This is a genomic window from Flavobacterium sp. (genome assembly GCF_004211145.1).
Classification (GTDB): domain Bacteria; phylum Bacteroidota; class Bacteroidia; order Flavobacteriales; family Flavobacteriaceae; genus Flavobacterium.
Genome location: NZ_SEBS01000002.1, coordinates 1 through 57,671 on the forward strand (window position 1 = coordinate 1; position 57,671 = coordinate 57,671).

General features: G+C 47.4%; 59 protein-coding genes (1 of these 59 running past the window's edge). 32 read left to right on the top strand and 27 right to left on the bottom strand.

What is annotated here, in order from left to right; translation table 11 throughout:
• On the top strand, positions 1-653 hold a 653-nt coding region (locus tag EOO50_RS01000), incomplete at its 5' end, for a DNA-processing protein DprA (RefSeq protein ID WP_290837029.1).
• On the opposite strand, the gene trpS is transcribed toward EOO50_RS01000, so the two are convergent.
• Entirely contained in the window at positions 654-1,634 is a 981-nt protein-coding gene (gene trpS / locus EOO50_RS01005) for a tryptophan--tRNA ligase (protein ID WP_290837031.1), read from the bottom strand. It abuts the gene before it with no gap.
• A 101-nt stretch (positions 1,635-1,735) separates the two neighbouring features.
• Between trpS and EOO50_RS01010 the strand changes: the two genes are divergently transcribed.
• Positions 1,736-2,485, top strand: coding sequence for a lysophospholipid acyltransferase family protein (locus tag EOO50_RS01010; protein WP_290837033.1), 750 nt, complete (start codon positions 1,736-1,738; stop codon positions 2,483-2,485).
• A gap of 88 nt (positions 2,486-2,573) precedes the next feature.
• Here the strand turns inward: EOO50_RS01010 and EOO50_RS01015 are convergent, their stop codons facing one another.
• The 4 genes from EOO50_RS01015 to recA form a co-directional block, all read right to left on the bottom strand.
• Positions 2,574-4,460: a hypothetical protein gene (locus EOO50_RS01015; protein WP_290837035.1), complete on the bottom strand. Its 1,887-nt coding sequence runs from the start codon at positions 4,458-4,460 to the stop codon at positions 2,574-2,576.
• Entirely contained in the window at positions 4,457-5,005 is a 549-nt protein-coding gene (locus EOO50_RS01020) for a sigma-70 family RNA polymerase sigma factor (RefSeq protein WP_290837037.1), read from the bottom strand. The genes EOO50_RS01015 and EOO50_RS01020 overlap by 4 nt, the downstream gene beginning before the upstream one ends.
• A 19-nt stretch (positions 5,006-5,024) precedes the next feature.
• Positions 5,025-5,429, bottom strand: a complete 405-nt coding sequence (locus EOO50_RS01025; protein ID WP_290837039.1) for a hypothetical protein — start codon at positions 5,427-5,429, stop codon at positions 5,025-5,027.
• 90 nt (positions 5,430-5,519) lie between these two features.
• The gene (gene recA, locus EOO50_RS01030) at positions 5,520-6,524 is read right to left on the bottom strand and encodes a recombinase RecA (protein ID WP_290837041.1); all 1,005 of its coding nucleotides are present in this window, start codon (positions 6,522-6,524) and stop codon (positions 5,520-5,522) included.
• Positions 6,525-6,844: 320 nt separating this feature from the next.
• Here recA and EOO50_RS01035 point away from each other — a divergent pair, with 320 nt between their 5' ends.
• Genes EOO50_RS01035 through EOO50_RS01045 form a run of 3 tightly spaced genes read left to right on the top strand, consistent with a single transcriptional unit; the run spans position 6,845 to position 9,229 of the window.
• Complete coding sequence (locus tag EOO50_RS01035; RefSeq protein WP_290837043.1) at positions 6,845-7,579, top strand: lysophospholipid acyltransferase family protein; 735 nt, start codon at positions 6,845-6,847, stop codon at positions 7,577-7,579.
• Positions 7,580-7,589: 10 nt separating this feature from the next.
• On the top strand, positions 7,590-8,582 hold the full coding sequence (locus tag EOO50_RS01040; RefSeq protein WP_290837045.1) for an acyl-ACP desaturase: 993 nt from the start codon (positions 7,590-7,592) through the stop codon (positions 8,580-8,582).
• Positions 8,582-9,229, top strand: a complete 648-nt coding sequence (locus EOO50_RS01045) for an HD domain-containing protein (protein ID WP_290837046.1) — start codon at positions 8,582-8,584, stop codon at positions 9,227-9,229. Before EOO50_RS01040 ends, EOO50_RS01045 begins: the two co-directional genes overlap by 1 nt.
• Before the next feature lie 205 nt (positions 9,230-9,434).
• Here the strand turns inward: EOO50_RS01045 and EOO50_RS01050 are convergent, their stop codons facing one another.
• The gene (locus tag EOO50_RS01050; RefSeq protein ID WP_290837047.1) at positions 9,435-9,896 is read right to left on the bottom strand and encodes a helix-turn-helix domain-containing protein; all 462 of its coding nucleotides are present in this window, start codon (positions 9,894-9,896) and stop codon (positions 9,435-9,437) included.
• 80 nt (positions 9,897-9,976) lie between these two features.
• On the opposite strand from EOO50_RS01050, the gene EOO50_RS01055 reads away from it, so the two are divergent.
• Complete coding sequence (locus EOO50_RS01055; RefSeq protein ID WP_290837048.1) at positions 9,977-10,867, top strand: NAD(P)H-binding protein; 891 nt, start codon at positions 9,977-9,979, stop codon at positions 10,865-10,867.
• Here the strand turns inward: EOO50_RS01055 and EOO50_RS01060 are convergent.
• The 8 genes from EOO50_RS01060 to EOO50_RS01095 form a co-directional block, all read right to left on the bottom strand.
• Positions 10,857-11,357 carry a hypothetical protein gene (locus EOO50_RS01060; protein ID WP_290837050.1) on the bottom strand — a complete coding sequence of 167 codons (501 nt, stop codon included), beginning with the start codon at positions 11,355-11,357 and terminating at the stop codon, positions 10,857-10,859. The genes EOO50_RS01055 and EOO50_RS01060 overlap by 11 nt on opposite strands.
• A gap of 80 nt (positions 11,358-11,437) precedes the next feature.
• A complete protein-coding gene (locus tag EOO50_RS01065) occupies positions 11,438-12,019 on the bottom strand; it encodes a hypothetical protein (protein WP_290837052.1) in 582 nt (193 codons plus the stop codon).
• A 10-nt stretch (positions 12,020-12,029) separates the two neighbouring features.
• A complete protein-coding gene (locus EOO50_RS01070; protein ID WP_290837054.1) occupies positions 12,030-12,812 on the bottom strand; it encodes an enoyl-CoA hydratase-related protein in 783 nt (260 codons plus the stop codon).
• Between the two features lie 84 nt (positions 12,813-12,896).
• Entirely contained in the window at positions 12,897-14,315 is a 1,419-nt protein-coding gene (locus tag EOO50_RS01075) for an ATP-binding protein (RefSeq protein ID WP_290837297.1), read from the bottom strand.
• Between the two features lie 48 nt (positions 14,316-14,363).
• A complete protein-coding gene (locus tag EOO50_RS01080; RefSeq protein ID WP_290837056.1) occupies positions 14,364-14,909 on the bottom strand; it encodes a CopD family protein in 546 nt (181 codons plus the stop codon).
• On the bottom strand, positions 14,896-16,239 hold the full coding sequence (locus tag EOO50_RS01085; RefSeq protein WP_290837058.1) for an MATE family efflux transporter: 1,344 nt from the start codon (positions 16,237-16,239) through the stop codon (positions 14,896-14,898). Before EOO50_RS01085 ends, EOO50_RS01080 begins: the two co-directional genes overlap by 14 nt.
• Complete coding sequence (hemH, locus tag EOO50_RS01090; protein WP_290837059.1) at positions 16,240-17,271, bottom strand: ferrochelatase; 1,032 nt, start codon at positions 17,269-17,271, stop codon at positions 16,240-16,242. It abuts the gene before it with no gap.
• A gap of 154 nt (positions 17,272-17,425) precedes the next feature.
• The gene (locus EOO50_RS01095; protein WP_290837061.1) at positions 17,426-18,298 is read right to left on the bottom strand and encodes an AraC family transcriptional regulator; all 873 of its coding nucleotides are present in this window, start codon (positions 18,296-18,298) and stop codon (positions 17,426-17,428) included.
• A 225-nt stretch (positions 18,299-18,523) separates the two neighbouring features.
• Between EOO50_RS01095 and hemA the strand changes: the two genes are divergently transcribed.
• The 18 genes from hemA to EOO50_RS01185 all read left to right on the top strand — a co-directional run bounded on the left by hemA (position 18,524) and on the right by EOO50_RS01185 (position 33,522).
• Complete coding sequence (gene hemA, locus EOO50_RS01100; protein WP_290837062.1) at positions 18,524-19,780, top strand: glutamyl-tRNA reductase; 1,257 nt, start codon at positions 18,524-18,526, stop codon at positions 19,778-19,780.
• Positions 19,777-20,694, top strand: coding sequence for a hydroxymethylbilane synthase (gene hemC / locus EOO50_RS01105; RefSeq protein WP_290837064.1), 918 nt, complete (start codon positions 19,777-19,779; stop codon positions 20,692-20,694). Before hemA ends, hemC begins: the two co-directional genes overlap by 4 nt.
• Position 20,695: 1 nt before the next feature.
• On the top strand, positions 20,696-21,406 hold the full coding sequence (locus tag EOO50_RS01110; RefSeq protein ID WP_290837066.1) for a uroporphyrinogen-III synthase: 711 nt from the start codon (positions 20,696-20,698) through the stop codon (positions 21,404-21,406).
• Position 21,407: 1 nt separating this feature from the next.
• The gene (locus EOO50_RS01115; RefSeq protein WP_290837299.1) at positions 21,408-21,950 is read left to right on the top strand and encodes a transposase; all 543 of its coding nucleotides are present in this window, start codon (positions 21,408-21,410) and stop codon (positions 21,948-21,950) included.
• A 50-nt stretch (positions 21,951-22,000) separates the two neighbouring features.
• Positions 22,001-23,023: a uroporphyrinogen decarboxylase gene (gene hemE / locus EOO50_RS01120; RefSeq protein WP_290837068.1), complete on the top strand. Its 1,023-nt coding sequence runs from the start codon at positions 22,001-22,003 to the stop codon at positions 23,021-23,023.
• A 234-nt stretch (positions 23,024-23,257) separates the two neighbouring features.
• Entirely contained in the window at positions 23,258-23,593 is a 336-nt protein-coding gene (locus EOO50_RS01125) for a hypothetical protein (protein WP_290837070.1), read from the top strand.
• Positions 23,594-23,610: 17 nt separating this feature from the next.
• Complete coding sequence (locus EOO50_RS01130; RefSeq protein WP_290837072.1) at positions 23,611-24,162, top strand: GNAT family N-acetyltransferase; 552 nt, start codon at positions 23,611-23,613, stop codon at positions 24,160-24,162.
• The gene (gene hemF / locus EOO50_RS01135) at positions 24,152-25,054 is read left to right on the top strand and encodes an oxygen-dependent coproporphyrinogen oxidase (protein ID WP_290837074.1); all 903 of its coding nucleotides are present in this window, start codon (positions 24,152-24,154) and stop codon (positions 25,052-25,054) included. The genes EOO50_RS01130 and hemF overlap by 11 nt, the downstream gene beginning before the upstream one ends.
• Complete coding sequence (locus EOO50_RS01140) at positions 25,051-26,004, top strand: DUF4421 family protein (RefSeq protein ID WP_290837076.1); 954 nt, start codon at positions 25,051-25,053, stop codon at positions 26,002-26,004. The genes hemF and EOO50_RS01140 overlap by 4 nt, the downstream gene beginning before the upstream one ends.
• Before the next feature lie 2 nt (positions 26,005-26,006).
• Positions 26,007-26,984 carry a porphobilinogen synthase gene (gene hemB, locus EOO50_RS01145; RefSeq protein ID WP_290837077.1) on the top strand — a complete coding sequence of 326 codons (978 nt, stop codon included), beginning with the start codon at positions 26,007-26,009 and terminating at the stop codon, positions 26,982-26,984.
• Between the two features lie 194 nt (positions 26,985-27,178).
• Positions 27,179-27,553 carry a c-type cytochrome gene (locus EOO50_RS01150; protein ID WP_290837079.1) on the top strand — a complete coding sequence of 125 codons (375 nt, stop codon included), beginning with the start codon at positions 27,179-27,181 and terminating at the stop codon, positions 27,551-27,553.
• Positions 27,554-27,709: 156 nt separating this feature from the next.
• A complete protein-coding gene (locus EOO50_RS01155; RefSeq protein ID WP_290837081.1) occupies positions 27,710-28,078 on the top strand; it encodes a hypothetical protein in 369 nt (122 codons plus the stop codon).
• Positions 28,078-28,551, top strand: coding sequence for a methylated-DNA--[protein]-cysteine S-methyltransferase (locus tag EOO50_RS01160; RefSeq protein WP_290837083.1), 474 nt, complete (start codon positions 28,078-28,080; stop codon positions 28,549-28,551). The genes EOO50_RS01155 and EOO50_RS01160 overlap by 1 nt, the downstream gene beginning before the upstream one ends.
• A gap of 18 nt (positions 28,552-28,569) precedes the next feature.
• On the top strand, positions 28,570-28,938 hold the full coding sequence (locus EOO50_RS01165) for a DUF5004 domain-containing protein (RefSeq protein WP_290837085.1): 369 nt from the start codon (positions 28,570-28,572) through the stop codon (positions 28,936-28,938).
• 2 nt (positions 28,939-28,940) lie between these two features.
• Positions 28,941-30,098 carry a serine hydrolase gene (locus tag EOO50_RS01170; RefSeq protein ID WP_290837087.1) on the top strand — a complete coding sequence of 386 codons (1,158 nt, stop codon included), beginning with the start codon at positions 28,941-28,943 and terminating at the stop codon, positions 30,096-30,098.
• A 26-nt stretch (positions 30,099-30,124) separates the two neighbouring features.
• On the top strand, positions 30,125-30,838 hold the full coding sequence (locus tag EOO50_RS01175) for a 3'-5' exonuclease (protein ID WP_290837088.1): 714 nt from the start codon (positions 30,125-30,127) through the stop codon (positions 30,836-30,838).
• Between the two features lie 611 nt (positions 30,839-31,449).
• Positions 31,450-32,016 carry a dihydrofolate reductase family protein gene (locus tag EOO50_RS01180; RefSeq protein WP_290837089.1) on the top strand — a complete coding sequence of 189 codons (567 nt, stop codon included), beginning with the start codon at positions 31,450-31,452 and terminating at the stop codon, positions 32,014-32,016.
• 66 nt (positions 32,017-32,082) lie between these two features.
• On the top strand, positions 32,083-33,522 hold the full coding sequence (locus EOO50_RS01185) for a nucleoside recognition domain-containing protein (RefSeq protein ID WP_290837090.1): 1,440 nt from the start codon (positions 32,083-32,085) through the stop codon (positions 33,520-33,522).
• A gap of 266 nt (positions 33,523-33,788) precedes the next feature.
• Here the strand turns inward: EOO50_RS01185 and EOO50_RS01190 are convergent, their stop codons facing one another.
• The 4 genes from EOO50_RS01190 to EOO50_RS01205 form a co-directional block, all read right to left on the bottom strand.
• A complete protein-coding gene (locus EOO50_RS01190) occupies positions 33,789-36,137 on the bottom strand; it encodes a glycoside hydrolase family 3 C-terminal domain-containing protein (RefSeq protein WP_290837091.1) in 2,349 nt (782 codons plus the stop codon).
• Positions 36,138-36,158: 21 nt separating this feature from the next.
• Positions 36,159-37,268: an acyltransferase gene (locus tag EOO50_RS01195; protein ID WP_290837092.1), complete on the bottom strand. Its 1,110-nt coding sequence runs from the start codon at positions 37,266-37,268 to the stop codon at positions 36,159-36,161.
• Between the two features lie 30 nt (positions 37,269-37,298).
• Positions 37,299-38,456 (bottom strand): esterase, encoded by a 1,158-nt coding sequence (locus EOO50_RS01200; RefSeq protein ID WP_290837093.1) that lies wholly within the window; start codon positions 38,454-38,456, stop codon positions 37,299-37,301.
• Positions 38,457-38,595: 139 nt separating this feature from the next.
• Complete coding sequence (locus tag EOO50_RS01205) at positions 38,596-39,390, bottom strand: haloacid dehalogenase type II (protein WP_290837094.1); 795 nt, start codon at positions 39,388-39,390, stop codon at positions 38,596-38,598.
• A gap of 308 nt (positions 39,391-39,698) precedes the next feature.
• On the opposite strand from EOO50_RS01205, the gene EOO50_RS01210 reads away from it, so the two are divergent.
• Positions 39,699-40,445: an NUDIX domain-containing protein gene (locus EOO50_RS01210; RefSeq protein ID WP_290837095.1), complete on the top strand. Its 747-nt coding sequence runs from the start codon at positions 39,699-39,701 to the stop codon at positions 40,443-40,445.
• Positions 40,446-40,556: 111 nt separating this feature from the next.
• Here EOO50_RS01210 and EOO50_RS01215 read toward each other — a convergent pair whose 3' ends face one another.
• From EOO50_RS01215 to EOO50_RS01245, 7 genes are all read right to left on the bottom strand, one after another.
• Positions 40,557-41,210: a 3-oxoacid CoA-transferase subunit B gene (locus EOO50_RS01215; RefSeq protein WP_290837096.1), complete on the bottom strand. Its 654-nt coding sequence runs from the start codon at positions 41,208-41,210 to the stop codon at positions 40,557-40,559.
• A 97-nt stretch (positions 41,211-41,307) separates the two neighbouring features.
• A complete protein-coding gene (locus EOO50_RS01220; RefSeq protein ID WP_290837097.1) occupies positions 41,308-42,009 on the bottom strand; it encodes a CoA transferase subunit A in 702 nt (233 codons plus the stop codon).
• Between the two features lie 143 nt (positions 42,010-42,152).
• Entirely contained in the window at positions 42,153-44,486 is a 2,334-nt protein-coding gene (locus tag EOO50_RS01225; RefSeq protein ID WP_290837098.1) for a PBP1A family penicillin-binding protein, read from the bottom strand.
• 3 nt (positions 44,487-44,489) lie between these two features.
• A complete protein-coding gene (locus EOO50_RS01230) occupies positions 44,490-44,975 on the bottom strand; it encodes a gliding motility lipoprotein GldH (RefSeq protein ID WP_290837099.1) in 486 nt (161 codons plus the stop codon).
• Entirely contained in the window at positions 44,956-46,500 is a 1,545-nt protein-coding gene (gene ricT, locus EOO50_RS01235; RefSeq protein ID WP_290837100.1) for a regulatory iron-sulfur-containing complex subunit RicT, read from the bottom strand. Before ricT ends, EOO50_RS01230 begins: the two co-directional genes overlap by 20 nt.
• A 351-nt stretch (positions 46,501-46,851) precedes the next feature.
• Positions 46,852-47,886 carry a radical SAM protein gene (locus EOO50_RS01240; protein ID WP_290837101.1) on the bottom strand — a complete coding sequence of 345 codons (1,035 nt, stop codon included), beginning with the start codon at positions 47,884-47,886 and terminating at the stop codon, positions 46,852-46,854.
• 3 nt (positions 47,887-47,889) lie between these two features.
• Positions 47,890-49,254, bottom strand: coding sequence for a rhodanese-related sulfurtransferase (locus EOO50_RS01245; protein WP_290837102.1), 1,365 nt, complete (start codon positions 49,252-49,254; stop codon positions 47,890-47,892).
• Between the two features lie 350 nt (positions 49,255-49,604).
• Here EOO50_RS01245 and EOO50_RS01250 point away from each other — a divergent pair, with 350 nt between their 5' ends.
• The 4 genes from EOO50_RS01250 (at position 49,605) to EOO50_RS01265 (ending at position 52,513) form a co-directional block, all read left to right on the top strand.
• A complete protein-coding gene (locus EOO50_RS01250; protein ID WP_290837103.1) occupies positions 49,605-49,811 on the top strand; it encodes a hypothetical protein in 207 nt (68 codons plus the stop codon).
• A gap of 23 nt (positions 49,812-49,834) precedes the next feature.
• Complete coding sequence (locus tag EOO50_RS01255; protein WP_290837104.1) at positions 49,835-50,035, top strand: hypothetical protein; 201 nt, start codon at positions 49,835-49,837, stop codon at positions 50,033-50,035.
• 121 nt (positions 50,036-50,156) lie between these two features.
• Positions 50,157-52,253: a glycosyltransferase family 9 protein gene (locus EOO50_RS01260; RefSeq protein WP_290837105.1), complete on the top strand. Its 2,097-nt coding sequence runs from the start codon at positions 50,157-50,159 to the stop codon at positions 52,251-52,253.
• Between the two features lie 5 nt (positions 52,254-52,258).
• Entirely contained in the window at positions 52,259-52,513 is a 255-nt protein-coding gene (locus EOO50_RS01265; protein WP_290837106.1) for a hypothetical protein, read from the top strand.
• A 340-nt stretch (positions 52,514-52,853) separates the two neighbouring features.
• Here the strand turns inward: EOO50_RS01265 and EOO50_RS01270 are convergent, their stop codons facing one another.
• Together EOO50_RS01270 and EOO50_RS01275 are read right to left on the bottom strand one after the other, a co-directional pair.
• Positions 52,854-53,264 carry a BrxA/BrxB family bacilliredoxin gene (locus tag EOO50_RS01270; protein ID WP_290837108.1) on the bottom strand — a complete coding sequence of 137 codons (411 nt, stop codon included), beginning with the start codon at positions 53,262-53,264 and terminating at the stop codon, positions 52,854-52,856.
• Between the two features lie 98 nt (positions 53,265-53,362).
• Complete coding sequence (locus EOO50_RS01275; protein ID WP_290837110.1) at positions 53,363-54,127, bottom strand: transporter; 765 nt, start codon at positions 54,125-54,127, stop codon at positions 53,363-53,365.
• 85 nt (positions 54,128-54,212) lie between these two features.
• Between EOO50_RS01275 and EOO50_RS01280 the strand changes: the two genes are divergently transcribed.
• From EOO50_RS01280 to EOO50_RS01290, 3 genes are all read left to right on the top strand, one after another.
• A complete protein-coding gene (locus EOO50_RS01280; protein ID WP_290837112.1) occupies positions 54,213-56,087 on the top strand; it encodes an Nramp family divalent metal transporter in 1,875 nt (624 codons plus the stop codon).
• A gap of 96 nt (positions 56,088-56,183) precedes the next feature.
• Positions 56,184-56,837 carry a metal-dependent transcriptional regulator gene (locus EOO50_RS01285; RefSeq protein ID WP_290837114.1) on the top strand — a complete coding sequence of 218 codons (654 nt, stop codon included), beginning with the start codon at positions 56,184-56,186 and terminating at the stop codon, positions 56,835-56,837.
• A 20-nt stretch (positions 56,838-56,857) separates the two neighbouring features.
• Positions 56,858-57,671, top strand: partial view of a DUF6263 family protein gene (locus EOO50_RS01290; RefSeq protein WP_290837116.1) — the 5' portion only. 35 nt of this gene lie beyond the right edge of the window; the window shows 814 of its 849 coding nt (coding positions 1-814); it begins with the start codon at positions 56,858-56,860; its stop codon lies beyond the right edge, outside the window.

The window sequence follows — 57,671 nt, forward strand, 5'->3', positions numbered from 1 at the left end:
GTTATGCGCTCGGCGTCGACATCACGGCGCATCTGGCAGCGATCGACAACGGTTTGCAGACTATCGGCATTCTCGCTCATGGACTGAACCAGATTTATCCGAAATCGCACAGGAAATACGCCGAGGCCATGCGCGAAAACGGTGGTTTCATGACCGAATTCCAAACGCGTGCGATTCCCGAACAGGTGAATTTCGTACGTCGGAACCGGATCGTCGCGGGCATGAGCGAAGCCACGATCATCATCGAATCGGCCGACAAAGGCGGATCGCTTATCACGGCCAACATCGCCAACGACTACAACCGCGAAGTGTTTGCGGTACCTGGCCGCGCGACCGACAAATACAGCGAAGGCTGCAATCGGCTGATCAAGACCCAACGCGCACATTTGCTGGGCAGCGCCGCCGATCTCGTCTATATGTTGAATTGGGATTTGAAGACCGAAGCCAAATCGGTGCAGAAAAAGCTGTTCGTTTCCTTATCGGACGAACAACAAAAAATCTATGATTTCCTAATCGCGACGGGACGCGAATCGCTCGACACGGTAGCGCTCGAATGCAATTTCCCGATTTTCAGGATGTCGTCGCTGCTGTTGGAAATGGAACTCAAAGGCGTGATCCGGCCGTTGCCCGGAAAGATGTTCGAGGCGATCTGACTATTTTTCGTACCCCAGTTTGAATCGGACTTTGTCCAAAACGCCGTTCGCGACTATTTTCGCCTTCGCGGCACCGAGTTTCAGCAAACGATCGACTTCCTCGCGATTGTTGATGTAATGGTTGTAACGTTCGCGCGTTTCCTTGAATTTTTCGAGGATAAGTTCGAACAGCAATTGCTTGGCGTGCCCGTAACCGAAATCGCGGTTGGCGTTTTCATATTTCACGCGCATTTCAGCGGTTTGTTCCTTCGATGCCAATAATTGGTAGATTGCGAAAATCTTGCACGTGTCCGGATTTTTCGGGTCTTCCAATGGCGTGCTGTCGGTTTCGATCGACATGACTTGCTTGCGCAGCGCTTTGTCGTCGAGGAAAATATTGATGATGTTGTTGGCCGACTTGCTCATCTTGCCGCCGTTGGTTCCGGGAACGAGTTTGGTTTCCTCGTGCGTGAACGGTTCGGGCAAGACGAAAGTTTCGCCCATTTGATGGTTGAATCTAGCGGCTACATCACGCGTGATTTCGATGTGTTGCAACTGGTCTTTGCCCACGGGAACGAATTCGGCGTCATATAATAAAATATCGGCGGCCATTAGCATCGGATATGAAAATAATCCGGCGTTCACATCGGCCAGACGATCCGATTTGTCTTTGAACGAATGCGCCAACGTCAAACGCTGGTACGGGAAGAAACAGCTCAAATACCACGAAAGCTCAGCGGTTTCGGTAACATCCGACTGTCGGTAAAAAACGACCTTCTCAACATCGAGTCCGCAAGCGAGCCAAGCCGAAGCCGTGCTGTATGTGTTGTCGCGCAGGGTTTCACCGTCCTTGATTTGCGTGATCGAGTGCAGATCGGCGATGAAAAGGAAAGACTGGTTTTCCGGTTTGTTCGAAAGTTCGATCGCTGGCAGGATCGCTCCGAGCAAATTCCCAAGATGCGGCGTTCCGGTACTTTGAATTCCCGTAAGTATTTTGGCCATGGCGTTTGATTTTATTTTGATCCGACCAAGCGTTCTCGATCGGATGGCCGCAAAGTTAATCGTTTTGTGAAATGTAACCGCGATTCCTTACTTTTGAAAAGATGAAATTCCTCAAAATTATTTTCTGGCTGTTGTGGCGTATTTGGTTTTATATCCTGATGGCCATTCCGATATTGGCGTTGCTGCCGTTTCTGGTCATCTCGATCGCAAAGGAAAAATGGTATCCGTACTTTTTCATCATGGCGCGGTTGTGGGCGAAATTCATTCTGTTCGGAATGGGATTCTGGTATAAGCTGGAAAAGGAAGACGAACCCGAACCCGGGAAAAGCTACATGTTCGTGGCCAATCACACGTCGATGGCCGACATCATGCTCATGCTCGCCGTTGTTCGCAATCCGTTCGTATTCGTCGGGAAAAAGGAATTGGTAAAAATTCCGTTGTTCGGATTTTTCTATAAACGGACATGTATTTTGGTCGACCGAAGCAGCCCGAAAAGCCGCAAGGAAGTTTTCGAACGCGCCCAGAAAAGAATCAACCAGGGTTTGAGCATCTGTATTTTTCCGGAAGGCGGCGTGCCGAGCGATGAATCGGTGCTGCTCGATGAATTCAAGGACGGCGCTTTTAGATTGGCGATCGAACATCATCTGCCGGTTTTCCCGATTACGTTCCACGACAACAAAAAGCGTTTCTCGTTTACGTTTCTGAGCGGAAGCCCGGGATTGATGCGCGTCAAATTGCACCACGAAATCCCAACGATTGATAGGTCGGACGAGAACAAGAAAGACATAAAAGATTTGCGAAACGAGACGCGAACCATTATCTACCACGAATTGCTGTCGGGCAAGAAATAAAAAAAAGAGCACTTGGCCGAGTGCTCTTTTAAAGTTATCATCCTGGGACGAATAACAACCTAACTAAATTGTAACCAACTAACTATCTTTAAAAACGGTAGTTCAGGCCTGTGTAAACCCCAAAAAAGTAAGGTTTGAAATTCCCTGAATCACTGAATGTGTTGATCTGGTATTTGAACATCGGCTCGAGTTTGAACTGGAGCGCTTTCAAAATATTGTATTTCATTCCAAGCCCGACGTTCGTGCTGAAATGCATGTCATTTAAATTGTTGGCTTTGCCGATTTCCATTTCGGTCGACGATGAAACTACCGAAACCTCATTCTGGTTCAGGAACAACGTACTGAAACCTCCGATTACTTCAACTCCGAAACGTCTGTCGATCACTTTATACGCAAGTTCGACCGGAACTTCGATATAACCCGTTTTCTGGTTCAGGCTGCCGTCGAACTGAGGCGTGATGTTTCCATTCAACCCCAACTCGGGCGCGGCGTTGACAACCGACGGATCTCTTTTGGATTGAATATCCAATAACGATCCCTGAACATTCGTCTTGACGTGCTCGAGCCGGCGCGCATTGCCTGCTTGGTTGAACACGACGTCTTTGGTGTCGTATTCGAACGACATCGAATTCACGCCCGCGCGAACCGACAATCTTTTGCTGACCGCGTAACTCAAACCGACTCCGTAAGAAAGTTTGGTCTTGTAATCTTTTTCATTGTTTGCAAAACGGGAATCAATCGGGGAACCTTCACTTGTTGAACTTAAATAAATAGGGGCAACATTCGTTGTGACTTGCCACCTATCTATTTTAGGTTCGTTTTGGGTAACTGACTTGTTTTCTTTTTCATTTTTTAGCAATTCTTCCAGTGCATTGGGTTCTTCTACCGTAGCAATAGCAGTAGAGTCCTTTTTTGTATCATCGGTTTTGGCGGTGATAGCTTGGGTCGAAGTTGTTTTTGTTTCAGTTACTTCAGGGTTGTTGTGTTGTTGGGGTTTACCCGATTGGTTGTTCTCGTTTTGTGCAATTTGATTTTGTTTACTTACGTTGTTTTCGTTCTTAAGGTTTTGATTAGTAGTTGTTTCGTTGTTGTTATTCGTCGATTTTCCTTTTTTATTCGGATCAGATGTCGTGGCGTAACGCGAATCGTTTTCTTTACCCGAAACAGAACCATTTTCATTTCCGATCGACACGTTGTTTTTAGACGTAGCGTTTTTGCCGGATTTTTTATTATCTGACGTCGTAGCGTAACGAGAATCGTTTGCCGGTGAATTCGTTCCATCGTTCGCAACTCCTGAAACATTGGCTTTTGATGAAGCTTTTTGCCCGGATTTTTTTCCTTTGCCTGTTGTCGTGGCGTAACGCGATTCGTTTTCCTCTCTTGACGATTTCGCATCGTCGTTCGCAACGCTTTGAACCTTTTTAGAACCGTTTTTCGCGCCCGACTTGTTCGATTGTTTTCCAGCCACGCCTTGATTCGCGTTTTGTGGGAAATCCGTTGCTTTATTGGCGCGCTCGTTCAGGTTTTTTGATTTCCGATTAGCGATCGTCGATCCGTTGCCGGTGTTTGGATCACCTTCAGATGTCGCGATTTTGGAACCATCCGTATTTGATTTTTCGACTCCGGAATTTGTTACGGCTTCGTTGTTTTTCGGCGTTCCGTTCAATCCGTTCGAAGGCGTTCCTATTTGATTTCCAGTGGTAGTATCGCCTTTCGTATTGTTTTCAGGAGCTGAAACAACCGGTGTCGCGTTCATATTTTTCGGGTCGTTATTGCCCATGTTGAATGCTATCAGTAAACCAATGAGCAACACGGCGGCAACTCCCGCGAATTGGAACCAAAATGGAATGATCTTGCGATCTTTTTTCTCCTCAAGCCTTGCTTCTATGTATGACCACGTTTCATCAGAGGGTTCAACTTCAAAATCTTTGAACTTCTCTTGAAAAAGGCGGTCGATATGCTTCTTCTCGCTCATTTCGCAGAGGGTAATTTTTGTGTATTGTTATAATTGTCAATCTTGTCTTTCAAAATCATTCGGGCGCGTGCCAAATTTGACTTTGACGTTCCGGTCGTGATGCTTAGCATTTCTGAAATTTCTTTGTGCGGATAACCGTCAATCACATACAGGTTAAACACCAACCGATAACGATCGGGTAATTCCTGTATGATTCCCATCAGATAATCCAACGGAATCGCGTCGTCGTCTATCTCTACCTCGACATCGTGATCAGCGACGTCCCTATCTACCATGTCCAAAAACGTGACGTTTCTGTATTGTTGCAGCACGTTGTTGATCATGATGCGCTTCATCCAGCCTTCAAAAGAACCTTTAAAATTGTATTGCCCGATTTTATTGAAAATGATGATAAAGCCGTCCTGGAAGTTGTCTTCCGCTTCAGCGTAATTTCGGGAATACTTCAGGCAAACCGCGAAAAGCTTCGATTTGTACAATCGATATAACTGTTCTTGTGCTTTCCTGTCGTTATTCCTGCAATCATCTATGAGCTGTTCTAAACTCAAAATTCGGGCGTCTTTAACGTTATTCTACAATTACTTCATATTCCAGATACTCAGGCGCTCCTGTTTCATTATTTCCTTTCCAGAATTTGAAAAGGTAATCGCCGGGCACGTCAGGCGTGAATTGATACGGCACAACATAAATATTTTCAGAGTCGTCCATACAATTCCCTTGATCGAACTTTAGCGCCCGGACTGCAACGATTTGCGCAGATCCGTCAGAATTATTGTAGAAACCGTTAAAGATATGGCAATCAGTCGGTCTCCTGTAGCCTACTTGGAATGTAGTGGTTTGTCCCGCATACATCGACGTTGGCGCTTCTACACTCTCAACCGGCAATAAAAACTCGGTTGACTCCGGCTTGCTGTCCACGCTGCAAGAGAAAATGGAGAAAGCCAATACCAAAAAGAACAACAGTTTTCTCATTCTAATTTTTACTAAACTTTTCATAGGATGCAATATGTTTAAAATGGTTGCGTCATATTTAAAAAATAAAAGCCCTTGCGGGCCTTTTTATCATTTGTTTTGTTCCTTGATCTTAGTTTTGATCTTTTGTTCGAGTTCGTCGGCCAGTTCAGGATTGTCTTTTATCATGACTTTCACGGCGTCACGACCTTGACCTAGTTTGGTGTCGCCATAGCTGAACCACGATCCGGATTTCTTCACGATTTCAAACTCGACGGCCAAATCCAGGATTTCACCGGTTTTCGAAACGCCTTCTCCATACATGATGTCGAACTCCGCGAAACGGAAAGGCGGCGCCACTTTATTCTTAACGACCTTCACTTTCGTGCGGTTTCCGATTACGTTGTCGCCATCTTTGATTTGTGTCTGGCGACGGATGTCAAGGCGAACCGACGCGTAAAATTTCAACGCATTTCCACCCGTAGTCGTCTCAGGATTTCCGAACATCACGCCGATTTTTTCACGCAACTGGTTGATGAAGAAAACCGTACAGTTCGTCTTGCTGATCGTAGCCGTAAGTTTTCGCAATGCCTGCGACATCAAACGCGCGTGCAGACCCATTTTCGAGTCGCCCATTTCACCTTCGATCTCACTTTTTGGCGTGAGTGCGGCAACCGAGTCGATCACGACAATGTCGATCGCTCCTGATCGGATAAGATTTTCAGCGATCTCAAGCGCCTGTTCCCCGTTGTCGGGTTGCGAGATAATCAAATCGTCTATGTTGACGCCGAGTTTGTCGGCATAATTACGGTCGAATGCGTGTTCAGCATCGATAAATGCAGCGATTCCACCTGCTTTTTGGGCTTCGGCGATCGCGTGTAGTGTAAGTGTGGTTTTACCTGAAGATTCAGGCCCGTAAATCTCGATGATACGGCCTTTCGGATAACCATTAACGCCAAGCGCAAGGTCAAGCCCGAGCGATCCCGACGATATCGTTTCAACTTCTTCGACGGCTTTGTCGCCCATTTTCATGACCGTTCCCTTGCCGTATGTTTTATCAAGTTTGTCTAATGTTAATTGCAGTGCTTTTAGTTTGGCTTCTTTCTCTGAACTCATTTTTTCGGCTTCTTAACGTTAATAAATTTCGGTAAATGTACTCTTTTTTTGGATGTGGATTCCGTCCCGATTCTATCTTTTTCCACACCTGAAACAGTAAAAACAACCCGCTGGCTTTATGGCTTATAATGAGTTGATTGGCGTTGATTGCAGGTTGTTTTCAGTTGTTTCGTAACAGGTTAAAAGTATCATATCCTGAGCGTTCCAAAATATATGTTTCCTACACTTATTGTTAAATGGTGTTTTACGCCCAAATCGTGGGAATTTCGTAAACGGTTACACAATTAATTTGCGTACTTTTGGCGGGATTTACTAAAGGCATGGAGAAAATTATTTCGTATCCTATATCGATAGTTTACTATTTCTTTTTCGGGCTTTGCCTGTTGGTCTTTCATCCCGTACAGTGGATTTGCCTGAATGTTTTCGGATATCAGGCGCATAAAAAAAGTGTCGACTACCTGAATTTGTGCCTCAAGTCGTGCACACATATTTTAGGGACGCGATACACGGTCACGGGTCGTGAGAAATTGCCCAAAGGCGTTCCCGTGATCATCGTGGCGAACCATCAAAGTTTGTACGACGTGATTTCGATCATTTGGTTTCTCAGGCGATGCCATCCGAAATTCGTCTCCAAGCAAGAACTCGGCAAAGGAATCCCAAGCGTTTCCTACAACCTGCGTCATGGCGGTTCGGTTTTGATCGACAGGAAAGATCCGCGACAGGCGCTTCCGGTGATCAAGAAACTCGGCGATTATATACAGGCCCATAAACGAGGCGCGGTGATTTTCCCTGAAGGCACACGCAGCAAAACAGGAAAGCCGAAGGAATTCGCCCAAACGGGTTTAAAAATATTATGCAAAGCGGCTCCGTCGGCTTACGTCGTGCCGGTTACGATAAACAATTCATGGAAGATGGTCAAATTTGGCTTCTTCCCGCTCGGGTTGGGCAACCACCTGAAATTCACGGTCCACGAACCAATCGCTGTTTCAGGAAATTCCTTCGAGGAAATCATGGAATACACTGAGAAAACCGTCGTCGGGTCGATTAATTATTAAATGCCACAAAATGTCAACAAAGAACGTTCGACTTGAAGTAATGCAGTTCCTCGAAAAGGACATCGATGTATTGGTAGACCAATATTTGATTCCTGTCGAGAAAATCTGGCAACCTTCGACTTTCCTTCCAAATTCCGAAGGCGACAACTTTTTCGAAGAAGTAAAAGAATTGCGTGAGATCGCAAAAGAACTTCCATATGATTTCTGGATCGTGCTCATCGGCGATATGATTACCGAGGAAGCGCTTCCAACCTACGAATCGTGGTTAATGGACGTCGATGGCGTCGGACAGGTCGAACGCAACGGTTGGTCAAAATGGGTGCGTCAATGGACGTCTGAAGAAAACCGCCACGGTGACCTGCTCAATAAATATCTGTACTTGTCAGGCCGCGTGAACATGCACGAGATCGAAATGAGCACGCAGCATCTGATCGCCGACGGTTTCGACATCGGCACCGACCGCGATCCATACAAAAACTTCGTCTACACCAGTTTCCAGGAATTGGCGACTTACGTTTCCCACAACCGCGTTTCCCAATTGGCGAAACAATACGGCGCGAAAGACCTTTCTAAAATGTGCAAGATGATTGCGGGCGATGAAATGCGTCACCATCATGCATACAGTGATTTCGTGGACCGAATCTTCAAAGTCGACCCAAGTGAAATGATGCTCGCCTTCCAACACATGATGAAATTGAAAATAGTGATGCCGGCGCACTTCCTTCGTGAATCGGGCGACAAGATTAGTTCGGCATTCGAACATTTCTCAGATTCGGCACAACGAATCGGCGTTTATACCGCGGCCGATTACGTCGATATCCTGCAGAAACTGATCGAGCGCTGGAACATCGGAACCATCACTAATTTGACCGATGAAGCTGAGAAAGCACGCGATTTCCTGATGAAACTTCCCGCGCGTATGGCCAGGATTTCAGAACGACTCGTGATCCCGCAGGAATCACACATCTTCAAATGGGTCGAACCGGCTCGCATCAAGATCTGATGGAAAACCTGATTCCGGATACGATCGCATTCGTGAAAGAACAGTTGAAAGATGCCGAGGGCGGACACGACTGGTTTCACATCGAACGCGTCTGGAAAAATACGTTATTGATAGCCGAAACTGAAAACTGCGATTTGATCGTTGCCCAACTCGGCGCGTTATTGCACGACATCGCCGACAGTAAATTCCACGACGGAGACGAAACCGTCGGCCCGAAAGTCGCCCGCGAATTCCTCGAAGGCAAAAATGTGGATGAGCAGACGATTGTTCACGTGATCGCCATCATCGACAATATTTCGTTCAAGGGCGGAAATTTCGAAAAAGCATTTACGTCCAAGGAACTCCGAATCGTTCAGGACGCCGACCGTTTGGATGCTTTGGGCGCAATCGGGATCGCACGCGCGTTCAATTATGGAGGTTTCAAGAATCGGGCGCTTTATGATCCTGAAATCAAGCCGAACCGCAATATGTCGAAGGAAGAATACAAGAAAACGACCGCGCCAACGATCAATCATTTCTACGAAAAACTGTTGCTGTTAAAGGATCTGATGAATACCGAAACCGCAAAGCGCATCGCCGGATCGCGACACGATTTCATGGAAGATTTCCTCACGCAGTTTTATTCGGAATGGGACGGACGCGCCTGATTTGATTTTCGAATTAACAAAATAGGCAGGAAATGTGTACTTGACAAAGTAACGATTTTCGTTTTTTGCAACAGACCTAACAGGTTTTCAAAACCTGTTAGGTCTGTTGCAAAAAACGAAAAATTCAATTAAAATTTACTGCCAGGTTTCCTCCAACTTTTCATCCTCTACGAAAAAATTACCGCGCAAGAATTTTTTCAAAATTTTAATCCGAATGCGACGGACGCTTATAATTGCGACCGATTTCTCTTCGTTCTACCCACTTTTTATTCACCGACGGAAAATCGGCTAATTCCTTGCTCAGCGGAATTCCCAGCATTTTACTTTCCTCGATTACCCAATCGGCCATCGAGTGCAAGACCGTTTGGAGCCGCAATCCGGATTCGCTTAGTTTATAACGCACGACTGGCGGCACAACGGGTTCGGCAGTACGAACGATCAAGTTTTCGGCTTCGAGTTGCTTCAAACTTTGGATGAGCATTTTCTCGGTAATCGTCGGGATTGAACGCCTCAGTTCGCCATACCGTTTCTCTCCTTGCATCAACTGGAACAAAATAATCGGTTTCCAATAACCGCCAATCTTGTCCATCACGTACGTCACGGGACATTCTATCATCGCTGCCGCCTTGTTTTCCTGGATTACCGATGTTTCCTTAATTGCTGCCATAACTACACACTATAGGGTAAGTACTTGTATAAAAGTAAGTACAAAGATAACTTTGTTCACGAATTAAAAAACACTTCACCATGAAAATTACAGTAACAGGTTCTTTGGGAAATATCAGCAAGCCGCTCGTTGCACAATTGGTCGGGAAAGGGAATGACGTGATCGTCGTGAGCCGTTCGCGCGATAAGATTTCCGAAATCGAAAAACTCGGTGCGAAAGCCGCCATCGGAAATACTACCGACGAAGATTTCCTAATCAAAACGTTCACCGGAAGCGATGTCGTCTATCTAATGATTCCGCCCGATTATCAAGCGCAAGACATGACGGCCTACATCGCCGATTCAGGCAAACGGTATGCCGACGCGATCCAAGAATCAGCCGTCAAAAGAATCGTCGTCCTAAGCAGCATGGGCGCACATTTACCATTGGGAAGCGGGCCGTTGAGCGCGTTGGCTCTCGCTGAAGAACACTATGCAAAACTCGAAAACGTCGATATCACATATCTGCGTCCGGGCGGATTCTACACCAATTATCTAGCGACGATCGGTCTGATAAAACACGCGGGAATAATCGGAGACAACACCGCGCCCGATTCTCGATTCCTGATCACTCATCCGGCCGATATCGCCGATCAAGCTGCCGACGCGATCCTGAATCCGAACGTACAAAGGCAAAACCGCTTCATCATCAGCGCCGAGATCACGAACAATGAAATCGCATCGATCTTGGGAACCGCGATTGGAAAACCCGATCTGCAATGGGTACGATTTGAAAATGATCAATACAGTGACGGCTTGCTCCAAAACGGATTCTCAGAAAGCGCCGCCCAATCGTTTATCGAAATGGGAGAAGCGTTCCGCGAAGGCCGAGCCTGGGAACAAGTCGACCAGCAACCTGAAAATGTCGTGAAAGGGAAGCGTTCTTTCGAGGATTTCGCGAAAGACGTGTTTGCGCCGGCGTTCAATCAATAAGATGGGAAACGTCGTTTGACGCGTAGAGATACGATAAATTATCGCCTTGCCCGCCCATCGCGTTGTGGCTGGCGACTGAAATCTTGAGCTCGGCGACTGCGAAGTTTCCGGGCTCAACTTGCGTAATGTTGAAGTTGTTTTGCCTGAACCACGTCACGATTTCGTGCATCGGCTGGTCTTGATAAAATCTGAAATCGTGGATCGAGACCGCGATTCCTTCATGCATTTCAAACTCGGTAAGCGCATTTTTTTTGTCGTAACTCAGGAAAATGGAGTCGCCCGCGCTTGCCAAACCTGAATAAATGTCGCGGTTTTGGCTAAAGTCGAAATCGTCGTCCTCATCGTCGAACAAATCGCTGAGATCGAACGTCGTGTTGTCTTCCTCGAACGAAACCTTGAGCAGTTCGCGCACCTGGTCGCGGTTCATTCCCCAAGTGATCGTCGCGTCGTTGATCGAAAGTCCGAGATTGGGTTGATAAATTATGTCCATGGTTTCCTACTTTGAGTGAACATAAATTTACGCCATTATCGGGTTACGAACAGTTAAGATTCAAAACTTAACATTTGAAGTCAACTGACCGACATCGTGAGCATCGCGTATTCCTTCCAAATTCCGTCGTCTTTCACGTATATTGAGAATCCGCCGCCGCCACTCAATGGTTTGCCCGACGTTCCTTTATAGAAAATACCGACGGTGTTGTTTTTAAGGAAAACGGGTTTTGAGACGTGATCCAAAACAGGGCCGTAATTTTTCTTGAAATACTCGTACCCTTTGTCTTTGTCGAGAAAAATGGAGTCCATTTCCTGTTCGCTCACCAAACGTGAGTTCTTGATCAGTCCTTTCGACCAGTTCTTGTTCTTGTTCGCTTGCGCCAATTCCGAAATCACGAAGTCGATCTCGGCCGCACTCAACGTAATGGTTTCAGGCGCCGACGCATTGCCGCGCCATTTCCCATAATCGGGGCGACGAGACGTTTTGCGTTTGGTCAACATCTTTTTGAATTCCTTCAAATCGTTGACGACATGTTCCGAATAGACGATCTTATCAGCGCGATATTTGAAAATCTGAGCGAAGAATTGCTGCTGCGTTTTCGTTTGCGCCGACATGGAAATCCCGACGCAAAACAAAACCGAAAACAACATTTTCCTCATCGCGATTTTTTTAACGTCCCGGGAAAACCGGCTTTCTCTTTTCAAGAAACGCCGTCGTTCCTTCTTTGAAATCTTCAGTTCCGAAGCAATAGCCGAAAGCTCGGATCTCAGCCTGGAAACCGTTCGCGTCCATGTCGAAACCGGCGTTCACGACCTCGATCGCTTTTGAAACCGCAACCGGAGAATTCTTAGAAATTTTCGTCGCGAGTTCATTCGCCAACGGCAACAGTTCTTGCTGAGGTACGACGTGGTTGACCAAACCCCAGGTCTTCGCGTCCTCGGCGGTCAACATAGAGGCCGACAAAATCATTTCGAGGGCTTTCCCTTTTCCGACAAGTTGCGGCAAACGCTGCGTTCCGCCATAACCTGGAATCACGCCCAAAGTGACCTCAGGCAATCCCATTTTCGCGTTGTCGGATGCGATCCTGAAATGGCACGCCATCGCGAGTTCCAAACCGCCGCCGAGCGCGAATCCGTTCACGGCCGCGATTACGGGTTTTCTCAAATTTTCGATGAAATTAAAAAGGATGTCGTGTCCTGTTGCCGCCAAAGCCGCACCTTGTTCGTCGTCGAAATCAGCGAATTCCGAGATATCGGCTCCAGCTACGAACGCTTTTTCGCCGCTTCCGGTCAAGATGATCACGCCGACTTCTCCGTCAGCTTCAAGGTCGGTGAAAACTTGGTTGAGCTCTTTTATCGTGGCCTTGTTGAGCGCATTTAGTTTCGCGGGGCGATTGATGGTTACCGTCGCGATTCTTTCATTTTTTTCAATCAATATGTTTTCGAATTCCATATCTGTGTTAGTTGAGATTTGTTGTTTCAAGCCCGAACCTAATTGTCAATTGTCAATTATCAATTGTCAATTATCCATTGTCAATCACTTACCAATTATAGGAAGGCAAACCGTAAAAACAGTGCCTTTTTCAGGTTCAGTCTCAAAGGTAATGCTTCCTTTATAATTCTCTATGATGTTTTTTATGATGCCGAGTCCGAGACCCATTCCGCTGGTTTTCGTCGTAAACTTCGGTTCGAAAATGTGCGGCGAATTGAACGGTTCGATCCCGTAGCCGTTGTCGCGCACCGATATCAAAACGTTGTGTTTGTTATCGCGTTCCACTTTGACGGCGACCATTTTGGGTTCGCGGTTTTCAGGAATTGCCTGGATCGCGTTCTTGACCAGATTCGTAATGATTCGGATCAATTGCGTGCGATCGATTTCCGAAATGATTTCTTCCTCGGAACTTTCGAATGAAATGAAATCCTCGTTGAAAATGTCAAGCGCCAACTCCACGACCTGAACCACATTGAGCGTTTCGTTCTGCTGGGCGGGCATCGACGCGAAGTTTGAGAACGCTGAAGCGACCGCGCTCATCGTATCGATCTGTTGGATCAATGTCTGTGAAAAATCGTTGAGTTTCTGTTTCAGATCGGGATCGTTCGCATCGAATTTGCGCTGGAAACTCTGCACCGTCAGTCGCATCGGCGTGAGCGGATTCTTGATCTCGTGCGCGACCTGTTTCGCCATTTCGCGCCACGCTTCCTCGCGTTCGGATTGTGCGAGTTTCACGGCGCTTTGCTCGAGTTCATCGACCATTCCGTTGTAGGCCTTGATGAGCGAGTCGATTTCCTTGCTGTTGGCCTTGAGGTAAATTTTCTGGTTTTTTTGCATGAAACTCGTCTCGTGGATACGTTCGGAAATCGTCTTGAGCGTTTGCGTGATGTACGTCGACAAAAAGTACGCAAGCCCGAACGCGATGACCAAAGTAAATCCGTAAACCTGTCCGAGTCGGATCAGGAAACTCTTGAGTTCTTTTTCATAAAATCCGTCGTCTTCCACGTACGGAATATTCAATATCCCAAGCGGCTTGAACTTGTCGTCCTTGATCTGGCTGTACGACGAGCGGTTTTTCATGCCGTCGACGCTTTTGATGTCGACGTATCGTTTTTCGATCGACGATTGCACGAGTTTCAATACAAATGGCGGAATCGGAGGCGCGACGCTATCGATCGAGAACGACGATTTCGACGAGATCAACAACTTCCCATCGAGCCCGTAAATATTGATTTCCAAATTATGGATGTCCGACAGTTCGTGGATCCGATCCTTGAAAATCAACGGCAAATTGCGCGTCGTAAGCGGATACGTCGTGGTCGACAACACATAATTGATATGCTCGGTAATTGCGTTTTCCTTGTTTTCGAGCCGCTCCTGATGGTATTCTTTCGCCTCGTTCTTGAATTGGATGATCGAAATCGACGCGAGCAAAATCGACGCGACCACGATCAGTAAAATCATTGACAGGAAAATCCGCGTGCGCAGCGATATGTTGAAAATCCCGGCCATTTACGAATTGTTTTTTTGTCGGATGCGTTTGTAGAATTTGAATCCGAGCATGATCAGGATCGAAAATGAGATGATTCCGACGACGCCGTAAATCCAATTGACCGCATTCTTCAAGATCACCAAAAATACAACTGCGAATAAAATGATCGTCGCGCCTTCGTTCCACAATCGCATGAAATTCGAGCTGTATTTCACTTCATCTTTTTGCAGTTGAGTGAAGATTTGCTGGCATTTCAACTGATATAAAATCAACAAAAACACAAAGCCCAATTTCACGTGCATCCAAGGTTGGCTGAGCCATTCGGGCATCAAATACAAAAGCGAGAAAGCGAATAAAACCGCCAAAACCGCCGATGGCCACGTGATGATATACCACAATCGATACGTCATGATCTTGTATTGTTTCTGCAGAATTTCCTTCTCGGGCGATGGTTTCGAAGCCGCTTCGATCTGGTAGACGAACAGTCGGACGATATAAAAAAGCCCCGCGAACCAAGTGATCACGAAGATTAAGTGAAGCGATTTGAGATAGTTATAACTTTCCATCGGGCAATTTTTTGAGGGACGCGAACAGGAAACTTCCCGTGACGAGAACGCTGAGCACGTCGGCGATCGGGAACGCGACCCATATTCCAAAAATACCAAAATATTCGGGCAAAATCAGGATAAGCGGAATCAGGAAAAATCCTTGTTTGGTCAACGTCAGCAGCAATGATTTTATAGCTTTCCCCGACGATTGGAAATAAGCCGATCCGATGAGTTGCACGGCGATCACTGGCGATGCGGCGAAAACCCAGCGCAACGCATTCGGGGTTTGTTTCAAAACGTCGGCGTCGTTGATGAACAGCGACACGATCTGCTCGGCGAAAATCAGGATCAAAACGTAGATAACGACCGATAGCGTCGCTGCCGAAACCACCGAAATCTTCACGATCTTTTGCACGCGATCGTATTTTTTCGCTCCGAAATTATAGCCCGCGATCGGTTGAAAACCTTCGGTAATCCCGTTCACGGGAAACAAAGCGAACATGAGCATTTTACTCACAATGCCGTATACCGCGACCGACGTATCGCCTCCGAACGAGAACAATTGGTGGTTCAATAAAATCGTCAATACTGAGATCACGCTCTGTCGTGCCAGCGGCGTAAAACTCAACCCGCCGATTTCGCCCGCGAGCTTAAAGTCGGGAACGAAATGAGACAAGTGAAGCCGAATCTTGCTTTTCTTGACGAAATACCAAACCAGATACAGAAATCCGGCCGCGAACGAAAGCGAAGTCGCAAGCGCGGCACCGAAAACCCCCATGTCCAGAAACTTGATGAAAATGACGTCGAAAACCAAGTTCATCACCGACGGCGCGATCATTCCTACCATCGCGTAACGAGCGCGATCCTCGGCGCGCATCACCGAATTTCCCATAGCCGAAAGCGCTTGCAACGGACCGGCGAATAACAACGGATAGAAGAATTCCTTGGCCGGTTTTACGATTTCGCCTTTCGCGCCGAACAGGTTCAGCATCCAATCAGAGAAAAAGTAGCCTGCGAACATCAGGATCAACGTCAATATTGTCGTGAGCAGGATTTGATGTGCGACCGTTTTCTCGGCCTTGTCGAATTTTTTGGCGCCCAACGCTCTTGAGAGAACCGAACTTCCGCCGGCTCCGACCGCGAATCCGATCGAACCCATCAAAAAGATGATCGGTGTCACGACGGTCAACGCCGCAATCGCAATCGCCCCGACCCAACGCCCGACGAGAATCGTATCGACCAGCATGTTGACCGTCAAGAAAAGCATGCCAATCGAAGCCGGAACCGCTTGCCGCAGCAACAGCTTTTTCAAGCTGCCCGTTCCGAACTCCTCGTTGGTTTGTTCCATTTAGGCGAAAATTTTGTCGGTTTTGACCCAATCGGCGATCCAGTTGGAAGCGGTTTTTACCCAATCGTCGTTTTCGTTGAGACACGGGATCGCATGGAAATCCTCACCTCCATTTTCCTTGAAATCCTCGTTGGCGCGCATCGCGATTTCCTCTAAAGTTTCGAGGCAATCGGCTACGAAAGCGGGCGTGACGACGGCTAATTTCTTAATGCCTTTCGCGGGCATTTTATTGATTTCGACGTCGGTGTACGGCTCGAGCCATTTGTCTCCGGCGAGTCGCGACTGGAACGTGAGCGAATATTTGTCTTTAGGCAATCCGAGTTGTTCCACGACCAAACGCGTCGTTTCGTAACATTGATGTCGGTAACAGAATTTATGCGCAGGCGATGGCGTGACGCAGCACGAACCGTCGATTTTGCAATGCGATTTCGTTATGTCGGTCTTGCGGATATGACGTTCGGGAATGCCGTGATAGGAAAACAACAAATGATCGTAATCGAAACTTTCGAGGTGTTTTGCGATGAGGTCCGACAGGTTTTTGATATAATCCGGACGGTTGTAAAACGCCGGAACTTCGGTGATTTTCATCGTCGGGAATTGCTTCTTGCGGATTTCTTCGGCCAAAACTTCGATGGTTTTCGTCGACGCCATCGCGTATTGCGGATACAGCGGGAACAGCAACATTTCAGTCACGCCTTGAGCCGCCAATTCCTTCATTCCGGCTTCGATCGACGGTTTTCCGTAACGCATCGCAAGCGCGACCGGAACATCGGACTGCGCCTTTACTTTTTCGTAGAATCGTTTCGAAATCACGATAAGTGGCGAACCTTCGTCGGTCCAAATTTTTTGGTACGCATGAGCCGAATCTTCGGGACGCTTTCTCAAGATGATGCCGCGAACGAGCAGCGCGCGTAACAAAAACGGTACGTCGATCACATATTTATCCATCAAAAATTGATCGAGATACGGTTTTACGTCTTTTGGGTCTGGGGAATCGGGTGAACCGAGGTTTACTAAGAGAACTCCTTTCATTTTGTAAGACGAACGACAAACGACGAAAGACTAAGGACTGGACAGTCTTTTTCAGAAGCGTTCATATGTTTTTGAGATTAGAAATCGTTTTATTTATTGGTTGTCGCAAGAGACGATTCGACTCGTTCGTCATTCGTCTTTAGTCATTCGTCAATTAAGCCGACACATTAATCGACATCAAATACTTCTTCGGTGTCGTCCCGAATTTCTTCCGAAACGCCGAAATGAAATGGCTCGCCGTCGAATATCCGATCTTCAAGCCGGCCTCGTTCACGTTGTGCGTGCCGTCTTCCAAAAGTTTGCGCGCGTATTCCATCTTGTAATCGAACAGGAAACTGTACACCGAATCGCCGTAAATCTGTTTGAAACCGGTTTTGAGTTTCTTTAAATTCAGTCCGATTTGATCCGCGAGTTCTTGCAAACCGGGCGGTTCGGCCATGTTGGCGATGATGATGTCTTTGGCTTTTCGGATTTTCAGGACGTTTTCCTCATCGATCAAAAACGGGCATTGCTCGGCATCGGGATCTTCGGTGCGATTGAAATACAGACTCAATAATTCGTACGCCTTTCCTTTATAGTACAGATTCTTGATCGACGGATGCAGATTGTAATGAAACAGTTGATTGAGCACGATCGCCATCGACGGGGAAATATCGGCCTCATTGTAATATTTCTTGTCTTGGTTTTCAGCCGACAAAAACGGAATGTAATCGGCTTCAGACGAAAACAACGCGTGGAATTTCTTAATCGAAATGATTACCGAAATTACCCACGAATTCGCCGCCAATTCTAAGTTGAGCGGCAATTCCTTTTGCGGATTGTACAGCAGCAACGACTTTTCCTCACGCAAATCCAACGCGTACGTTCCGTGGTTGAAGACGAACTTCGCGCGTCCTTTTATGCCGTAATGAAACTGGATCAAACCTTGGTGGATCTGGCGTTCGACTTTATATGTTTCCGACCCATCGTTCTGAAAACGAAGCAGGTAAAAATCGTCCTCGATCTTAATGACTTCCTGTGAACCCATAGCGATACTTTTTTAAAATATTTTCACGAAAACAAACCTTGTTTTTATTTAGAATGATTCTATATAAATTTGTTCGGAGCTCCCGTGATTGCTGCAAATTTAAGGGAAAATGTCGGTTGAAGTGCCAAAACCTTATTAAATCTCCCACAGCGACACAAATAGTCCTTTGAGCGTTACTTTTATCCAAGTCGCTGAAATATTTTTGTGCCAGAATTGAGGACACGCATGCAAACCATTCCCGTACCGAAACACCTGACGTTCTATGTCGTCGGTCTCAGCTATAAGAAAGCCGACGCCGACATCAGGGGCAAGTTCAGTTTGGACTCTGAATCCAAAACCCGTTTGTTGGGTCAGGCGGCCATGGAAGGTATTTCAGGAATTATAGCGACTTCAACTTGTAATAGAACCGAAATCTACGGTTTCGCCGAACATCCGTACCAACTCATCAAATTGCTTTGCGACAACAGTACAGGATCGGTCGAGGAATTCCAGCGCGTGGCTTATGTCCATAAAAACGCCGAGGCAATCAATCATATCTTCCGCGTCGGAACAGGTTTGGATTCGCAGATCTTGGGCGACTTCGAGATCATTTCGCAGATCAAGACAGGTTTCACCGAATCGAGGAAACTCGGATTGACGAACGCATTTTTGGAGCGATTGACCAACGCTGTCATCCAGGCGAGCAAGCGCATCAAGAACGAGACTGAGATTTCATCGGGTGCGACATCGGTTTCATTCGCATCGGTGCAATACATGATGAAGAATGTCGCCGACATCAAAAACAAGAACATCCTGCTTTTCGGAACCGGGAAAATCGGACGAAATACGTGCGAGAATTTGGTCAAACACACAAAGAACGAACACATCACGTTGATCAATCGCACGAAAGACAAAGCCGAGAAACTCGCGGGAAAACTAAATCTGATCGTTAAGGACTACGCCGAATTGCACCTCGAACTCCAAAAAGCAGACATTCTCGTCGTAGCGACCGGAGCGCAAAACCCGACGATCGACAAAGCGGTCCTGAACTTGAAGAAACCATTGTTGATCCTTGATTTGTCGATCCCGAAAAATGTGGCCGACGATGTAACCGAGTTGCCCGAAGTCACGCTGATCCACATGGACCATTTGTCGCAAATGACCGACGACACGCTCGAAAACCGCAAGAAGCATATTCCCGCCGCCGAAGCCATAATAGACGAAGTCCGTGAGGAATTCATCACGTGGACGCACGCGCGCAAATTCGCCCCGACGATCAACGCGCTAAAGGAAAAACTCAACGAGATCAAAAATTCGGAACTCGATTTCCAAAGCCGAAAAATCACGAATTTCAATGAAGAGCAGGCCGAGATCATCTCGAACCGCATCATCCAAAAAATAACGACACATTTCGCCAACCATCTTAAAGACACGAATACGCCCGTCGATGAAAGCATCGAGTGGATCGAAAAAGTCTTCAAGATCGAAACTTCGGTAAAATGAACAAGGTCATCCGAATCGGCACACGCGACAGCCAATTAGCACTTTGGCAGGCGCATACGGTCGAAAAAAAACTCAACGATTTAGGTTTTGAAACGCAGATTGTCGCCGTGAAATCCACAGGCGATCTGATCCTCGACAAACCCTTGTATGAACTCGGCATCACCGGAATTTTCACGAAAACGCTCGACGTCGCGATGATCAACGGCCAGATCGACATCGCCGTTCATTCGATGAAAGACGTTCCGACGGCGCTTCCGATCGGGATCGTGCAAGCCGCGGTTTTAGAAAGAGCGTCTGAAAAAGATATCCTCGTCTACAAAGGAAACGAGGATTTTTATACTGGAAACGCCACGATCGCATCGGGAAGTTTGCGTCGCCAAGCACAATGGTTGCACCGATATCCGCACCATCAAGTCGTAGATTTGCGCGGAAATGTGAACACGCGTCTGCAGAAATTACAAGACAATAACTGGAACGGAGCGATTTTCGCGTCGGCCGGATTGGACCGAATCGGCGTTAAACCCGAAACATATACTGACTTGGACTGGATGATTCCGGCTCCGGCACAGGGCGCGATGGTGATCGTCGCGATGGAAAAAGATGATTTTTGCCGTGAAGCCGTCGGGAAACTGAACCATTTCGAAACGGAAATCTGTACGAAAGTCGAACGCGATTTCCTCAAGACTTTGGAAGGCGGATGTACCGCGCCAATCGGGGCTTTCGCTGAAATCTTCGGCAATGAGATCCGATTCGAAGGCGCGCTTTTATCAATCGACGGAAGCGAAAAACTCGCCATCGAAAAAACATCCGAAACCACGAAATACAACACATTCGGAAGCGATTGCGCCAAAGAAATCCTCAAGAACGGAGGCGACGCATTGATGCCGAAAATCCGTTCCGAACTAAACAAATAACATGGCCGAGGTTCGCATCTTATCGACAAAAAAGCTAAAGCCGAACCAGAAACAGTTCTTGCTCAACGCCGGATTCAGCGTCATCGATGCTGATTTTATCCGCGTCACGCAGTTGCCGTTTCAAATCATCGACGTGGCCGAAAATCTCATCATCACAAGCCAAAACGCAGTAAGATCGCTCGCAGCTCATCCGGAAATCCAGGAAATCAGGCGAAAACCGGTTTTCTGCGTCGGACAAAAAACCGCGGATCTTCTCGACGAAACCGGATTTACGGTCCAGGAAACTGCCGACAACGCGTTGACTTTGGCCCAAATTATCATCGCGGGTTATGCGACGGAATCGTTCACGTTTTTCTCAGGAAATATCCGACGCAACGAATTGCCGATGGCATTGATCGAAGCCGATGTCGACCTGAACGAAATCGAAGTCTACGAAACCGAACTCACGCCAATCAAAATCAACTCGAAAATCGACGGGATTTTGTTTTTCAGCCCGAGCGCGGTGCAGAGTTTTTTGTCGGAGAATAAGATAACCGATGAAGCGATTTTTTGCATCGGACAAACGACGGCGAGCGAAATTCCAGTTTCGAACGACAACACGATTATTATTGCAAATCAACCAACAATAGAAAGTACGATTGTGAAGTGCATCAAGTATTTTACTAACCTGCAAGGTTTTCAAAACCTTGTAGGTTTAGATGAAAAACCTTAACATGAATCTGGAAGTTTTACAGAAAGACAAATATTATCATTTGTTCAATCGAGGAATAAATCGAACGAATATTTTCATCGATGATGAGAACAAACGGTACTTTCTTAAACTTTTTAAAAAGCATCTTTCTGGAAAATGTGAACTCTTCGCATATTGTTTAATGGATAACCATTTCCATTTTGCGGTAAAAATTATGGATGATCCGGAAAATATTACACAAGCATTTTCTAATTTTTTCAATGCGTACGCTAAAGCTTTCAATAAGTACACGAATCGGTCAGGTTCACTTTTCGAGAAACACTTTAGAAGAATAGAACTTGTAACTGAAGAGTATTTTAAAAATTTGATTATATATATTCATCAGAATCCGAAAAGCCATTTCGGGTTAGCGATAGACCAATTTCAATTCTCGTCCTATATCGATTATTTGAAATCAAATAATGAAATTATCAGCGTTGAAAACGGATTATCTTTGTTTGGCGATTTAGATAATTTTCGATTTGTTCATAAGCAAACTACCGATTATAAAGATTTTACAGACTAACCACATAAAACCTACAAGGTTTTGAAAACCTTGCAGGTTAACCCACACCTATGATAAAGAACGACCTCTTCCTAAAAGCCCTAAACAACGAAACCGTAACCCGCCCGCCAGTCTGGATGATGCGCCAAGCCGGACGTTATTTGCCCGAATTCCGCGCGTTGCGCGACAAATACGACTTTTTCACACGTTGCCAAACACCTGAATTAGCAGCCGAAATCACCGTGCAACCAATCCGAATCGTAAAACCCGATGCCGCGATCTTGTTCAGCGATATTCTCGTCGTGCCGCAAGCCATGGGCATCGAAGTTTTGATGAAGGAAAGCGTCGGGCCGTTTTTACCGAATCCGATCCGATCGGCGAAAGACGTCGATAACGTAATCGTTCCAGATGTAAATGAAACGCTCGGCTACGTTTTCGACGCGATCAAACTGACCAAGGAAATGCTCAACGACGAAGTTCCATTGATCGGTTTCGCGGGTTCGCCGTGGACGATTTTCTGTTACGCCGTCGAAGGAAAAGGCTCGAAGAGTTTCGACACGGCAAAAGGTTTCTGTTTTTCGGAACCGGTCGCCGCTCACATATTATTGCAAAAAATCACCGACACGACGATTGCCTATCTGAAAGAAAAAGTCAAAGCCGGAGTGAATGCTGTGCAAATTTTTGACTCATGGGGCGGAATGTTGTCGCCCGTCGATTACCAGGAATTTTCGTGGCAATACATCAACCAGATCGTCGAGGCGCTCGCTCCGCATACCAAAGTGATCGTGTTCGGAAAAGGCTGCTGGTTCGCGCTCAACGAAATGGGCAAATCCAAAGCGTCGGCATTGGGCGTCGATTGGACGTGTTCGGCGAGAAACGCGCGTTATTTGTCGGGCGGAAGAATCACGTTACAAGGCAATTTCGATCCGTCGCGATTGCTTTCCCCGATCCCGACGATCAAGAAAATGGTCAAAGAAATGATCGACGAATTCGGCAAGGACAATTACATCGTGAACCTCGGACATGGCATTTTGCCGCACATTCCCGTCGATCATGCGAAGGCGTTTATTGATGCGGTGAAGGAGTATAATTGACAATTGACAATTGACAATGGATAATTGATAATTTGGGCGTTCCGGCGGCTTGGTAAAAGCTGATCGCATTTGGCTCGCAAAAAGCTGATCGCATTTTGTTCGCCCAATTCGGCGCGCCTCGGGTACCAAGCCGCCATCGGGCTTTCCGCTACTATCTTTTACCAACCTTGCAGGATTGGCAAAAGGATAGCCGCTGCAATCCCTAACGCGAACTCGTTCAATAACAACGTAAAAATGCCATTAAGCACAAGTCTTAAAAACGAAGAAAACGAACGCATCAACAACATCTTGAAGCAACTCGTCGCGCTTGCGTTTTTGCCTGAGCCGAATTACGACGAACTGTTGGGCCAATTGGCGTTGACGTCAAGCGATCTGGAAACATTTTCGAGTTATGATTTGATCGCGCATTTGGCAAAATTGCATTTTGATTTCACGAATGCCGAAACCTTTGCCGATTTTCTGGCAAGCGTCGGGCAAAAGCAAAAAGCAATCGAATTGTACGAATATATTCAACTGGAAAGCCAAACATTTTCGTTCGCAATCATGAATAAAGTCAACGGTTTGCGATGATATTTTAAATTTTTGACATGAAAACCGCGTTCCAAAACTGGCAACTGAACCAACTGCAAGACATCTTGCCGCGGGAATTCTTTGACCTTATCCAGCGCAACGTCGAACACATAAAAAAGACATTTCCAAAAACGCTCAACAATTGTCTTGACTTAGACAAAACAATTCAATTCCTCGGCGAGAACATCGACAAAGAAGAAAATGGCAGCGGTTACTATTTCTACATCCGAAATCTCGAAACGCGAAAATTGATCGGTTACGTCTGCATCAAAAATGTCGACCGAAACATCATGAAATGTGAGCTCGCGTATTTCGTCGACAAGGATTTTGAGGGAAAAGGCATCATTTCGAAAGCGGTTTCTCAAGTGATAAAATTCTGTTTCGCCGAACTTCGCATGAATAAGATTTTCATCTGTACATCACTTGTAAACCTCGGCAGCCAGCGCATCGCGACCAAACACGGATTCGTGGAAGAAGGCATTTTGCGTTCGGAGTTCAAAAACGGAGATGGAACTTTAGAAGACATAAAATATTTCGGATTGCTCAAATCAGATCACCATGAAAGATAAGTTTTTCGAATTCATACAGGATTTGCAGGATCGCATCACGTCAAAACTCGAACAGATTGACGGCGTCGCAAAATTCCGCGAAGACAATTGGGATCGGCCTGAAGGCGGCGGCGGACGAACGCGCGTGATCGAAAACGGACACGTTATCGAGAAAGGCGGCGTCAACATTTCAGCCGTCCACGGGAAATTGCCCGATACGATGCAAAAGATGTTCAACGTCGGGGATGCTGATTTTTTCGCGTGCGGGCTGAGTCTGGTCATCCATCCCAAAAACCCGATGGTTCCAACCGTTCACGCGAACTGGCGTTACTTTGAAATGTACGACGAGAACGGAAACGTGATCGATTCGTGGTTCGGCGGCGGACAGGATTTGACGCCTTATTATTTGTTCGATGAAGATGCGATCCATTTTCACCAAACATGCAAGAACGCTTGCGACAAACACAATCCTGAATTTTACCGCAAATACAAAAAACAATGCGACGCTTATTTTTGGAATGCGCATAGAAACGAAGCCCGCGGCATCGGCGGATTGTTCTTCGATTATCTAAAAACGACCGACGAAATGTCGATGCAAAACTGGTTCGATTTCGTAACGGAAGTCGGAAACAGTTTCCTTGAAAGTTACGTCCCGATCGTGGAAGCGCGAAAGGATTTGCCGTATTTTGACGACAACCGAACGTGGCAGGAAATCCGTCGCGGGCGTTACGTCGAATTTAATTTGGTGCATGACAAAGGCACGCTTTTCGGCCTAAAAACCAACGGAAGGATCGAATCGATCTTGATGAGTTTGCCGCCGCATGTCCAATGGGTTTACGACCATCATCCCGAACCCGGAAGCGTCGAAGATGATTTGCTCAAGGTTCTCGCCCAACCAAAAGATTGGATATGAAAAACTGGTTCCCGATACTGGCGATCTTGTCGTTCCCGTGCTTCGCGCAACAGGATTCGATCGCGCCGTATTTCCGGGAATTCAAAGACAAGATTTCGACACAGATTTTCTTGCTCAATACCTCGAACGATTTTGAGATCGATTACGAGAACGACGATTTGACCGTCGAGATAATTCCGAATATCAAAACCACGCTTAACATCGGATTCCAATACGATATCGTGTCGTTCAGCGTTGGTTTCGCGCCCAAATTCTTCGCCGACAACCAAGACAACAAAGGCTCGCGGATGACGTCGTTGTCGTTCGAATTCACGCCCGGACGCTGGATGCAACGACTCGAATACTACAACCAAAAAGGTATGACGCTCAAAACCGACGGCGCTCCGGGTCTGTATTTTTCGCGTCTCGAATCCACCAAAATCGGCGGGAGCACGAACTACTTTTTCAACAGGAAGTTTTCGTATCGCGCCATCGCGTTGCAAAACGTGCAGCAATTGCGCAGCGCGGGAAGCTTTTCGGCCGGGTTGATTTATTATTACACGTCGCTCGACGGGAACGACGAACCTGAAATCGAAGGCAAAACGACGTTCCTCGACATCGCATTTACACCCGCATACCATTACAATTGGGTAATCGGGAAACATGTGAATCTGGTCGGCGGATTGTCGATCGGCGCAGGAATTAATTTCATTGACGACGAAGGCGACGACACGACTTCGGCACTTTACACCTCAAGCTTGATGCTCGCTCCGGGCTACAATTCCGATCGATGGTTTTTCGGGGCACATCTGCGGGCCAATTACATGGGGCGCGAGGCAAACAACGGCGTGAACGTGGGCGATTCGATCGTGTATGCGACGGCATTCGTGGGATATCGCTTCGATGCGCCCGAATTCCTGATCTCAAAAACCCAACAAATCAAAAGTAAATTTCTCAAAGAAAATAAATAGATATGTATCCATTCCATAGAAACCGACGCTTGCGTACGAACGATTCGATCCGCTCACTGGTCCGCGAAACGATTCTGACGCCCAACGATTTCATGTTTCCGATGTTCATCGCCGAAGGAACGAACGTAAAAGTCGAAATCCCGTCAATGCCCGGAATTTACCGTCGTTCGCTCGATTTGACGGTCAAAGAGGTCCAGGAATTGTGGTCGCTCGGCATCAAAGCCGTGAATCTGTACGTGAAAGTGTCCGACAATTTGAAAGACAACACCGGGAAAGAAGCGTGGAACAAGGACGGACTTATGCAGCAAGCCATCCGCGCAATCAAGGCCGCGGTTCCTGAGATGATCGTGATGCCCGATGTCGCGCTCGATCCGTATTCGATTTACGGACACGACGGAATTGTCGAAAACGGACAGATAGTGAACGATCCGACAGTCGATGCGCTCGTCCGAATGAGCCTTTCGCACGCCGAGGCCGGTGCCGATTTCGTTGCGCCGAGCGATATGATGGACGGACGCGTATGGTCGATCCGGAAGGCGTTGGAAGAGAATAATTTCCACAACGTAGGCATCATGAGTTACGCGGCGAAATACGCGTCGGCGCATTACGGGCCATTTCGCGATGCGTTGGATTCAGCTCCGGGATTCGGCGACAAGAAAACCTATCAAATGGATTTTTGCAATAGAACTGAAGCGATTCGCGAAGCTTTGCAAGATGTTGAGGAAGGCGCCGACATCGTCATGGTTAAACCCGGGATTTCGTATCTCGACATCGTGCGCGAAGTCAAGAATGCGGTTCACGTTCCGGTCGCGGTTTACAATGTTTCGGGCGAATACGCAATGGTCAAAGCTGCGGCTGAGCGCGGTTGGATCGACCACGATAAAGTGATGATTGAACAGTTGACGTCGATTAAACGCGCCGGCGCCGATATCATTTCTACTTATTTCGCGAAGGAAGCAGCGGTGTTGTTGAATAAGTAAATTAGGATTTGATTTTGCCACGAAGGCACGAAGACACGAAGATTAATCGTTGATCTGATTCGTTAGCCTCCCGAATCAAACCGACTATAATTTCAAGAACAGTTTCAAAACTTCGTGCCTTCGTGCCTTCGTGGCAACAAAAGACAAAAAACAAAAAACTTTGAAACTTTGTCCTCGCGTCAAAAAAAACCAAAATGAAAAAACTAATCCTTTTCTCCTTCCTAACTGCCTTCGCCTGCAAATCCAAAGAAGCGCCCGCCGAAGAAGACTTCCAATACGAAGAAAAAAAATCCCCAATCGAACTTGGGCAACAAATCTTCGAAAGCAAAGGCAATTGCTATTCGTGCCATAATCCCGAGATAAAAATCGTCGGGCCGTCGATCATCGAAATCGCCAAAACCTACAAATCCAAAAACGGCGACATCGTAAAGTTCCTGAAAGAAGAAGCCGAGCCTATAGTCGATCCCGCGAATTACTCGGCGATGAAAGTGAATTTTTCGATTACCAAACGCATGAGCGATGAGGAATTGAAGGCGTTGGAGGCGTATATCTTAAGTTTTTCGAAATGACAGTTTTGGGTTTTAGACCTAACAGGTTTTCAAAACCTGTTAGGTTTAACGAAGCTATCGGGAATCTCTCAAGCGCCATTACATTTTTCACGCATATTTTCCTAAAAAATATCTCATCCGCGCGAAACTTCCTATCTTTATGGAAACCATCACGCTATGCGATTTCAAACACCATTCTCAGCTATCTTGCTGCTGCTCGGCCTCGCGGTTTCGGCTCAACAAAAAAGTACATTTGTAAAACCAGCGTACGTTCCGCCATCCGAATGGTTCTCGACTAGTTCCGATACCGTTCCGACAGCGAAATTCGTTTCGTTGGAATCGGCGATCCGAAACATGTCGGTCGTCTCGAACCCCGACGCGAACCTGCCGAGCGATTACAACTGGAGGAGGGAAATCCGCGCCAATGAGATATTGACCAACGCAGCGTTCCAAATGCGCGCGATCGATTGCCTGGGCCGAATCGTGCAACCTGAAATGAGCGAATTCGTAACCAAACAAGTGCTCATCAATACCGCGTCCCGATAATGCAAACCGCTTTTTTAAAAACGCCGCTCGGTGTCGCCAAAATCGAAGGCGATGAAAACGGTGTTTCAGTGATTTCAATCCTCGACGATGCCGTTGTGATTTCAGAGCGAATTCCGTCTGAACTGGAGCAAGCCGTTTCAGAACTCGACGATTATTTTGCAGGGAAGCGCAATGATTTTTCATTTCCGACAAATCCGAAGGGAACCGAATTTCAAAAGTCGGTCTGGAAAGAACTGCTCCGGATCCCGTTGGGAAAAACCACGAGTTATATGGATTTGTCCAAGAAACTGGGCGATGTGAAAGCGATCCGCGCCGTCGCTTCGGCCAATGGGAAAAACCCGCTGTGGATTGTCGTCCCTTGCCATCGCGTGATCGGTTCCGACGGTTCGCTTACGGGTTACGCAGGCGGATTGTGGCGCAAGAAATGGCTGCTCGAACACGAAACGCCGCCCACGCAGCAAAGCTTATTTTAATCAACCAAATACACCAAAATGAAAAAAATCACCATCCTGTTTTTTCTGCTTTTCGCAGCAACCGCGTTCGCCCAGACTGAAAAGACGCTCATCGGGAAATGGCAATTCTCAGACCTTACCGACACAGGCGATCTCGATGCGCAAAGTGTCGAAATGACGAAAATGATCTTCAAGGATTTCCAGATAGAATTCTCGGCCGACAAAAAAGTAAGCGTGGCCGTAATGGGTAAAACTGAAGGCGGAACCTGGAAAATGTCCGACGAAAAAACACTCGTTATCACCACCGACAAAGGCAAAACCATGAACATGCCGATCAAAAAAATAGACGATAAGGAACTCGTCATAAGTTTCGACGGCAAGGTTACCATGATGTTAAACCGCGTCTGACCATGAAGTTTCTAAAGCGGTTCCTGGTTTTTATAGTGCTTATCGTCGGCCTTGCGATCGCCGCGCTTTATGTGAGCGGAAACGGATACATCACGCGCGCGGTTTGGATCACGTATCTGCATGGTCACAAAACGGCTTATCTCGACGATTACGTCCATTTCGACAATCGTACTATCGCGAAAAGCCCGACGCCCCAGCCGTGGAAAATCGCGAAAGACTACAACAAGATTCCCGGAACCGAAAGGCTTGAAAAACTGCACGAACAAATCGGCTCGGTCGCATTTTTGGTGATCAGGAACGACAGCATTTTGCACGAAAGTTATTACGATGGCTACAAACAAGATTCGCATTCCAACTCGTTTTCGATGGCCAAAAGCATCGTGACGTCGGCACTCGGAAAAGCAATCAGGCAAGGAAAAATTGAAAGTTTAGATACGAGAGTCGGCACGTTCTTTCCTGAATTCCGAGAAGGAAAAGCAATGGAAATGACCGTCGGCGATTTGGCTTCGATGTCGTCGGGACTCGATTGGGACGAGAAATATTACAGCCCGTTCTCGAAAACCACGCGCGCGTATTTCGATTCCGATCTCGACACGTTCATCAAAGGATTGCGCGTGATAAACGATCCCGGAAAAGTTTATCAATACTCGAGCGGAAGCACACAATTACTCGCCATGTGCATCGAAAAAGCCACGGGCGAAGATTTGGCGACCTACGTTTCCAAAAATTTCTGGCAACCGATGGGAGCTGAAAACGACGCATTCTGGCAAACCGACCACGAGAACGGACGCGTGAAAGCCTATTGCTGCATCGCATCAAACGCTCGTGATTTCGCCCGATTCGGAAAGCTTTACAAACAAGGCGGAAAATGGAACGGTGAGCAAATCCTCGACAGCACGTTCATCAAAACCTGCACGACGCCGCGCTTCGTAGAAAGCCCGCAATACGGCTATGGCTGGTGGCTCGCCGACTTTGAAGGCAAGGAAGTGTTTTACATGCGAGGCCATTTGGGCCAATATGTAATCGTAGTCCCACAGGACGATTTGATCATCGTGCGCCTCGGCCACACCGGAAACGTAAACGCCGCATCGAATTATCACAGTACCGATTTTTACGTATATTTGGAGGAGACTTACAAAATGCTTTCGCAAAGAAAGTGATACACGCCATTTAATTTTTATACGCCATGATCCAGAAAATCCCTCTTGAGAACATCCTGTTTCTCGACATCGAAACCGTTCCATTCGAAGAAAACTTCAACAGCCTCGACGACGAGATGAAACTGTTGTGGGAACAAAAAACACAGTATCAACGCCGCGACGAATACACGCCCGAAGCCTTTTACGAACGCGCCGGAATCTGGGCCGAATTCGGACGGATCGTCACGATCTCAGTCGGATATTTCGTGCTAAAAAACGACATCCGAAACTTTCGCGTCACCTCTTTTTTCGGTGAAGAGAAGCAGCTTTTGCAGGAGTTCGCGAATTTGCTGAACGATCATTTCGGTCGCGCCCAGCACATTTTATGCGGGCACAACGCCAAGGAATTCGACATTCCGTTCATCGCGAGGCGCATGATTATTTTGGGAATCCAATTGCCTGAAAAACTCAATCTGTTCGGTAAGAAACCGTGGGAAGTTCCGCACCTCGACACGCTTGAATTGTGGAAATTCGGAGACTACAAACACTTCACATCGCTCAAACTGCTCACGAAAATCCTCGGCATTCCATCGTCGAAAGGCGATATCGACGGAAGCCAGGTTGCGCACGTTTTCTATGTTGAGAAAGACATTGACCGCATCATTACCTATTGCGAAAAAGACGTGATCGCGACGGCCCAGGTTTTTTTGAGGATGCGGCGTGACGAACTTTTGATCGACGATGAGATTCTGCATGTATAATTTCGAATCGGAACTCGCAGATGCTTAACTAACCTTAACTATCTAAACTGCTCAAAAAAAACGCAACGAATTAAAAGTTTCCAATAGCTAATCTAAAGGAGCAATTTCCCGCTGCCCGCTACTAGCTTTCTCAAAAAATCCGGTTTTGCGACGCGTTTTTCAGGCTTCCTTCGGTCGCCCTCAAACTGCGGCAAAACGTGAATTTTTTCTCAAAAGGCTAACCGCTTGCATCGGGGCTGGGAAATCCGTGTCCCCAATTGACGTTGTATCTCAAACTCGACTTCCTTACATTTACGCAACTATGAAAAAATAGTGAAGCCAATTCCACTGCTCCTACTTTTTATAATCGTCGCAGGTTATTTGTGATAAAGTGGATTAATTTACGACACAGTAACGGCTCGAGCGCGAATGTAAAACGATTCGGCACGAAAACTCGACATCGGAGTCGACGAAAAACTTTCGAATTTATCGAACGCTACTTGAGAGTTGCCGTCGAAGATCTTATTGATCGTGCCGACGTCGAAACGCATGTGAAACACAAAAAGGTAATGGGAATCACGCTCGGGCACAAATACAGGCAAAAGCACAACTTGTAACTAAGAATATACGTGATGAGAAAAATTATAGCCGCAATAAACACGACACTTGATGGTTTTTGCGATCACACGGCTGGTTTGCCCGACGAGGAAATCCACAAACACTACGAACAATTGCTTGTCGATTCGGGGGCGATCCTGTACGGACGGATTACATTCGAACTCATGAAATTCTGGCAGGATCTTGTGAAAAATCCGTCTGGTGAAAAATCGATGGACGATTTCGCTTCGGCCATGGATCAAGTCCCGAAAATCGTATTTTCAAATACGCTCGAAACTACCGATTGGGAAAGCGCGACGTTGTCAAAAAAGTCGCCAGGGGAAACTGTTTTGGAACTCAGGCAACAAAAAGGAAAAGATATTCTTATCGGCAGCCGAAGCCTGATCGTGCAACTTACGAACTTGGATCTGATCGACGAATATCAAATTTGCGTACATCCGGTTATTATCGGGGAAGGCTTGCCGCTGTTCGAAAAACTGCACGAAAGGACGGTTCTTGACCTTCAAAAAACGCGAACGCTAAAGTCAGGCGCGATAATTCTTTATTACAAACGCGCCAAGCATCAACCCACAATTCACTAAATTAGCCAAAGCGCAAGAGACGTATATCATGCGCTAATCCGCTAATTTTATAATCCGCTAATTCTCATGGTTCTAAGCAGGTTCTGGCTCGCAATTTTCGTTTCATCGATCGTTTTCATCGTCGTGAGTTTGTTCATCGGAAACAATTATACGCTCGATTTTATCATCAACGGCAAAAAGGACGAACCGATCCTGATCAGCGAGAAATACATGAAAGACCTGCCGGTTTTCTTGCGAGACAGCATCCAAAAGTCTGAGGAAAAAAGCTTTACGATAAACCGTGACACGCTCAATCCCGACACTACTTACGTGTACAAAAACCAAACGGTGAAAGTGTTCAGCGGCATCCAAAAGTCTGACGGTTTACTGCCGACGTGTAAAAATACCATACTCGACCTGATCATTCCATTGATCGCCTATCTCGCGTTCTTTTGCGGATTGATGCAGCTTTTGATCGATTCGGGCGCGTCTGAAAAGCTCGCCAAGAAACTCAGTCCCGTTTTCGTGAAAGTCTTCCCGACGGTTCCCAAAAACCACGAATCCATCTCTTACATGACGCTCAATTTCGCGGCGAATTTCCTCGGACTCGATTCGGCTGCGACGCCATTCGGGCTAAAGGCGATGCAAAGCCTGCAGGAAATAAACCCCGATAAAGACCGCGCGAGCGACGCCCAGATCATGTTCATGTGCCTGCATGCCGCGGGTTTGACGTTGATCCCGACATCGATCATCGGATACCGCGCGGCCGAGAACGCTTCGAATCCCGCCGACGTCATGTTGCCGTGCATCATCACGTCGTTCATTGGGACGATCGCGGCTTTCGTGATTATCGGGATCCGACAACGCATCAATTTTAAAAGCGCTTCGTTAGTCGTTGCGTTGATTACGATCATCGCGGCAATCGTCGGGCTTTTGCTGTATATCAATAACCTTGACCTGATCGGGAAGAACTTCTTCACGTCGAACCTCTCGGCGTTGATGTTGATCGGAATCATTGGGTTCACGCTCGTTTTCGCATTCATCCACGAGAAGAAATTCACGGCTCTCGACACGACGATTTTCGATTCGTTCGTGACGGGCGCGAACAACGGACTCAAAACGGGAATCACCATTTTTCCATACGTTTTGGGAATGCTCGTCGCGATTTCATTGTTCCGCAACAGCGGTTTGTTCGAGATTCTGAGCAATGGCATCGCGTTCGTATTTTCAAACATTGGCGTGAGCAAGGAAATCACCGATTCATTGCCGGTGGCGATGTTGCGTCCTTTCTCATCGGGCGGATCGCGCGGTTTCATGATCGATTCGATGCGCATGTTCGGGCCGGATTCATTCACGGGAAGACTGAGCTGTATCTTTCAATGTAGCGCCGAGACGACGTTTTATGTGATCGCGGTATATTTCGGATCGATAAAAATCAAGAACACGCGTTACACGTTGGGCGCGATGTTGCTCGTTGACTTGATTTGCGTGATCACGGCGATTTTCGTGGCGGGTTGGTTCTTTTAGACGAAAACGTAGTTTTTTGCGATGAACGCGCCAGGGATGGAAGCGATTATCCTTTTTGTGGAACCCTTAAAGGGTTTCAAACCCTTTAAGGGTTAACAAAAAGATAATAGCGGACAGCCCGACCGCGGTTGCGCCCAAAAACAAAAAAAGCACCCCAATCAAAAGGTGCTTTTTCCTGAACAAATTAATTAATCTAACTATTGAAATGAAAAGGTATTAAACGATTTGGGCTGCAACTCGGCTAAAATCGAGGTGAACCAACTTTATCATTTGGACGCCCTGAGTTCGTTTATTGGAGATGAAAGCGCGAACGATTTGTGGGTTTTTTCGACGGTCAGTTCCTTGGCCAAAGTAAACGTTGCTTTTTGGCGGATGTCGGTCGATGAAGCGCCAACTGAAACTACATATTCGCCTTTTTCCGCTACCCAAGCGCTTTTGCTTTCAAGGAAAGACGCCAAATCTTTCGCACGGATCGTCGCGGTCAATGTTTGGCTTTCGCCCGGTTTGAGCGATTTGGTTTTCGCGAACGCTTTGAGTTCGAATTTCGGTTTGTCGATTGATTTGTTCGGCGCCGACAGATAGAATTCGACGACTTCCTTACCATCGGTTTTCCCTGTGTTTTTCACCGTTATGGAAACTGTGACGTGGTCGTAGAATTGTTTGGTGTCGAGTTTCAGGTTCGAATATTCGAACGTGGTGTATGATTTTCCGAACCCAAATTCATACGACGTTTTCACATCGAACGTATTGAAATAACGATAGCCGACGTAAACGCCTTCTTCATACGTCACGTCTTTCGGCTTGTTGGCCGGAGTTCCCGGAAAATTCTTGGCCGATGGCGTATCCGCATATTTCACAGGCCAAGTCATCGTGAGTTTCCCCGATGGATTTACTTTCCCCGAAAACACATCGGCGACTGAATTTCCACCTTCTTGACCCGGTTGCCAAGCGAGCAAAATTGCATCGACCTTGTCTTTCCAGCTCACGGTTTCAATGACGCCGCCAATGTTCAAGATTACGATCACTTTTTTGCCTTTGGCGTGGAACGCTTGGGTTACGGCGTCGAGTAATTTCGTTTCGTCGGCGGCTAAATTGAAGTCGTTGTCTACTTTGCGGTCGGCGCCTTCTCCGGCGTTTCGTCCGATGGTGATGATGGCGACTTCCGTTTCAGTGGCTTTTTTCGCGAGTACGTCGGCCGAGATTTCAAGTTCGGTCAAGCGGTTCGCGAGGAACATGACGCCTTCTTTTTCCTTGCGCGCGACTTCTTCGGCATCGAATTTTTTGACGTATGGCACATAAGCAGTTTTCAAATCACCGTCAATTTTATAACCCGCATTGTTCAATCCGTCCAAAAGCGAGATTGTGTAGGCTTCGTTCACGTTTCCGCTTCCAGTTCCGCCCGAAATAAAGTTGTACGACGTAACCCCGAATACTGAAATCGATTTGTCTTTCGCCGTATAAGGCAAGGCGTTTTTATCATTCTTCAATAACACAATTCCTTCAGCCGCCGCGTCACGCGTGATTTGGGCGTTGGCTTTGAGGTTTGGCGTGTTCGAGAATTTGTATTTTTTCATTGTCGGCGATTCAAGCACCAATTCAAGATTGCGCTTGATGTTGCGGTCGACGTCGGCCTTGGACAATTTCCCCGATTTCATGGCTTCTAACAAAGCCGCTTTCTGTGCCGGAATTCCAGGCATTAGCAAATCGTTTCCGGCGGCGATTTGCGCCACGACATCGCTCGATCCTTTCGTAATCGTTTCAAAACCGTCGAATCCGCCGAACCAATCGGTCATGACCATGCCTTTGTAACCCCATTCGTCGCGCAAAATGTCGGTAAGCAAGTCTTTTCGGGCCGATGTGTAGACGCCGTCAACCAAATTGTACGACGACATGATTGTCCACGGTTGCGACTCCTTTACGACGGTTTCGAATCCACGCAGGTAAATTTCGCGCATCGCACGTTCACTCACATGAGCATTTACGCCCAATCGATTGTCTTCCTGGTTGTTCGCCGCAAAGTGCTTCACCGATGTTCCGACGCCGTTCGATTCGATTCCGTTTACGACGGCAGCCGCCGTTTTACCGGCAACGACCGGATCTTCGGAGTAATATTCGAAGTTGCGCCCGCACAATGGATTTCGGTGAATGTTAAGTGCCGGCGCAAGCAAAACGTCGACGCCGTACTCTTTTGTTTCCTGTCCCATCGCTTTCCCGACACTTTCAATAAGCGGTAGATTCCACGTCGATGCCAATGCAGTCCCAACTGGAAACGCTGTGCAATAATACGTTTTGGAATCGTTTTCACGAATTGGTTTTATGCGAAGTCCGGCTGGTCCGTCGGCCAACACAATCGCCGGAATTCCAAGGCGTTTGATCTCGTATGTCAATCCGGCGGCACCGGGAATCGGGCCTTCATTTTTTCCGGGCGTCGGCGTGATGCCTTCGTATCCGGGCATTCCCGTTCCCATTAGGAAACTTGCTTTTTCGTCATCGGTCATTGCGGCGATTACTTTTTCGATCGGATCTTTGCCCAATTGCGGCAGTTTCTCTTGAGCGATCGCACCGGAAGCCGCGAAAAGTGCCACAGCCGATATTCTTTGTATCTGTTTTTTCATGAGGCTATCAATAATGTTTTTTCAATTTAGTTTTTTGGAAATCCATTTTCGCACGGGTTCATCATAGACTTTCAAACTCGCGTAACCCAAAGCGATAATGGTAACGAATGTGAGCGCGGCCATTGGCAATGCTTCGTCTGCAGTCGGTTTGGAATCGAAAACCCAAGCCGTGTAGACGTAAATCAAAGGATAATGCGTGATGTAAATCGGGTAGGAGATGTCGCCAAGGAATTTACAGACTTTCGAGCCGATTCTGCTGCTGACTTCTCCGCTCGCGCCGACGTAAACAATCAATGGGAAAATGAATACGATGCTCAGCGAATCGTACAAGCCGTTCATCCAAAGCTGGTCTTTTCCTCCGATCCTTGGAAAAGCGAGAACGGCAACGACGAGCAAACTGCACCAAACGAAAGCATTTTTTACGTTTGATAATTTTGAAACTCGGAACAAAAGCAAGCCTGCGAAAAACGGATACAACATTCTCGTAAACCCAATCCGCGCCGATTCCCAGGTAAGCGACCAACCGCCAATGACGTCGCCGCCCGCACTTGTCACCGCGTAATGGATCAACAACACGCCACAAACAACAACGAGGATCGTCAATGCGGTTTTGTTGAATTTCCGCACGCCGATCGCGTACAAAATATTCGCGATATATTCGTAAAACAACGACCAACCCGGGCCGTTCAACGGATGCATTTCGCCCCAACCGCGAATGTCCATCGGCGTTGGAATCGGTAGCAAAGTAAATCCGATGAGCATGATTCCGATGACTTGCCAAACGGGAACATCGGGAATTTTCGGAAATAAAATTGGTGAAGTGCTAAAGTAAAATAAACACGCGCCAACGATCATTCCCATGATGACCATGGGTTGCAATCGGATCAGTCGGCGTTTGAAGAAATCTTTGAGCGTCATTTTTTCCCATCGGTCATCGTACGCATAACCGATGACGAAACCTGAAAGCAGATAGAAAAAATCCACCGCCAAGTAACCGTGATTCACGATCTGGTCCAAATGGCTGGTGGCGTGCGCTTCGAACAGGTGGAAAATCACGACCGTTACCGCCGCGACGCCGCGAAGTCCGTCAAGGATTTGGAAATGCTTTTTTGGTTGTAGGGTTGTTGACATTTTTTTAGCCGCGAATTAGCGAATTATTATTTATTTGAATAATTGCGGTGAGAATTCGGTCAAATAATCTCTCCAGTTGGACCAAGTATGTCCGCCTTGGGTTTCCTTATAAGTGTATTTAAAATTCATGGCGTCGAGCTTTGCGCGGTATTCGTTCGATTGTTTGTAAAGAAAATCGCTGTTTCCAATGGCGATCCAATACAATTTGTAGCCTTTTTCTTTTTGCGTTTTGAGTTTTTGGTCGAAGTTCGCGTAAACCTCGCCCGTCGCGTCTTTGGGTTGCAGTTGGGCCGACGAGAAAACGCCCACATAATCGAACAAATCAGGATTGTTCGCCGAAATCACGAGCGAATGCATCCCGCCCATCGAAAGACCGGCGATCGCGCGATTGGCCTTATCTTTCTTCGTGCGATAATTCGAGTCGATGAATTTTATGACGTCGGGATACGCTTTTTCAGTATTTCCCGACCAGATATCGGGTTGCAGGAAAATCGGTTTGTCCATTTTCGCTGACGATTCTCCGGGAGCCGCGGTTTGGTTCGCGTTTCCGTTTGTCATTATGACGATCATGGGTTTCGCTTTCTTTTCGGCAATCAGGTTGTCCATGATCTGCGACGTGCGGCCAAGTGCCATCCACGCTTCCTCGTCTCCGCCCGCGCCGTGCAGCAAATACAACACGGGATAATTTTCCTTTGACGTTTCGTATCCGGGCGGCGTGTAGATCGTGACACGGCGATTGGTTTTGAGTGTCGGCGAATCATACCAACGGCGCGTTACGGTTCCGTGAGCGACGTCTTTAGTCTTGTAATTGTCGGCTTTTCCATTTCCGATGAGGAAAATATTTACGATAGTCGCTACATCGCGCGTCATGTAGGCATTGTTCGGATCGAGCGTCTTGATGCCGTCGACGTAGAAAGAATAACTGTAAAGTTCCGATGGAAGCGCGGCAGTCGTAAAAGTCCAAACGCCGTTCGCGTCTTTTTTAAGTTCAGCCGAACCCGGAGCGGGCAAGAAATCGCCTTGGACCTTTACCGATTTTGCATCCTTCGCTTCAAGTCGGAACGTGACCGAATTATCGGCGTTTATCTGGGGTGAAATGACTTCCTTTTGTTGCCCGAAACTTACGTTTTCCTGTGCAAAACCGAAGTTGTATAAAAGCAATGCGATTAGGAGATGTGTAATTTTCATCGTTCGTTTTATTTGATTTCGTTAAAATTCAATTCGCTAAAAACGAATTTAACAAAAATGCTTCGAATGGAAGCATTGAATGGGATTTTATTTCGATACCATTCCGCGAAATTCTTTGAATGTCCATCGTCAGATAAAACTATTTCAAGACACAAAGCGATGCCGCTATCTTTTGCAGATCGGGTTCGTTAAATTCAGGTTCGGGAGCCAGTGGAAAGAGTTGTTGGCCTGCACGCGAAATGAAAGCGGTTCGCCATCCGGCCCAAGCTGCACCTGCGACATCCCAGCCGTGTGCCGCCACGAGCAGGCATTCGCGATTTTCAATGTCGAGCTGTTTCGCAGCCCAAGCGTAGGCATCTTTGTGCGGCTTAAATTTTTCGAGTTCCTCGATACTGAGTTGCATGTGGAAAAACTCGGTCAGTCCGGCGTATTGCAATTGGGTTTGAACGGCTTTCTTGGATGAATTCGTGAACGAAACGAGCGTGTAACCGTTTTCCTTGAGTTTTGTAAGGCCGGCGACGACGTCAGGGTGCGGCTGTAAATTCAAAATCGGCCGAACGGCTGCAATCGCGTCGTCTTTCGAAATCTTTATCGAATTGTTCTGTGCCACCATCTGTAGCGCCGCAACACCGATTGCCCCGAAATCATGGTATTTTCCTGAAACCGTCACGACGAGAGAATAGTGAAGCATCGTCGTGAACCATAATGTGGCGAGGTCGGCTTTGTCGCCCAATACGGCGGCGATGCTTTTCTTCACGGGACCGAGGTCCAAAAGTGTTTCGTTTACGTCGAAAAACAAAGCCTTAGGACGTGTAGACGAAGAGGTCGGAGCAGAAGTCAGCGCCTTGTCGTCAGATAAAATTTCGGATGGAAAAACCAATCCGGTCGCGCCAATCGTAATGGCCTGTGTAATAAAACCTCGTCTGTCAATCATTATTGCTTCATTTGGAAGCAATATTATATAATTTTTTTGAGATTTAAATGTATTTCGGTTTGTTTTCGAAATCGCATCGGCCGCAATACCAAAACAAAAACTATTTCGTTTTCGTCAAAGTCTAGTTGTGGCAACACTTTTCGATGGTCAACAGTTCCGTTTTGGTCAGAAAAAAAATGCATCGCGAGCTTAATTTTTTCTCGGTCAATCCAGAAACATCATAAATTTCCTATGGGAATTCTATTTTTGACACTAGCTTTGTCGCTTCTTGTAAAAAAGTATTATCTTCAAAATACGCATCCTATTTTATGAATCTACGTGACCTTTTAATTGAGCGCTCAAAAGAGCATTGGCAGGATTACATTGCGCATTTGTCGATTGACTCGGTCGTTTTCGGTTTCGACAAATCGTCGCTCAAAGTGTTGCTCGCGAAGTTAAAAGACCAGGATTTGTGGAGCCTTCCGGGCGGTTACGTAAAGAAACAGGAAGGTTTGAGAGAAGCGGCTTCAAGGATTTTGAAGGAGAGAACCGGAGCCGAAAATATCTATTTGCAGCAATTCCATACGTTCGGACAGCCGAATCGTTCCGAGGGTTTCTTCTCAGATTATCCCGACGATTTGTGGCACAAACAACGATTCATCTCGATCGCGTACTATGCTTTGGTAAACTTTTCAGATGTTACTCCAGTTACCGACGAATTCTCGGGAGAGTGCCGATGGTGCGACATTTCAGAGATTCCGCCCATGATGATGGATCATCGATTGATTCTCGACAAAGCGCTTATCACCTTGCGAAAACAATTGAATTACAAACCCATCGGATTCAATTTGCTCGACGAGAAATTCACTATGCCCGAATTGCAGAAATTGTATGAAATCATCCTCGGGAAAAAACTGAACCGCGGTAATTTCTACCGCAAAATGTTGCGTTTCGACATTCTCGAAAAACTCAATGAATCACGCAAAGGCGGCGCGCACAAAGCTCCGGATTTATACAAATTCGATATGGTGAAATATCAGGACGCGTTGAAGAATGGGTTGCAGTCTGAATGGTAGAGTAGACGCATGACGCATGACAAACGACGAAGGACTAGCGCCCCATAATTTCGTGCGCCAGTCCTTCGTCGTTTGTCTTTCGTCTTTTGTCTTTCGCCTTTCGCCTTTCGTCTAAATTTGCATTTCCGGAATCTCGCCTTCGATAATCAAATCCGCTTCCGTAGCTTTTATAATGTCGTCGACCGAAACGCCTGGAGCGCGTTCGAGTAATTTGAAACCGTTAGGCGTAATTTCAAGCACGGCGAGTTCCGTCACGACTTTTTTGACGCAACCGACGCCCGTCAACGGCAACGTACAACGCTTCAAGATCTTCGATTCGCCCGCTTTGTTCACGTGCATCATCGCGACGATTATGTTTTCAGCCGACGCGACCAGATCCATCGCGCCTCCCATTCCTTTAACCATTTTTCCGGGAATTTTCCAGTTGGCGATGTCGCCGTTTTCTGAAACTTCCATCGCGCCCAAGATCGTGAGGTCGACTTTTTGGCTTCGGATCATCCCGAAACTGAACGACGAATCGAAGAAACTCGCGCCTGCCAAAGTCGTGATGGTTTGCTTTCCTGCATTGATAATGTCGGCATCTTCTTCGCCTTCAAACGGAAACGGACCCATTCCGAGCACGCCGTTTTCACTTTGGAATTCGACCGAAATATCCTCGCGTACGTAATTTGCGACCAATGTCGGAATCCCGATGCCCAGGTTTACGTAATAACGATCTTGTACTTCTTTCGCGATGCGTTTCGCTATATCTTCTTTTGTCAACATCTGTCGGTTGATTTTGAAATGTGATTCATGAATTTTGGTTGCTGATGAAATTGGAACTCAAAATGATGACACGCACCATTTCCAAATTTCCAAATTTTCAAATTCTCTTTCGAACCGTCCGTTGCTCAATTCTCTTCTCAAATTTTTCACCCTTGAAAATGCGTTGGATCATGATCCCCGGAATGTGGATTTCATTCGGATCTAAACTTCCCACGGGCAGCAATTCCTCAACTTCGGCAATCGTAATTTTCGCGGCTCCGGCCATTGGCGCGTTGAAATTTCGCGCGGTTCCTTTGAATATCAGGTTTCCGGCTTCGTCGCCTTTCCAAGCTTTCACGATCGAGAAATCGGCTTTGAACGCTTCTTCCATGATGTGCATCTTGCCGTTGAATTCGCGTGCTTCCTTGCCTTCGGCGACTTCGGTTCCGTAACCTGCGGGCGTGTAGAATGCGGGAATTCCGGCTTGTGCGGCACGGCATTTCTCGGCCAAAGTTCCCTGGGGCGTGAGTTCGACTTCGAGTTCGCCCGACAACATCTGGCGTTCGAATTCGGCATTTTCACCTACGTAAGACGAAATCATTTTCTTGATTTGCTTCTTCTGCAGCAAAAGTCCGAGGCCGAAATCATCGACGCCCGCATTGTTCGAAATGCACGTGAGTTCTTTGGTTCCTTTTTGCACGAGTTCGGCGATAGAATTTTCAGGAATGCCGCAAAGCCCGAAACCGCCGAGCATGATCGTCATTCCATCGGCTATTCCGTCAAGCGCTTCGTGTACCGAGTTTACTTTTTTGTTGATCATATCTAAATGTCGACCGAAGTCTAAAAGTTGTTGAAGGGTTGTAACGGTTGCAAAATTACGTTTCTCAATCGATTTCGCATAAAAAAGAATTCCGTCGGATGAAAAATTTCATAACGACGGAATTTTATGTTAAACCCAACGAATTACTGTATCGTAAACTCGTCCGTATCTTGGGCCGTGCTGTCGACGACTGCAGTCGAATCTTTGACGACCGGCGCATAGCAATCTACTTTTATGGAAAGGTTGGACGGCCTTTCGAATCCTTTCGTGGAAACGTCGAGGTCTTTGTCTTCGTAGCATCGTTTCATGAACATTCCCCAAATCGGTAACGCGGCGACCGCGCCTTGACCGTAGGTGATGCTTTTGAATCGCGCCGATCGGTCTTCACATCCGACCCAAACTCCCGTCGCCAGATTCGGAACCATTCCCACGAACCAACCATCGGATTGATTCTGCGAAGTTCCCGTTTTTCCCGCGATCGGATTCCTGAAAACATACGGATAACCCGTAACGCGCTCGTAACCGTAACCGCCGCCTTGCGTCCTCAATCGAACACCCGAGCCGCTTTCGGTCACACCTTCGAGCAATCGGATCACGGCGAATGCGATGTCCTTGTTCAACACGTCGTGCGATTCGGGCATCGGTTCGTAAACCAACGTTCCGTTCTTGTCTTCAATGCGCGAGATGAACTGCGGCTTCATGTAAACGCCTTGGTTGGCGAACGTGCTGTAGGCCGCGACCATGTCCATGACCGTAATTTCGACGGCTCCGAGTGCGATCGAAGGCTGCGCAGGAATCTCAGATTTTACACCGAGTTTGTGCGTCAGATCGATCACGGCTTCAGGCCCGACCTTATCGATCAGTTTGGCCGACACCGTATTTATCGACAACGCAAGCGCTTTTTTAAGCGTTACCATGCCGCGATATTGGTGATCGGAATTGTTCGGCGTCCATGTCTCGGTCACGTGATGGCGACCTTTCGGGATCGTGAACGGCGCATCGAGAATCGAGTCGCAAGGCGAATAATTGGCCTGTTCGATCGCCGTCGCATACACGAACGGTTTGAACGTCGACCCGACCTGGCGCGCACCTTGCCCGACGTGATCGTACTGGAAATACTTATAATTCACGCCTCCGACCCAAGCCTTGATATGGCCGGTTCGCGGTTCCATCGACATCATTCCCGTTTGCAGGAAACTCTTGTAATAACGGATAGAATCCGTCGGCGTCATGATCGTATCGCGATCGCCTTTCCAAGTGAAAACGGTCATTTTGGTTTTGACGTCGAACGATTTTATGATGTCGTCCTCGCTCTTTCCCTGGCCTTCCATTTGTCTCCAGCGTTCCGATGTTTTCATCGCCGACATCATGATCTTGTCGGTTTCCGCTTCCGACAATTTCACGAACGGACGGTTCTTGTTGTCTTTTTGCTGCTTGTCGAATTCCTGTTGCAGGTTCGCCAAGTGTTTCGCAACGGCTTCTTCAGCATATTCCTGCATGCGCGAGTCGATCGTCACGTAAATTTTGAGTCCGTCGCGGTAAATATCGAAATCCGAACCGTCGGGCTTCTTGTTTTCCTTGCCCCAGGTTTTCATCCAATCGCGCAGGTATTCGCGGAAGTACGTCGCGGTTCCTTCGTTGTGGCTTTCGGGTTTGAAGTCGAGTTTTATCGGTTTTGCCGCGTATTGTTCTTTTTCGCCCTCATTCAAATAACCGTTTTTGACCATTTGGTGAAGCACGATATTGCGGCGTTTGAGCGCACGTTCCGGATGTGTTTTTGGGTTGTAACGCGACGGCGCCTGCAACATGCCGATCAAAGTCGCAGCTTCGTCAACAGTTAGGTTTTTGGGTTCTTTGTTGAAATATACTTTTGAAGCCGATCGGATCCCATACGCATTGCTCACGAAATCGACCGTGTTTAAATAGTGTGCAAGAATTTCATCTTTCGTATACTGACGCTCGAGTTTCACGGCGATGATCCATTCTTTCGCTTTCTGGAGAATACGCAACGGCAAGAATCGCGAACCTTCGCTTCCGTGGAATAAGTTCTTGGCAAGCTGCTGCGTGATCGTACTTGCGCCTCCGCTTGTTCCGAGCGTGAAAACGGCGCGCATCGTTCCGCGTGCATCGATTCCCGAATGTTCGTAGAAACGTTCGTCTTCAGTCGCGACCAGCGCGTTCACCAAGTGTTTCGGCAAATCGTTGTAACGAACAGGCGTTCTGTTTTGGTTGTAGAATTTCCCGATGGTTACGCCGTCCGATGAAATGATCTCGGTCGCCAGGTTCGAATCCGGATTCTCGAGATCTTCAAAGTCGGGCATCTTCCCGAAAACGCCCCAGGACGCCAACAGGAAAAATATTGCCAACGCTCCGAGTCCGTAGAATAGGAATTGCCAAAATTTACGTTTGTAAAACGCCACATCGCGATGCAGCCAATTTTTTTTAGGTACGATTTTCTTTGGGATGTATTTTTTCATGACCTATTTTGTTGATTCTATCCTGAAACCGACTTCGGTTATTCCTTCAAGCTTGTCGACGCCCGACACTTTGCCGTTCTGCCGTACCGCCTGACGGATTTTTACCTTATAGTTACCTTTTGGGAAACGCACGTTTTCCTTGTAGAACAATTTGTTTTCCTTGATGTCCGAGAAGCCGTCGCCGAGCAGATTGCCTTCAGCGTCGGTCATTTCATATTCCAGCGTATCGACTTTTACGACACCTTTCGGCTGTTCCATCGACACGATCAAAAACAGGTTACTGAATTCGTATTTGTCGTTGTCGCGCACGTTCACGAACAAATTGTAGTTTTGCGTCTCGGCCAATTCGGGCAAGTCGAACGACACTATCGAATCTTTGTGCCAGCTGCTTCCCACGCTTTTGTACTCGTCGAACACGCGCTTCTTGTCGCACGAAATCACGGCGAGCGCAACTAAAATGAGAATCAGATTAGCCTTGAGGTTGGTCATTGTTGCCTTTTTTATCGTCGTTGCGACCGCGGTTCCTGTTGCGGTTGCGGTTGTTTCTGCTCTTATTTTGTCCTTCGCCTTTCGGTTGTCCTTCGCGGTCTTGCGCCTCTGACGGTTTCGTTGCGTCGGCGGGACGGTTTTCACCTTTCGGCGCGTTGTTCGGACGCTCTCCGCGCGGTTTATCTTGCTGCGGTCTGGCGCTGCGCTCTCCTTGCGGCCTGTTTCCTTCAGGCTTGCTTCCTTCAGGTCTCGGTGCGCGTTCACCTTGTGGCCTGTTTCCTTCGGGCTTTTTGCCTTCAGGTCTCGGGCCGCGGCTGTCGCGATTGTCGCGTTGGCGGTTATTCGGATTCGGTTTCGTTGTTGGCGCCGCGCCTGCCGTTTCCACGCGATCACCTGCGCCGCGTTTCTTGCTGCGGCTTTTGTTGCTGCGCTTGGGCTGGTCGAAACGCGTAAGGCTTTCCTGCCCGACGACGTTCGTGAATTCGGTTTTTGCCTCGACTACGATTTCCACCGCATAATCCTCTAACGAAGAAACTTTGCGTTTCTGTTTGTTCTCGGCAACTATTTCTTTGACCTGTTCGATTTTCAGCGTGTGCCAGTTCGCGAAACTATCGGTGTAGGCGAACCACATGAGGCCTTTGAAGATGTCTTGTTTTTGGCAGATCGCGTCGCCTTTTTCGGTCTGTAACTTGGTGTCGAAATCCGGAAATTCCTGCAACGCGTCCATATACGTATCGAGCTCGTAGTTCAAACAACACTTGAGTTTTCCGCATTGTCCCGCGAGTTTTTGCGGGTTCAAAGACAGTTGCTGGTAACGCGCCGCCGACGTATTCACGCTTCTAAAGTCAGTCAGCCAAGTCGAACAGCACAATTCGCGTCCGCACGATCCGATGCCGCCCAAACGTGCCGCTTCCTGCCTGAAACCAACCTGTTTCATCTCGATGCGAATCGAAAATTCACGAGCGAAATCCTTGATCAATTGTCTGAAATCCACGCGGTCGTTCGCCGTGTAATAGAACGTCGCCTTCGATCCGTCGCCCTGGAATTCGATGTCGGAAATCTTCATTTCGAGTTTAAGCGAGATCGCCAATTCACGCGCCCGAACCTTCATCGGTTCTTCCTTGTCGCGCGCGTTCGACCAGATGTCGATGTCCTTTTGGGACGCTTTCCTGTAGACTTTAAGTACTTCAGGCCCGTTTGGATTCGCGCCTTTTTTCTTCATTTGGATCTTGACCAATTCGCCCGTAAGTGTCACGATCCCGACGTCATGGCCCGGGGAAGCCTCGGTGGCCACGATGTCGCCGATACTCAATGTAATTTTTTCGTGATTGCGGTAGAACTCCTTTCGGCCGTTCTTGAAACGCACCTCGACACAGTCAAAAGGCGCTTCACCATTGGGAAGATTCATGTTTGCCAGCCAGTCGAAAACTGTCAGTTTATTGCAACTGTCAGTCCCGCACGTGCCGTTATTTTTACAGCCTCCCGGAGCACTGCTCGATGAGGTTGAACAAGTTGTACATGCCATATTTTATATATTGATCGCGGATTTCCGCTACGTTTCAAAAGTGAATTGCGGGTAAAGATAACGTTTTAGTCGTAAAGTCGAAAGTCAGGAAAGTCGTAAAGTCAAAAGTCGTAAAGTCAAAAGGCTCATCGCGGATTTCCATCGATTTTTGGGCGTTCCGGTAGTCAACAAAACCAGCGACCAAGGCCTTGTTTTGTAAAAACTCCCGTCGGGCTTTCCGCTCTTATCTTTTTGTCGCACTTCGACAGGGTCAGCGTGGCAAAAAGGATAACCGCTGCAATCCCTAACGCGGACGTCAAACCTAACGAAACGAATCAATGAAAATCCGCGTCATCTGCGTTCCCGAAAAAATCAGTTTATCTCAACCGAATAATTCAACATATTCCTGTTCTCCGACTCCAATTTCGCCCTCGAAACAAACACGTTGCGAAACAATTCAAAACTCCAGTTCGTGCGCTTTCGCCAATCGCCGAACGTCTCATTCCTCCAATCGAAATCTTCTTTCCAAACTTCTCTCGGCGACACATAAAAATACGTGTACGGAATCAGGTACGAACTGTCGTTGGTCGATTTTACCTTGAGCGATTCGGTTTCATTCCGGCTTACCGATTGCGGATAAAGCAACGTGATGTTTCGTTTTTCAGCCTCGCTTTTCATGCCCGACGAAATCCTCGCGTAATCAGTTTCAATCTTCTTCAAACTGAAATTGTCGTATGTCGTTTCCCCGATCTTATCGATCGGACGCAACTGGATGATGTTAATCGCGTATTTCCCAAACACGTCGAAAAAACCGGAAAGCTCGTGGAAATTATCTTCGTTGAACGTGTAATTCATGCGAAGTCGCATATTCGGAAATTGCTTTTTCACATCGGTGATCGCTTGCAAAATCTCATTGAATTTCTCGAAATCGCCTTTGTCCATCAAATCCTCGTACGTTTCCTTTTTCACGCCGTGAACTGATAAAATGATCTCGTCCAATCCGGCGTTCGCGAACTCGAGAATGTCGTTCGCATCGATCAGATTCCCGTTCGTGATCATCGAAATGTACGGAACGCCGTGCTGCTTGGCAAGTTCAATGAGTTGGACATTGTGCTTGAAAAGTGTCGGTTCGGCCCCGCATCCGATTTGTAATTTCAGAGCGTTTTTAAAAATGGATTTCGCCATCGGCTCCAGATCGTCCTGCTTGAACATGCCCTTCATGTTCTTGCGCACGAAGTCGGCGTCAGTAAAATAACACATCTTGCAGCGCAAATTGCACGCGAGAACCGGATCCATCTGAATCGACAAATATCGCTTGTCCAAAACGCTCAAAAGCCACAGCCCAAGAAACTTGATGCGGTGGCTTTTGATGCGCTGGTTGAGTTTTAACAGGCGATAGATGTCCATGGATTACCCGAGGATTTTATAAAGTTTGTCTGACAATCGGATCCGGTAATCGAGTTTGAAACTCACAAGGTCGCCTTTTTTTGCGATTTCAGCGGGCGCGTCGTTAACGAACATTTCTTCGATCGTGAAACGCTGTTCGCCGGTCGTCGGGCCTTTGATCAGGATTTCATTCCCGATGTAGAGTTCGCCTTCTTCGACGAGGAATTGTCCGATGCTCGCTTTCGGAAAAAAATGAATTCCTTTCGCGACATACGACTTTTTAACCTTGCTCTTTGCACTTTGTACTTTGCTCTTTTGCACTTCCTCAGCAACCGCTGTTCCAACCACGCCGTCACCCGAATTCCGGAACGTCAACACATCCGATTTCCCTTTTTTGAAAATCATGTTTCCGTTCTTGATGCCGCGGCGCAACGCTTTTTGTTCGTCTTCAGGCAAATGGATTACCTCTACGCAAGCCGTCGAACAACAACCTTCCATCGTCGCGGCACATTCGTCGCATTGGATGAACAGCAAGTGGCACGATTCGTTCGCGCAATTCGTGTGGTTGTCGCACGGTTTCCCGCATTGGTGGCAATTCGAGACGATGTCGCTTGTGATTCTTTCGCCGAGGCGTTGGTCGAACACGAAATTCTTTCCGATAAACTTGCTTTGCAAACCTTCGGCTTTCACCTGGCGCGTATATTCGATGATGCCGCCTTCAAGTTGGTAGACGTTTTCGAATCCTTTGTGTTTAAAGTATGCGCTGGCTTTCTCACATCGGATGCCGCCCGTGCAATACATCAATAATTTCTTGTCGGATTTATGTCCTGAGAGTTGTTCTTCGATAATCGGGAGCGATTCGCGAAACGTATCCACGTCAGGTTTTATTGCACCTACGAAATGCCCGATCTCGCTTTCATAGTGATTTCGCATATCGACCACGATCGTGTTCGGATCTTCCAGGAGCGCGTTGAATTCTTTGGCTTTTAAATGGATTCCGATGTTCGTCACGTCAAGAGTATCGTCGTCCAAACCATCGGCAACGATCTTATCGCGCACCTTGATCGTGAGTTTCAAAAACGAATGATCGTCGTGTTCGACCGCGATATTGAGTCGGATCCCTTTCATGAAATCGTATTCCTCGATCGTATCCTTGAACTCATAGAAATGGTCGGCAGGCAATGAAAGTTGGGCGTTGATGCCTTCATGGGCGACGTAAATCCTTCCCAAAACCTCAAGCCGGTTCCAGGCTAAAAACAAATCGTCGCGAAATTTTTTCGGGTCTTCGATGCGCGCATAGGCATAGAACGACAAAGTAAGTCGTTGTTTTCCGGCCTCGTCAATCATGGCCGAACGTTCCTCTGCGCTTAACGTGTTGTACAGTTGCATGCTATAAACATATTAAGTTAAGTGGTGCAAATATAGGCGCAAAAGTGCAAAGTTCAAAGTGCGGCGTTTTTGGGCGTTCCGGCGGCTGGAAAAAAGCTGATCGCATTTTTCCAGCCGCCGTCGGGCTGCAGGCACTCGCTATTTCGTTCCATTGCATTCCACAAAATGAGCTCAGACAATGCCAGCATCCCTAACGCGGAAAAATAAAGAAGAAAATCCGGGTAGGGTCAGGCGTCAGAATTTTGTCTATATAGAAACAGCGTCAAATCATACAACGGAAAAGTATAATTACTTAATAATCAGTGTGATTTGTAACTGTAATTTTAATTCACCATTAAAACCCAACGATTATGGAAAGAAGAAATTTTCTATCAAGCTCAGCAAAGATCGTGTTGGTCACGACCGGGCTTTTCGTCTCGGGAAAACTGCTCACTTCGTGCAGTTCCGATGACGACAGCGGTTATTACGACGACGACGGTTACTACAACGGCGGCTATTACGACGACGATGGCTATTACGATGACGGTTATTATGACGACGACCGACGCGCGAACTGATTATTAACTTTAAACAACACAACATGGACAGACGGAACTTCCTCTCAGGCACGGCCAAAATCTTTTTGGTCACATCAGGTTTGTTGGTCTCGGGCAATCTTTTGAGCGCCTGCAGCAACGATGACGACGGCGGTTATTATGATGACGATGGTTATTATGATGACCGACAATTGCCAAAGCAACAGCAACCGCAAAGTTTAAATGGAACTCAGGGTAAAGTTTAGTTGGTTAACTGGTTAATCGTTTAACTGGCGAGTGGTGGTCTTTCGGAAAATAGAACGCTATCGCCATGTCACGCGATTCTACCACTATCCAAATAACCAATTAACCAATTCAACACGTACAATGAACATCCTTTTCCTCCACGACACCGACCTTTCCCTACGCCGCGGCGCCGAGCTCACCATAAACCAGCTCGTTCAACTCGGGATACGGAAAGGTTTTTTCGTGGAAAGCGATTTGCTGTCTGACTTTGAAATTTCGAAAGACAAAATCCGCAATGCCGATCTCGTCGTCGTAAACAGCACGTCGCGTTGTAAATTCGAAAAGGAACTCATCGATTTTTTGGTCGACGAGAAAATCAAATATGCCAAAATCGATTTCGACTATAACTTTTGCGCCCGACGAAACATCATCTGCACGGTCGATCCGGGATATAAACTGTGTTGCGATTCGGGAAAATTCCACGGTTTCAGGAAACTGTTTTCAAATTCGCTTCTGAACTGTTTCCAATCGCCGAGACATTTTGAAGCGCACAAGGAATTCTTTGGCGAAGCGATCCAGAACATTTTGATCATGCCGCCGACCGTCGAAGTCGATGCGCTCAAGATTTCACAGGAAAAAGACGATTCCATTATTCCGTTTTTCGGCGATCTGAGTTTTTTGAAAGGCGCGCGGGCATTCGTGGATTATGCGTCCGAAAATCCGCAACAGCAATTCATTGTCTACGGAAAGAACAAAACCGATTTACTGATTCCGACCAACATCGCGTTCCACGACATGATCGACAACGAACACGTCCTGGAAATCCTCGGCAAGACCAAACGCTTTTTTTGCCAGCCTTTTTGGCCGGAACCTTCAGGGCGATTGGCCGCCGAGGCATTCTTGTCGGGTTGTGAAATCATCGCGAACGACAGGATCGGAACATTCTCGTTCGACTTTTATCCGAACGACAAAGAGCGCGCGAAACAGGAAATGAAAGATACGCCCGATATTTTCTGGAACCGTATCCAGGAAATCATCGGAACCAAAAAACCCGAAATCCAAACGCTCGGAAAAGTCCTGGTTCAAAAGAATTCAGGCGGACTAGGCGATATTTTCTTTTGTCTTCCCGCGTTGAAATTGCTTTTGAAAGCGGCCGACGAAGTTCGTTTCGCGGTCGCGCCGCGATTGGTCCCGTTCCTTTCGCAGTATATTCAAGACATCAGCATCGTCAATCAGGAAACCGTAAACGAAAGCGAATTTGATACGGTCGTCGAACTCGGAAATTACCCGGCGTTCATGGGTTTCAAAATGCCAAACGCGATAAAATACACGACGCACAAACGCGTGCGCCAACACGCGATCCAACATTATATGGATGCGGTGGCGAAACTGCATCGCGATTTGAATTACGATCGCGTACAATTTCCATATTTTCCAAAAAGAACCGATTGCGAAAATCCGTATTTCACTGTTCATCCGGGAGCAGGATTTCTGCTAAAAACCTGGCCGGCTAAGCAATTTGCCCAAGTGATCCGAGAAATCCACGATCGTTATCCCGAACTCGGTTGTAAAATTATTCTCGGGCCCGACGATCCGAATCCACTCGAACATTTCAATGAAATCCCTGATTACATTGCGACCGAAACCGGAAACCTCGAAGCCGTCGGGCAAACGTTGTCAGGTGCGATTTTTCACGTGGGCAACGATTCCGGGATTACGCATCTGGCTGAAGCCTACAACATTCCCACAGTAGGAATTTATGGACCGACCGGACCCGGCGCCTGGGGAAGTTTCGCGCAGGAATTCGAAACGATCTGGGGAAAAGATGGTTTTTGCGAAGTGAAATGCGATTATCGCGTACTCGTAAATTGCCAGGACCGCGTGTGCCTTTCTTCGATTTCGACGCAGAAAGTCGTGGGCGCGGTCTTGAAACTATTGCAGCGATTGTATCCCGAAAGCGACGCCGATTTCATGTTGCATCCGGCGCTCGAAATAAAATACAGTCCCGACGATTGCTTCCTCAAACTCGCCAACGCCGAATTCACGATCAATTTCAACAACGCGCAAACACGCGAGAACGTCGAGAACTTATTGTCAGGAAATTTCGAGAACCTCGACGACGAAACGTTGCAGCTCGCCCAATTCCTGCTGGAACAAAACATGATTTTAACGCCTCCGATTGCGTTGGGCAAAAGCACAAGTGACAATTTGAAACGCGTTCAAAGATCGAATGCCTAGCCCGGATGGAAACGGTTAGCCTTTTGCAGAAAAACCGAGATTTTGGCTGGGCGCGGCAGCGACCGAAGGAAGCTCGCCGCGCCTCTGGCAAAACCCGGTTTTTCAAGAAAGCTAAAAGCGGACAGCCGGAATATGCTACTAAAAAGACGTTTTTTATTACTAAAAGCAAAAAACATCGCGCCTCCGTGGCAACCAATCCAAAAAAAACTTCGTGCCTCCGTGCCTTCGTGGCAACTAATCAAAAAAACTTCGAGCCTTAGCGCCTTCGAGCCTTCGTGTCAAAAAGCAAGAAAAACTTCGCGCCTCTGCGCCATCGTGGCAACTAATCAGAAACAAAACTTCGTGCCTCCGTGCCTTCGTGGCAACCAATCAAAAAAAAACCTTCGAGTCTTAGCGTCTTTGTGCCTTCGTGTCAAAAGACCTTCGCGCCTTTGCAGAAAAAAACTTCGCGCCTCTGCGCCATCGTGGCAACTAATCCGAAAAAAAAACTTCAAGCCTTAACGTCTTCGTGCCTTCGTATCAAAAAGCAAGAAAAACTTCGCGCCTCCCCCAAAAAAAAAGACCGCTAAAAAGCGGCCTTCAAACTTCTGTAAAAAATTCTTAACAAAATTCGTCGTAAGCGTCCTTCAAATTCTCGGCGATCATCTCAGCCGGACGGCCTTCAATGTGATGGCGCTCCAACATGTGGACCAATTCCCCGTCTTTGAACAAAGCCATCGATGGAGATGAAGGCGGAAACGGGAACATTTTCTCACGTGCTGCGTCAACGGCGTCTTTCTCCATTCCGGCGAAAACCGTAACCAAATGGTCGGGTTTTTTCGCTCCCGCAAGACTCATTTTTGCTCCGGGACGTGCGTTTCTTGCCGCGCATCCGCAAACCGAATTTACGACAACCAAGGTCGTTCCCGGCTGCGAGAGTGCCGATTCAACTGCATCGGCGCTGTATAATTCCTCAAAACCTGCGTCCGAAAGTTCAGCGCGCATCGGTTTTACTAATTCTTCTGGGTACATAATTAAATGTCTATAGTTAGGCTGCAAAGATACGGCAATTCCTAATTAACAGTTAACAATTAACAATTTGAAAAACCGATGGATCCGATAGCCTGAGACTATAATCGGAACGAGAAACCCAGCGATACATAGTAGTCAGGCGCTTCCTCGGTGATTCCGAAACCGGCTGAAGCGTCGAGCATGAAATCGTCTGAGACCAAATAGGTGAAGCCGCCGTCGGCACTGTGATAAGCCGTTTCATCTTCAGGCGCGAACCCGAAAACCTCGACATAACAGCCCAATTTTTCAGTTAGTCCGAAGCCGGTCGTCAGTGTGTAGATAAACGTTGCGTTCGGCGTCATGCCGTTCCATTCGGCGCCAAGATTGTAGCCTAAACTTATGTGTTCCGACAATGTGTGCTGCATCGTAAAACGGAATAAAGCGGCGTAATATTCGGCTTTAAGTTCTTTCGAGGCGAGGTCAGGAACCTGCAAATGCGCGATGATCGAGGTTTTTGGAATAAATCCTTTTTCTTCAAGAAGTTTCGCCTTGAATCCGAACAGGACCGGACTCAATCCCGTGATTTTTTTGTCGGGCGCGTTCAACGACGAAAATTCGGTGATGATGCGGAGTTCGAAATTCTCGTTCACGCCGTATTTCCATAACGCGGTCGGGTGCACGAAAGTTTCTTCGCCCGCGTTCCCTTTTTCGAACGCAAAACCGATTTCAGCCTGGAACATTCCCGTCGGGACGATCGCCGGCGTTTCAGTCTGGTCGGGCCTGTCGGTAGCAATCGGATCCTTATGAACGGGCGCTCCGGTATCTTGGGCATTCGAAACGACGCTGTATGTCGTTAACGCTACAATTAAATAAATTCGTTTCATCGCAATTAAATTTTAGACGAATCTAAAAATAAATTTTGTAACACGAAAAATTATTTTATTTTTGTTTTGCAAAATCGTAATAGCCATGAAAGGAAAATCGCTTGAAGAAGTAAACGAATCGGTTTCGGCCCAGGGAAAAACATCGACGTTCAGGAAAGTGCTCGCATTTTTCGGGCCGGCATATCTGATCAGCGTCGGATATATGGATCCCGGAAACTGGGCGACCGACATCGCCGGTGGTTCGCAATTCGGATACGCGCTCATCTGGGTTTTGCTCATGAGCAATATCATGGCGTTGTTGTTGCAGAGTTTGAGCGCGCGCCTCGGGATCGTCACGAGGCTCGATTTGGCGCAGGCTTCGCGTGAAACATATTCCCCTTTCGTAAATTACATCTTGTATTTCCTGGCCGAAATCGCGATCGCGGCCTGTGACCTTGCTGAGGTTTTGGGAATGGCGATCGGTTTGAATTTATTGTTTGACATTTCACTTATCGAAGGCGTTCTAATCACAGTTCTCGACACGTTCCTGCTGTTGTTCCTGATCAATAAAGGCATCCGAAAAATGGAAGCGTTCATCATCGCTCTCGTCGCCATCATCGGGATGTCGTTTGTGGCCGAGATGATTTTCGCACAACCCGAACTCGGTAAAATCGCGACCGGAATGATCCCGACATTGCCGAATGAAGCCGCGTTATACATCGCGATCGGAATCATCGGAGCCACGGTCATGCCGCACAATTTGTACCTGCATTCTTCTTTGGTGCAGACGCGAAAGTTTGACCGGACGCGAGAAGGCGTCAAGCAAGCCATCAAATACAATTTCATCGATTCGGCCATCGCGTTGAACCTCGCGTTTTTCGTGAACGCCGCGATTTTGATTCTCGCAGCCGCGGCTTTCTACAAGAACGGATATTTCGAAATAGCCGAAATCCAGGACGCGCACAAATTGTTGCAACCGCTTCTCGGGACGCAATGGGCGCCGGTTTTGTTCGCGGTCGCGTTGATCGCTGCAGGACAGAGTTCAACCGTTACGGGAACGCTCGCGGGCCAGATCATCATGGAAGGTTACTTGAATTTGCGTATCCAGCCGTGGGTTCGCCGCATCATGACGCGACTCATCGCAATCGTGCCGGCCGTGATCACGATTTCGATCTTCGGAGAAGGCGTGACGGGGAAATTGCTGATCCTGAGTCAGGTAATTTTGAGTTTGCAGCTCGGTTTCGCGATCATTCCGCTGATACATTTCGTAAGCGACAAGACAAAAATGAAAGGTTTCCACATCAATAGATTGACGCAGGTTTCGGCTTGGATCATCGCGCTAGTGATCGTTTCGCTTAACGGTCGATTGGTATATTCTGAAATCGCGGGTTGGCTCGAAGCTTCTGAAAATCCGATCATTCTTTGGCTGACCGTCGTTCCGCTCGCCGTAGCGTTCCTGGTTTTGCTTCTTTATATCGTCGTAAAACCGTTTATCATCAAACCGAAAGAACACATTTACAACCATTCGCCTCACAGCTTGAAACTCAAATACGGCCGTTCGGGCGAGTACGAGAAAAAAGACATCGCCGTGACGGTCGACTTCACCGACGCCGACGAGAAAGCGCTCAACAACGCGTTCGCACTCGGCGGAACGGGCGCGAAGTACACGTTGATCCATGTCGTGGAAACCGTCGGCGCGATCATGTACGGCGACAACATCGTCGACCATGAAACCTCGATGGACGAAAAGTTATTGCAGGAATACGACGACATGCTGACCGAAAAAGGTTATGACATCGAAACGAAATTAGGCTTCGGAAATCCCGGAAAAGGAATCGCGAAAATCGTCAACGAAGGCAAGTTCGACGTATTGGTCATGGGAACTCACGGACATTCGGGCATCAAGGATTTGCTGTTCGGAACTACGGTCGGCAAAGTGCGGCATGGGATTTCGATTCCACTCGTAATTGTGAAAAAGTAACAAGGACGAATAAACGATAGCATAAATGTATTCGAACACAATTCACGAACTTTGCATGGCTTTGAACTTTTCACCTTGCACTTTGCACTTCAAAAAATGACGTTCTCTGAGGAAAACTACCTAAAAACCATCTATCATCTCAACAACCTGAGCAGCGGTGGCGTGAACACGAACGCGATTGCCGAGAAGATGGAAACCAAAGCCTCGTCGGTGACCGACATGCTCAAGAAATTAGCCGACAAACAACTCGTCATCTACAAGAAATACCAAGGTGTTTCCCTGACCGACAAAGGGATGCTCGCCGCCAAAATGATCGTGCGCAAACACCGGTTGTGGGAAGTTTTCCTCGTCGAGAAACTCGATTTCAATTGGGATGAAGTCCACGACATCGCCGAACAGCTCGAGCACATACAATCGGAACAACTCATAAACCGTCTCGACGACTTCCTCGGAAATCCGACCGAAGATCCGCACGGCGACCCGATTCCCGATGCGAACGGCCAGATCGTGAAAGTCGAAAAACAGCTGTTGAGCGAACTCGACGAACATCAATCAGGGATTTGCGTGGGCGTGAAAGACACGTCGTCGGAGTTTTTGAAATACCTCGACAAGCAGGATATTTCGCTCGGCACAAAAATCGAAATCCTTTCCAAAGAAGCGTTCGACCAATCGCTTCGCATCAAAGCCGCGTCCAAGGAAATCACGATTTCACAAAAGATCGCGGGGAATTTATTTGTGCGGAAAGTGTAACTTCACCAAAAATCCCAATCATGAAAAAGTCGGTTGCAATCCTCGTTTTTACACTTTGGTCGGTTTGTTCGTTTGCGCAACAGTCGGTGACGTTTCGTCCGCAGGCGTCGGCCAATAAAAAGTACGTGTCGGAATTCGTAACCAAAAACGACATGGTGATGGAATTCGATGCGAAGGGCCAAACCAAAGAAAAGCTCCAACAAGGCGGAATGGAGAAAATGGCGATCTTCCAGGAATCCAAAATGCCATACGTGATCACGACCTCAAAGGCCAAACCTGACGGAAGCGTTCCAGCCGAAATGAAATACGGAGAAGTCACCGTATCCCAAACAGTAAACGGCGAAAAGACAAGCATACCGAGCCCCGCGAGCGGATTGGTCATGACCGGATATTATAAGGATTCCCAATTCAACGTCGAAGATATCAAAGGCGAGAATCTTACCGACGAGATGAAGGCGACCATGAAAACGTCGGTCGACAACGTGCTCAAAAGCATCAATTTCCCGAAAACGCCAGTGAAAATTGGAGAGTCGTTCACCGACAACACGCCTATGAACATGCCATTGGGTCAACTCGGCACGTTGAACATGAACATCAAGACGGTTTATACTTTAAAGAAAATCTCGGGCGGCATCGCGTATTTCGATCTGGTCCAAACCCTGACGATGGATTCGAAAATGGAAAGTGTGAACATGAGCGCGACGGGAACCGGGAAAGGCACGACCGAATTCAACCTGACCGAAAACTTCCTGACCAAATACGACTCGATCCTCGATATGGAGATGACGATAAAAATCAGCGATGAAATGTCGGTAAAGGCAAAAAGCAAGGCGA

Bases quoted from the DNA above. Each gene is read 5' to 3' on its own strand.
- trpS (WP_290837031.1), bottom strand. From the start codon at position 1,634: ATGGCCAAAATACTTACGGGAATTCAAAGTACCGGAACGCCGCATCTT.
- EOO50_RS01010 (WP_290837033.1), top strand. From the start codon at position 1,736: ATGAAATTCCTCAAAATTATTTTCTGGCTGTTGTGGCGTATTTGGTTT.
- EOO50_RS01015 (WP_290837035.1), bottom strand. From the start codon at position 4,460: ATGAGCGAGAAGAAGCATATCGACCGCCTTTTTCAAGAGAAGTTCAAA.
- EOO50_RS01025 (WP_290837039.1), bottom strand. From the start codon at position 5,429: ATGAGAAAACTGTTGTTCTTTTTGGTATTGGCTTTCTCCATTTTCTCT.
- recA (WP_290837041.1), bottom strand. From the start codon at position 6,524: ATGAGTTCAGAGAAAGAAGCCAAACTAAAAGCACTGCAATTAACATTA.
- EOO50_RS01035 (WP_290837043.1), top strand. From the start codon at position 6,845: ATGGAGAAAATTATTTCGTATCCTATATCGATAGTTTACTATTTCTTT.
- EOO50_RS01040 (WP_290837045.1), top strand. From the start codon at position 7,590: ATGTCAACAAAGAACGTTCGACTTGAAGTAATGCAGTTCCTCGAAAAG.
- EOO50_RS01045 (WP_290837046.1), top strand. From the start codon at position 8,582: ATGGAAAACCTGATTCCGGATACGATCGCATTCGTGAAAGAACAGTTG.
- EOO50_RS01050 (WP_290837047.1), bottom strand. From the start codon at position 9,896: ATGGCAGCAATTAAGGAAACATCGGTAATCCAGGAAAACAAGGCGGCA.
- EOO50_RS01055 (WP_290837048.1), top strand. From the start codon at position 9,977: ATGAAAATTACAGTAACAGGTTCTTTGGGAAATATCAGCAAGCCGCTC.
- EOO50_RS01060 (WP_290837050.1), bottom strand. From the start codon at position 11,357: ATGGACATAATTTATCAACCCAATCTCGGACTTTCGATCAACGACGCG.
- EOO50_RS01065 (WP_290837052.1), bottom strand. From the start codon at position 12,019: ATGAGGAAAATGTTGTTTTCGGTTTTGTTTTGCGTCGGGATTTCCATG.
- EOO50_RS01070 (WP_290837054.1), bottom strand. From the start codon at position 12,812: ATGGAATTCGAAAACATATTGATTGAAAAAAATGAAAGAATCGCGACG.
- EOO50_RS01075 (WP_290837297.1), bottom strand. From the start codon at position 14,315: ATGATTTTACTGATCGTGGTCGCGTCGATTTTGCTCGCGTCGATTTCG.
- EOO50_RS01080 (WP_290837056.1), bottom strand. From the start codon at position 14,909: ATGGAAAGTTATAACTATCTCAAATCGCTTCACTTAATCTTCGTGATC.
- EOO50_RS01085 (WP_290837058.1), bottom strand. From the start codon at position 16,239: ATGGAACAAACCAACGAGGAGTTCGGAACGGGCAGCTTGAAAAAGCTG.
- hemH (WP_290837059.1), bottom strand. From the start codon at position 17,271: ATGAAAGGAGTTCTCTTAGTAAACCTCGGTTCACCCGATTCCCCAGAC.
- EOO50_RS01095 (WP_290837061.1), bottom strand. From the start codon at position 18,298: ATGGGTTCACAGGAAGTCATTAAGATCGAGGACGATTTTTACCTGCTT.
- hemA (WP_290837062.1), top strand. From the start codon at position 18,524: ATGCAAACCATTCCCGTACCGAAACACCTGACGTTCTATGTCGTCGGT.
- hemC (WP_290837064.1), top strand. From the start codon at position 19,777: ATGAACAAGGTCATCCGAATCGGCACACGCGACAGCCAATTAGCACTT.
- EOO50_RS01110 (WP_290837066.1), top strand. From the start codon at position 20,696: ATGGCCGAGGTTCGCATCTTATCGACAAAAAAGCTAAAGCCGAACCAG.
- EOO50_RS01115 (WP_290837299.1), top strand. From the start codon at position 21,408: ATGAATCTGGAAGTTTTACAGAAAGACAAATATTATCATTTGTTCAAT.
- hemE (WP_290837068.1), top strand. From the start codon at position 22,001: ATGATAAAGAACGACCTCTTCCTAAAAGCCCTAAACAACGAAACCGTA.
- EOO50_RS01125 (WP_290837070.1), top strand. From the start codon at position 23,258: ATGCCATTAAGCACAAGTCTTAAAAACGAAGAAAACGAACGCATCAAC.
- EOO50_RS01130 (WP_290837072.1), top strand. From the start codon at position 23,611: ATGAAAACCGCGTTCCAAAACTGGCAACTGAACCAACTGCAAGACATC.
- hemF (WP_290837074.1), top strand. From the start codon at position 24,152: ATGAAAGATAAGTTTTTCGAATTCATACAGGATTTGCAGGATCGCATC.
- EOO50_RS01140 (WP_290837076.1), top strand. From the start codon at position 25,051: ATGAAAAACTGGTTCCCGATACTGGCGATCTTGTCGTTCCCGTGCTTC.
- hemB (WP_290837077.1), top strand. From the start codon at position 26,007: ATGTATCCATTCCATAGAAACCGACGCTTGCGTACGAACGATTCGATC.
- EOO50_RS01150 (WP_290837079.1), top strand. From the start codon at position 27,179: ATGAAAAAACTAATCCTTTTCTCCTTCCTAACTGCCTTCGCCTGCAAA.
- EOO50_RS01155 (WP_290837081.1), top strand. From the start codon at position 27,710: ATGCGATTTCAAACACCATTCTCAGCTATCTTGCTGCTGCTCGGCCTC.
- EOO50_RS01160 (WP_290837083.1), top strand. From the start codon at position 28,078: ATGCAAACCGCTTTTTTAAAAACGCCGCTCGGTGTCGCCAAAATCGAA.
- EOO50_RS01165 (WP_290837085.1), top strand. From the start codon at position 28,570: ATGAAAAAAATCACCATCCTGTTTTTTCTGCTTTTCGCAGCAACCGCG.
- EOO50_RS01170 (WP_290837087.1), top strand. From the start codon at position 28,941: ATGAAGTTTCTAAAGCGGTTCCTGGTTTTTATAGTGCTTATCGTCGGC.
- EOO50_RS01175 (WP_290837088.1), top strand. From the start codon at position 30,125: ATGATCCAGAAAATCCCTCTTGAGAACATCCTGTTTCTCGACATCGAA.
- EOO50_RS01180 (WP_290837089.1), top strand. From the start codon at position 31,450: ATGAGAAAAATTATAGCCGCAATAAACACGACACTTGATGGTTTTTGC.
- EOO50_RS01185 (WP_290837090.1), top strand. From the start codon at position 32,083: ATGGTTCTAAGCAGGTTCTGGCTCGCAATTTTCGTTTCATCGATCGTT.
- EOO50_RS01190 (WP_290837091.1), bottom strand. From the start codon at position 36,137: ATGAAAAAACAGATACAAAGAATATCGGCTGTGGCACTTTTCGCGGCT.
- EOO50_RS01195 (WP_290837092.1), bottom strand. From the start codon at position 37,268: ATGTCAACAACCCTACAACCAAAAAAGCATTTCCAAATCCTTGACGGA.
- EOO50_RS01200 (WP_290837093.1), bottom strand. From the start codon at position 38,456: ATGAAAATTACACATCTCCTAATCGCATTGCTTTTATACAACTTCGGT.
- EOO50_RS01205 (WP_290837094.1), bottom strand. From the start codon at position 39,390: ATGATTGACAGACGAGGTTTTATTACACAGGCCATTACGATTGGCGCG.
- EOO50_RS01210 (WP_290837095.1), top strand. From the start codon at position 39,699: ATGAATCTACGTGACCTTTTAATTGAGCGCTCAAAAGAGCATTGGCAG.
- EOO50_RS01215 (WP_290837096.1), bottom strand. From the start codon at position 41,210: ATGTTGACAAAAGAAGATATAGCGAAACGCATCGCGAAAGAAGTACAA.
- EOO50_RS01220 (WP_290837097.1), bottom strand. From the start codon at position 42,009: ATGATCAACAAAAAAGTAAACTCGGTACACGAAGCGCTTGACGGAATA.
- EOO50_RS01225 (WP_290837098.1), bottom strand. From the start codon at position 44,486: ATGAAAAAATACATCCCAAAGAAAATCGTACCTAAAAAAAATTGGCTG.
- EOO50_RS01230 (WP_290837099.1), bottom strand. From the start codon at position 44,975: ATGACCAACCTCAAGGCTAATCTGATTCTCATTTTAGTTGCGCTCGCC.
- ricT (WP_290837100.1), bottom strand. From the start codon at position 46,500: ATGGCATGTACAACTTGTTCAACCTCATCGAGCAGTGCTCCGGGAGGC.
- EOO50_RS01240 (WP_290837101.1), bottom strand. From the start codon at position 47,886: ATGGACATCTATCGCCTGTTAAAACTCAACCAGCGCATCAAAAGCCAC.
- EOO50_RS01245 (WP_290837102.1), bottom strand. From the start codon at position 49,254: ATGCAACTGTACAACACGTTAAGCGCAGAGGAACGTTCGGCCATGATT.
- EOO50_RS01250 (WP_290837103.1), top strand. From the start codon at position 49,605: ATGGAAAGAAGAAATTTTCTATCAAGCTCAGCAAAGATCGTGTTGGTC.
- EOO50_RS01255 (WP_290837104.1), top strand. From the start codon at position 49,835: ATGGACAGACGGAACTTCCTCTCAGGCACGGCCAAAATCTTTTTGGTC.
- EOO50_RS01260 (WP_290837105.1), top strand. From the start codon at position 50,157: ATGAACATCCTTTTCCTCCACGACACCGACCTTTCCCTACGCCGCGGC.
- EOO50_RS01265 (WP_290837106.1), top strand. From the start codon at position 52,259: ATGGAAACGGTTAGCCTTTTGCAGAAAAACCGAGATTTTGGCTGGGCG.
- EOO50_RS01270 (WP_290837108.1), bottom strand. From the start codon at position 53,264: ATGTACCCAGAAGAATTAGTAAAACCGATGCGCGCTGAACTTTCGGAC.
- EOO50_RS01275 (WP_290837110.1), bottom strand. From the start codon at position 54,127: ATGAAACGAATTTATTTAATTGTAGCGTTAACGACATACAGCGTCGTT.
- EOO50_RS01280 (WP_290837112.1), top strand. From the start codon at position 54,213: ATGAAAGGAAAATCGCTTGAAGAAGTAAACGAATCGGTTTCGGCCCAG.
- EOO50_RS01285 (WP_290837114.1), top strand. From the start codon at position 56,184: ATGACGTTCTCTGAGGAAAACTACCTAAAAACCATCTATCATCTCAAC.